Source organism: Pantoea sp. YR525 (assembly GCF_900116775.1).
GTDB lineage: Bacteria > Pseudomonadota > Gammaproteobacteria > Enterobacterales > Enterobacteriaceae > Pantoea > Pantoea symbiotica.
In genome coordinates, this window is sequence record NZ_FPBU01000002.1 from 1 (window position 1) to 57671 (window position 57671).

Sequence of the window (57671 nt, forward strand, 5' to 3'; positions counted from 1 at the left end):
AAATAAAACAGAGCCGAAGTTAAATCATATGTTATTACAGAATATCGGACATCTCAGGTTTGCCTGAACCCGGTCACTTCTACTTGGCTTTGACATTGATGTGAGTGCTATTTGATAATGTCACTTTTTAGCTAGTTCATAATGTCACCCAGATATGGCGCTTTTGCCACCTTTTCTGGGAGATCTCTGCTGATGCTGGTGACCATGTCGAACAAAGAACTTCACCGCCTTCCCGTCATTCAGGCTGTCATCGAAAAGCGAATCGGCCTTTGATTACATGATGGCCACGCGCGATTACATCGACAAGCACGGCAAGCCGGTGGCGTTTTACAGTGATAAGCACGCAGTATTTCGCGTTAGCCAGGCAGAAACACGCCGTACCGGCATGACGCAGTTCGGACGTGCTTTGCACGACCTGAACATCGACCTTATCTGTGCCAACAGCTCGCAGGCTAAAGGCCGCGTCGAACGCGCCAATCTTACGCTTCAGGATCGGCTTGTTAAGGAGATGCGGCTCGAGAACATTTCCGGCATTGATAACGCGAATGCCTGGCTTGAGACATTCATCAGTGACTTCAACCGCCGCTTCGGCAGGCCGGCAACATATCCGAAAAACCTGCACCGCACCGTCTCGGAGAGCGGTCAGGAGCTGGACGATATCTTCGCCTGGCAGACGCTGCGTACGCTCTCAAAATCACTGACTTTTCAGTACGATAAAATTTTATATCTGGTTGAACCTACGGAGGAAAACTCACGTATTGCCGGGGAAAAAATCATTGCTTTTGATTACCCGGACGGTACGCTCGCATTCCGCCACGGCAGCAGAATTCTGGAATATCAGATGTTCGATAAGCTGGAGTGCATCAGCCAGGGGCGCATCGTTGACAATAAAAGGCTCGGCGCAGTGCTGAAGCTGGCGCAGGAAAAGCAGGATGAACTGGAAGCAGCAGTAAAAAGAAAACGCAGCCGTCATATGCCTAAAAGACGGGCGCAGGTTCAGGAACAACTCAGGGCAATCAATCCGGTTCTGGCTGATCCGTCACTTTTCAAATCCAGCCTGAAAAAATGAGCTCGCTGCCCTTTTCTCTTCATTGGCAAACAACAAAAAGTGACATTTAAAAATGGTAAATCGGGGTGACATTATCAATAGGGATAGACATTGATGGAAAAGGAACCGTTCATCGGTTCCTTTCAAGTCACAAATACGCTTACGGACGTGCAGCCGTGCCATCTGGCAGACGCGCATTGGTCCAGTCCGGAATTCCACCCGATACCGGATATTTCGCCGCCTCTTTCAGATCGATATCCACACCCAACCCCGGACGATCGCTGAGGTAGGCATAACCACGATCAATCTCCGGACAGCCTGGGAACACCTCCTGCAGCGCCTCGTTCACCGGCGTGTACTCCTGAATGCCAAGATTGGTGATGCTCAGATCGATATGCAGGTTTGCCGCCACGCCGATCGGTGAGATATCGCCAGGACCATGCCACGCGGTGCGCACGCCAAACAGTTCGGCAAAGGTCGCCAGTTTCTTCGCGGGTGTGATGCCGCCAATGGTGCTGACGTGGCAGCGAATATAATCGATCAGCTGGTTTTGAATTAACGGCTTCCACTCGTTGATTTGCGTAAACAGCTCGCCCATGGCAATCGGCGTGCTGCTTTGGCTGCGTAACTTGCTTAGCCAATCGATATTCTCCGGTGCAACCGGATCCTCGAGGAAAAACAGCTGATACGGTTCGAGTGATTTCGCCAGCTGGATCGAAGCGATTGGCGTGATGCGCTCGTGCACATCATGAATAAACTCCACGCCAAAGCCGAGTTTATTGCGCAGATGATCAAACAGGCGCGGTACGGCGCGCGCATAAGCATCCGGATCGAAATAGATGCCGTGCGTAGGATTACGCGGCGAAACTTTTGGCTGAATATTGCGCGCCTTGGCCAGCTTGCCGGCAATCAGGCGTAAATCATCGGTACCCGCGCCGCCATACATGCCCATCTGACAGCGCACGTATTGATAGCCCTCCTCCATGCGCGCGCGAATGTTATCTTCAACTTCAATCTCATCTGCGCCGTCGCAGTGACGATAAAGCGGCACGCCATCACGACATTTGCCGCCAAGCAGTTCATATACCGGCAAGTCGGCCACTTTGCCCTTGAGATCCCACAGCGCCATATCCACACCGGAGAGCGCATTATTCATCACCGGACCATTACGCCAGTAACCGCTGACCGCCGCCGATTGCCAGATATCTTCGATACGCGCCGGGTCTTTACCGATCAAAAACGGCTTCATGTAGTTTTCGATGGCTGCGGCGACCGCATAGATGCGCTGAGTAAACGTGGCGCAGCCTAAACCGTATAAACCGGGTTCGCTGGTTTCGATTTTTACTACCACCAAATCAATGCCGCCTGGCGCGGTAAGGATGGTTTTTACATCGGTAATTTTCAGGTTACTCATCATGATCCTCACGGTAGCTGGATAACATGCTATATGATGTCCTACATGTTATGTGTATTAAAAAGCCCTGTTCAGGGCTTTTGGTTATTCAGTTATGGCGTACATCTTCAATGGCGTGCACGTTGTGTGTCATCGCACTATTAAGCGTCTCGGCCGCCAGCGCCGCATCGCGGTTTTTCAACGCCATAAAGACTTTGATATGGGCTTCTACGCTTTCCAGCGTGATACCTAACACCCGATTTAACTCTTCCAAGTAATGCACATAAATCCCTTTCAGGGATTCCATTACGTGGATGAACACTTTGTTGTGCGAGGCTTTCACAATCGCCAGATGGAAATCGTAGTCCGCCAGCGAGTACTTTTTGTAGTCATCTTTACTCACCAGCATGCGATTCAAGGCGCTTTCCAGCACTTTGACATCTTCATCAGTGGCGTTCTGAACTGCCAGCTCCATACATTTGAACTCGACGGTCTGACGGAAAACCCGCATATCATCAAACTCTTCCTGCGACAGATGCAGAATGGGCTGGTTATCACTGAACGATCCGTAGCGCGCCACTTCGCGGGTAACATATGTGCCCTTCCCCTGATGCGTCACCACTACGCCAAGGTCGCGCAGCTTCTGCACGGCACTCCGCACGCTGACGCGGCTCACCTGAAAGGTTGCTGTCAATTCCGCTTCAGAGGGCAACTTACAGCCCGGCTCCCACAGACCATCCTGAATGTTCTGCTTCATCTGTTCGTAGATGACATCAACCACATTATGTTTTTGGATACTTTCCAGCGCCACGGCGTTACTCACTTGTCCTACATGTCTACCGCTTTTTAACGCGTCACTGCTCGCAACACAAGCAGCAATTTTTTGTGTGGCAAAAGAGATAATACAAAATTCCGCAACTTAATGATTAATTTCATTGGGTTAACCATCAAAGGTAGATGATTGCCTTCTGGCGATGACATTAAATATTTGTGAGATATCTTACAAATCTCTCGCCTGCCAATTGCTGCCTTTCTGCGCATCACGTAAAAGTAATTTATCCAACTTGTTAGTCATGTTACATGAAGGACGTTTTGTTATGCAGACCTTATTTAACCTCTCCGGGAAAACCGCCCTGATCACCGGTTCAACGCGCGGCTTAGGATTCGCTTATGCACAAGGCCTGGCGCAAGCCGGCGCAAAAGTGCTGCTGAATGGCACACGTCAGGAGCATATGGATACGGCGCTGGAACAATTACAGAAGCAGGGATTTGACGCCCGAGGCTTTCTGTTCAACGTGGCAGATGAAGCCGCGATTGAAGCGGTATTCCAGCAGCTCGATGAAGAAAACATTCACGTCGACATTGTGATCAACAACGCAGGTATTCAGTTCCGCAAACCGATGCTGGAACTGGCATTGAGCGACTGGCAGCGCGTGCTGGATGTCAATCTCACCAGCGCGTTTCTCGTTTCGCGTGCGGCAGCCAAACGCATGGTGCAACGCCAGCGCGGCGGGAAAATTATCAATATCGGATCGCTAACCAGCGAAGCCGCGCGCCCTACCGTCGCGCCTTACACTGCGGCGAAAGGCGGCATCAAGCTGCTGACTAAATCGATGGCGGCTGAATGGGCGCCATTCAACATCCAAACCAACGGCATCGGACCGGGCTACATCCTCACCGATATGAACGAAGCGCTGGTCCAAAACGAAGAGTTCAATAAATGGGTCTGCAGCAGCAATCCTTCTGGCCGCTGGGGAAAGCCCGACGAACTGGTGGGTACCGCCATTTATCTGGCGTCCTCTGCTTCCGATTACGTCAATGGCCAGATGATTTACGTGGATGGCGGCTGGCTCGCCACCTTGTAACAGCGACCTAAGCTGGGCATCAAGACCTGGCTGTATCCTACTCAAGCGACCTGAGGTCATACCATGAACCAAAATATTGCAGGGATTTTACCGGCCAGTCGGTGGGGAAAACTCATCCCGATTGCCTTTATTACCTATAGCCTCGCCTACCTCGATCGTGCCAACTACGGTTTCGGTGCCGCCGCAGGTCTGGCTGAAGATCTCAATATCACGCCCGCCATTTCGGCGTTACTTGGCGCACTGTTTTTCCTTGGTTATTTCTGTTTCCAGGTGCCGGGCGGCATATACGCTGAAAAGCACTCGGCGAAGAAGCTGATTTTCTGGAGCCTGATCCTGTGGGGCGCATTGGCTACTGCGACCGGCATGGTGCACAGCGTGGCGCTGCTGGCGGTGATTCGCTTCCTGCTCGGCGTGGCGGAAAGTGTGGTGATGCCGGCGATGCTGATCTTCCTCAGCCACTGGTTCACGCGCGCGGAACGTTCCAAAGCCAATACTTTTCTGTTCCTCGGCAATCCGATTACCGTGTTATGGATGTCGATCCTCTCCGGCTATCTGGTGAATTCCTTTGGCTGGCGCGGCATGTTCATCATTGAAGGCGTGCCCGCCATTTTGTGGGCGTTTATCTGGTGGAAAATTTATGCCGACCGACCGCGCGATGCCAAATGGCTGAGCGAAGCGGAAAAGCGTGCGGTCGAAAACGCGCTGGCGGCAGAGCAGCAGTCGATCAAACCGGTTAAGAATTACCGTGAAGCCTTTCGCTCGCCTAAGGTGTTGGCGCTGGCCTTTATCCACTTCTTCTGGAATATCGGCATGTACGGTTTCATCATGTGGCTTCCTTCGATGTTAAAGAGTGCGTCTGGTATGGGCATCGTCGCGACCGGCTGGCTCTCTGCCGCGCCCTATCTGCTCGCCGTGCCGCTGATGCTGACCGCATCCTGGTTCTCCGATAAATATCAGCAGCGTAAAAACATCGTGCTGCTTTTCCTTGGGCTGGGCGCGGTGTGCTTCATTGCTTCCTTTACGCTCGGTGCGACCCACTTCTGGCTCTCATGGGTGCTGTTGGTGATTGCTGGCGGTGCGATGTACACGCCGTATGGCCCGTTCTTCGCGGCGATTCCTGAGATGCTGCCACGCAACGTGGTGGCGGGCGCGATGTCCTTCGTGGTCTGTTTCGGTGCGCTCGGTTCGTTCGTCGGCGCGTGGATTGTGGGCTATCTCAATGGCCTGACCGGCAGCCCGGCGGCATCTTACGTATTTATGGGTGGATCGCTGGTTGTCGCGGTATTACTCACCGCGCTCACCACCTTTAGCAGCCTGAGCACGCCAACGGCACAAACCCGCTCTGCATACTAATAGAGAATGAAGTCATGACCATGAAACCCACGCGCACGCGTTTAAGCGTTTTATTCATGCTGTTTATTGTCACCGCGATTAATTACATGGATCGCGCTAACCTGGCGGTGGCCGGTTCCCATATTCAGGGCGAGTTTTTCTTATCCGCTACGCAGCTGGGTTTACTGTTTTCGATGTTTACCTGGTTTTATGCCCTCAGTCAGATTCCGGTCGGCTATCTGCTTGATCGGATTGGTTCGCGCTGGCTGTACGGCAGCGCGATTGTGCTGTGGAGCCTGTTTACCCTGCTGATGGGATTGGCATCGCATCACTTTTTCACCACCGCCACTGCGTCATTTATGATGCTGTTGGTGTGCCGCGCGCTGATTGGCGTGGCGGAAGCGCCCTCTTTTCCCTCCAACACCAAAATCATCGCCACCTGGTTTCCCGACCATGAACGTGCGCGTGCAACGGCAACCTACTCCAGCGCGCAATATATTGGCCTGGCGCTGCTGACGCCGGTGCTGTCGTTTATCGTCAGCCAATGGGGCTGGGAAATGTCGTTTTATCTCTCTGGCCTGGTTGGGATTGTGTTCGGAATTTACTGGCTGATTGTCTATCGCGATCCGCAGCACAGCAGCAAAGTGAATGATGCGGAACTTGATATTATTCGCAAAGGCGGCGGTCATGGTTCGGTAAATCAGCAAACCGGCAACGGCAAAGTTAACTGGCAGTCGGTGAAATATATCCTGCGTCAGCGCACCACATGGGGTTTGTTTATTGCGCAGTTCGCGGCTTCGTCGACGCTCTACTTTTTCCTGACCTGGTTTATTGTCTATCTGGAAAAAGGGCTGCATCTGTCGATCGATAAAGCGGGGATTGGCGCGATGTTCCCTTATCTGATGGCGATGGCGGGCGTGCTGTGTGGCGGAACGCTGAGTGATTTCCTGCTGAAGCGTGGCCGCAGCCGCACTTTTGCGCGCAAGCTGCCGGTGATGCTCGGCATGTTGCTCACCTGCTCGATTGCGCTGGTGAATTTCTTCCAGGACAGCCCGGTAATTGCCATCGCCATTCTTTCCATCGCTTTTTTCGCCAACGCCTTCTCCAATCTCGGCTGGGTGGTATGCAGCGATGTGATTCCACGCCACTTAATCGGCACCATCGGCGGCTTTCTGAATATTTTTGGCAATCTTTCCGGCATTGTCAGCCCGATCATCATTGGTGTTATTTTGCAGCGCACCCACAACTTCCAGTATGCCATGTGGTACATCGCTGCCGTCGCGCTGATGGGCTTTTTGGCCTACCTGCTGCTGGTTGGCAAAATTGAAGTGATGACGCCGCCCGGCGAAGAACCGGCTGACAATAAAAAGAAATTCGAAACCCCTTCAAACGCATAGAGAGAAGCATAATGCAGCAGAAAACTGTGAACGCGGTGATCGTCAATGCCGCACATGATGTGCGCTGTGAGTCGCGGGAAATTGAGTGGAACACGCAACAAGTGTTGGTCAAAGTTGAGCGTGGCGGGATTTGTGGCTCGGATATTCACTATTTCCAGCATGGACGCGCGGGCATGTCAGTGCTGAAAGCGCCGATGATTTTAGGCCATGAGTTTGTTGGCATCATCGAGCAAGTGCCAGAAAACAGCGACCTGAAAGTTGGCCAGCGCGTGGCGATCAACCCTTCCCAACCCTGCCAGTTGTGTGCGCTGTGTCAGGAAGGAAAACAGAACCTTTGCCGCTCAATGCGCTTTATGGGCAGCGCGCAGTTTTTCCCACATGTTAACGGCGGATTTGCCCAATATGTGGCGGTGAATCCCGTGCAGTGCGTGCCGTACAGCGATAGCGCGGATGCTAAAGTGATGGCCTTCGCCGAACCGCTGGCAGTGTGCATTCATGCGATACGTCAGGCGGGTGATTTAACCGGCAAGCGTGTGCTGGTCACCGGCGCCGGACCGATCGGTTGTCTGGTGATCGCGGCGGCACTGGCTTCGGGGGCTACCGAAGTGGTAGCAACCGATATCAGCGAACGCTGCCGTCAGCTGGCGAACAAGATGGGCGCCAGCGCGGCGCTGGACCCGCGTGACGAACAGCAAACTGCGCGCTGGGCGGAAAATGGCGGCAGTTTTGATGTCTGCTTTGAAGCTTCTGGCGCAGGCGCGGCGGTGGCTTCGCTGGTTGCCTTTACGCGTCCGGGCGGCATTATCGTGCAACTCGGCATGGGCGCGGCTGAAGTGAACTATCCTATCGGACCGTTGCTGGTCAAAGAGATACAGCTGCGTGGCTCCTTCCGCTTCACCAGCGAGTTCACCACCGCAGTACGCTGGCTCGAGCAAGGCAAAATCAATCCGCTGCCGCTGCTTTCAGCCGAAATGCCGATGCAGGATGCGGCACTTGCGCTGGAACTGGCTGCGGATAAAGATCGAGCCGCCAAAGTACAGTTGGTTTTCTAAGCGTAAAAAAACGGCTGATGCGATGCACCAGCCGTTGTCATACATTTTCGCACTATTCGGTTACTTCAAACGGAATGCCACCACGCTGTCACCCGCCTGGGTGCCGAGCGAACCGTGACCGCCTGCTGCAATCACCACGTACTGCTTACCGTCTTTGCCCATAAAGGTAGACGGTGTGGCTTGCGCACCGGCACTCAGCTCGGTTTGCCACAGCAGTTCGCCGGTGGTGCTGTCGTAAGCGCGGAAGAAGTTATCCGCGGTTGCACCGTGGAACACCAGATCACCTGCGGTCAGCAATGGACCACCGTGCGCCACCATGCCCATCGGGAAACCGATTGGGAAACGGCCTGGCAGGAAGCTGGTCTTCAGGTTTTTGGTGACGCCCACGCGACGCAGCCATTCGGTTTTACCGGTCTTCAGATCCACGCCCACCATGCGGCCCCAAGGTGGCGCAACGCATGGAATGCCGAGGCCAGACGCCATCTGCTGGATATGAATCGCGTAATCACCGTGGAAGTTTTCGTTCCAGTATGGCGTGCCATCTTTGGTGAACAGGCGCTCGGTGGCGGTCTGCTCGCTACGCTTGATCAGGTTGTACTTGTACGCCAGACGCACTGGCGCGGCAATCAGCATTTGACGCTGCGGATCGACGGCAACAGAACCCCAGTTGAACACACCAATGTTGCCAGGGAAGATCAGCGAACCACCTTCAGTTGCTGGCGTCCACGGATTGCCATCATAGCGCAAGCTTCGGAAATCCATGCGGCATGACATCTGGTCAAACGGCGTGATGCCCCACATTGACTTCTCAGTCAACGGCTGCGGGATGAAGTTCAGGCTGGAAACCGGCTGGGTTGCCGCAAATTTCTCCCCCGCGACGCCACCTTCAGTGGAGACTTTTACCTGGTTTACCGGATACACCGGCTGGCCGGTAAGACGGTTCAGCACAAACAGGTTGCCGGTTTTGGTCGGCAGGATCACCACAGGCTGCTTCTGGCCTTGATAATCGATGTCCACCAGCGAAGGCTGTGACGGATTATCGCGGTCCCACAGATCGTGGTTGGAGCTCTGATAACGCCATTTGAACGCACCGGTTTGCAGATCCAGCGCCACCAGCGCATCGCGGAACTTCTCGGTGTTGCTGTTCGGATCGCGTTCAATGCCCACTTCATCCGGTGAAGCGTTACCAAACGGCACATAGACAACGCCGTTTTTCAGGTCAGCACTCAACGTGCCCCACGCTACTGGCGTGTCCTGCGGGTAGTTTTGACCAGCAGCGATTGGTGCGGTGTTTTCCGGATTGGCCGGATCAAAGTTCCACACCAGACGACCGCTTTGCACGTCATACGCACGAATCACGCCTGACGGGTTGCCGCTGTTGAAGCCGTTATCCATCACGGAACCGCCAACGATCACCAGCTTGCCCGCGACCAGCGGTGCTGCGGTTTGCATCAGCGCATGTGGACGCACTTCACCCATGTTGGCGTGCAGATCAACCACACCGCTCTGACCGAAATCAGCGCACGGTTTACCGGTATCGGCATCCAGCGCAATCAGCTGCGCATCGGTGGTGGCGTTAAAGATACGCTTACGGCAGATAGCCGGATTCGCTGCGCTATCCTGCGCGGCAACCGGGGTTTCTTCGTAGTAGCTTACGCCGCGACAGGTCTGATGCTGCTGCAGGTAAGAGCGATCTTTATTCGGTGTGAATTTCCACTTCACCGCGCCGGTTTCCGGATCAAGCGCGTGCACTTCGTTATGCGGCGTACAGAAGTACAGCATGCCGTTGGCTTTCAGCGGCGTGGCTTCAAAGGTGTATTCGGTAGCATCCGCATCCTGACGCAGATCGCCAGTGTGATAAGTCCAGGCAACTTCGAGGTTTTTGACGTTCTCTTTGCTGATCTGATTCAGCGATGAGAAACGCAGGCCGTCAGACGAACCACCGTACGCGGTCCAGTCGTTAGCAGCGCCCTGCTCGCTGTTCTGTTCGCGGGCATTGCTGATAGTGCCTTGCTGCGGAATCGGATCGTAGAAGCACAGACCAATCACCACCACAATCATGATAATCACGGTGCCGCCGAGGAAGCCGTGGAAACGGCGTTCACCGCGATACAGCGGTTTCACCACCCACGGCATCGCCAGCCACAGGCCGATCACACCGAACAGGTCACCGCGTGGGATCCACTGCCATTTATCAAAGCCCACTTCCCAGATAATCCAGGCGAGCGTAATCCACATCAGCACCGCATACAGCGCCAGCGCGCTGCGCTGGTTGCGGAACAGTAAAATTGCGGTAATAAGTAAGCCCACCGCCATCAGTGCATAGAAGGCGCTGCCGCCCAGCATTAACAGCTTGCCGCCCATGTACAGCAAGGCAATCGCCAGAATCGCGAGCACGATACTGGTTAGTTTGTTAACCATGCTAATCCCTCAACCATTTTCATCGAAAAACCTCAAAAATAACCCCACATAAAATCAACAGAATTTTAACGTACGTTACCGTTTAGTAAAAACCCGTTGCGAGGTGTGTCGTTAGCTCCGCTAATGAATGTAGTTTGGCTAATGGCTGCCAGCTACCGCCTCGCTCAATGTGTGACTGAAATCACGTTTCATTTTCGTTGAGAGAATTAATCATTAGTGAGGAAAATTCGCATTTTTTGATAACGGGAAATGGCGAGAGTACGCGATTTGCTGGCTTTTGCGCCTGAGACATAACCTTGTGCGGATTTATTACTACGCCCGCTGTAGTTGAAAACTTACGCTGTTTTCTTTTTACCCGGGAAACGTTATGAAAATCACTTTATTAGCTTGCTCATTGTTGCTCCTCACGGTGACTTCACAGGCTGCCAGCAACGAACTGATCGTTGGCGATCAAAAAGGTAATGCTCGCGCAGTGATGTCCGCCGCCGGCGAGCTCAACAATGTGCCATATGAAATCAAATGGTATGAGTTCCCCAACGCTGCGCCGCTACTGGAGTCGCTCAATTCCCAGCATCTGGATGCCGGATTGGTCGGCGATGGTCCGCTGTCATTTGCCGTAGCGGCGGGCGCACAGATCCGCGCCATTCAGGCATCGCAATATCTCGGCAATGCCATCGTGGTGAAAAACAACAGCGCCTTGCACAGCATCGCCGACTTAAAAGGTAAAAAAGTGGCGACGGTAAAAGGATCGTCCGGACAAAATATGGTGCTGAATGCGCTGCACGAAGCGGGTTTGCCAGACGACAGCGTCAGTTTTGTCTTTACTACGCCGTCGGAAGCAACGCTGGCGCTGGATAATGGCGCGGTGGATGCGGTGGCAACCTGGGAACCCTATGTGTCGTTTGCCGTGGCGCAATCCGGCGATCGCATCGCCATCGACGGCAAAAACTCTCCGGTTTCAAACTATCTGGTGGCAACCGATAGCGCTATCGCCAGCAAGCGTGAGCAGCTCGCAGACTTCCGTCAGCGCCTGATCCGCGCACGCGCGTGGGGCGTGGCGCATCCACAAGCGTACGCCAGCGAGATCGCCAAACTGCTGCGTCTGCCAGATGCGGTTGCGCTGAGCAAAGTACAGCGTGAAAACAACGCGCCGGTAGAAGATTACGCCTTGGTGGAAAAACGCCAGCAGTTGGCGATTGATACCTTCACCCGTGGCGGTCTGATCAAACCCGGCTTAAAAGCCGACAAACTGGTGGATGCCTCCTTCTTTAACCCCAACGGAGCCGCCAAACCATGATGAATCTGGCGCTCTACCTCGACTCCGGCATTCATCAGGGCGGCTGGCGTCATCCCGATTCGGCCGCGACCGGTGGCAGCAACTGGCCGCTGTATCGCAAAATCGCCCAGCGCGCCGAAGCCGCAAAGCTGGACATGATTTTTGTCGCTGACAAGCTGGCGATTGATGATGTTTATGGCGGTCATCTGGCGCACACCGTGCAGCATCGTCAGGTTGGCTGGTCTGAACCCTTAACATTATTAGCCGCGCTGGCGGCGGTGACTGACCACATCGGACTCGGCGGCACGGTTTCCTCTTCCTATTCGGTGCCGTATACCACCGCGCGTCAACTGGCCAACATCGACCACATCAGCGGCGGGCGCGCGGCGTGGAACGTGGTTACCTCGCTGAGCCACGCCGAAGCGCGCAACTTTGGTCGCAGTGAACACTTCAGCCATGAGGATCGCTATCGCCGCGCGGCCGAATTTATCGATGTCATGAAAGCGCTGTGGGACAGCTTTGAAGAGGACGCGCTGATTCTGGATAAAGCGCAGGCGCGCTTTGCCGAACCGTCACGCTTCCATCGACTCGATCATCAGGGAGAATCTTTCGACGTGCAGGGCCCGCTGAACCTGCCGCGCCCGGTGCAAGGGCATCCGGTGGTGATTCAGGCTGGCGTCTCGGAAGCCTTTATCGATCTGGCGGCGCAACAGGCGGAAGTGCTGTTTGTGGTGCAACCCAATCGGGAACGCGCGCAGCAGTTCTATCTAACCCTGAAACAGCGTGCGCAGCAGTATCAGCGTCAGCCCGATCAACTGCGCATTCTGCCTGGCATGGTGCCGATTGTCGGCACCACGCAGCGCGATGCCGAGGAGCGTGCGGCATACCTCAAATCATTGATTACTGTGGAATCGGGCCTGAGCTTTGTCTCGGCCAGCATGAATATCGATCTGTCGCAGTATCCGGTTGACGGTCCGGTGCCGGATCTGCGTGAAAAGATCACCGGCAGCAAAGGCCGTTTCCAGTACGTGATTGCCAGCGCCATTGAGCAGAACCTGACGCTGGGTGAGATGGCGAAACGCTACGCGGAAAGCTTGTCGTTTCCGGCGCCGACCGGCACAGCGGATAGCATTGCGCAGCAGATGATTGACTGGTATCAACATCAGGCCTGCGACGGTTTTGTCATTCTACCCACCTACATTGACGAGAACGAAGATCGCTTCCTCGAACAGGTTGTACCGCGCCTGCAGGACGCGGGCGTCTTCCGCAGCGACTATCAGCCGGGCACGCTGCGCGATCGTTTAGGGCTAGTAAAGCCGGAAAATCGCTTTCACAGTTAGACATTAATTGAAATAACTTAATAGATTATAAAAGTACCGCTGCGATTATTCCTGGCAACGATTATCGCAGCGGTGCGAATAAGCGCACTTTTATTACACTTTCATTTCCGCAGTCTTTATTTAAGATTTTTTTAATTGATTAACTATTACGACCCAATACCTTTTTGAGAGTTTCCTCAGCCTGTTATCACCGATTGAGCGTGATATAAATCACATAACTGCTCTGCGGCAAGTCCGCTATAAAAAAGAAGGTTATGATGATTAGCGCAGATTTCTTTTATCGTAAATTACGTTTTCCTTTTAAACTCACACACGCTGCTTTTAAGTTTCCGATTGCCAACGCGCATGCCCGGCAATATCAGGTTATGTCGCCTGAACAAACCATTGACCTGCTGCTCAACAACGACAAGCTCTCCATGAGCCGTTATGGCGACGGCGAACTGGAAATGACCTTGTTCAAGAATATCGGTTTTCAATCTTTCGATGAACGTCTCTCGATTCGTCTTAAAGAGATATTACGTCGCGGAAGCCAGCCGAAGAATACGTGCTTATTGTGTTTGCCCGATGCTTTTCGCGGCACCTCGAATATGCGTTTTGGTTCGGCCCTATTCTGGTTTTTTCATAAAGCGTTTTATTTCCGCCATTATGAAGCGTTATTAAAGAAAGATTATCGCTACGGTAATACCTCAGTTACGCGTCCCTATCATGACTATAAGGATAAGCAACAGGCTGCTCGTGTGTTTAATAAGTTCAGGCAACTGTTCAGTGACAAAAAGATATTAATTGTGGAAGGTAGCGGCACGCGGCTCGGCATCGGCAACGATTTGCTCGGCGGCGCGCGGGAGATTAAGCGCATCACCACGCTCAATCGCAACGCCTTCTCGGTTTACAACGATCTCTACAGCGCCGTCCTGGCGCACGCACGCGAGTACGATATGGTACTGATGTCGCTCGGCCCCACCGCAACGGTGCTGGCTTACGATCTCAGCCAGCATGGCATTCGCTGTATTGATACCGGCCACATTGATATCGAGTATGAATGGATGCGCAGTGCCGCGCGTGACAAGGTGCAGGTGGCTGGCAAGAACGTCAATGAAGTTGGCGTGTTGCTCAGCGACGATGCGCGCGAAGCCGATGAGCATTATCGCCAGCAGATTTTGCTGCATGTCGGGCTGCCACAGGAAGCGGTGCTGTCGGCGATGGTAGTGCATCCGCCGGTCTAATCCACATCGCAAGCAATCGCAAAAACAGGGTATTTTGAGATTGCTTGCGATGACGTTGTTACCCTTCGCGCTTTTTCAGCCACTCTTGCAGCTTGCGCAGTGAAACAGGCGCCTGATACACCGTTCCTTTCCCCTCCTTCAGTGGACGCAACAATCCCTGTTCGGTGAGATTTTTCAGGCGCGCACGCGCGGTGTTATCCGCAATGCCGAGCCGCGATTTAATGCCGGCAGAACTGAGTAATGAACCCGGCGCATTCAGTGCGATTGCCATGATATCCAGCTCACCTTTGGCTAAGGTCATATTCTCTTCCACCCACGTCACCAGACGCTCCCGCTCTTTGTGCAGCGTGGCGATTTGCTCGGTGAATGCATTAACCGCGCGCATCACCACTTCACACTGAAACTGCACGAAATAGGTCAGATCCATCTCATCGGTTTCGCTGTACAGATAGGAGATGCCGTACTTTACCGCTGCGGCTTTCAACAGCTTGCTAATAGAGATGTAGCGGAATGCGCTATAACCGTGACGAATCAAATGATGGTAGAACAGCCCGCGCGCGGTGCGACCGTTGCCATCATTAAAGGGATGAATGTAGCCGATGGCAAAGTGCATTACGCAGGCGACCAGCAACGGATGCGTGCCCTGCTGCTCCAGCCAGGCAACTTCGGCGCATAACGCGTCCAGCAGGCTATTCAGCCGCTGATAATCCGGCGGCTGATGAATGATTTCGCCATCCCGCCCGGCAACAAACACATCGTTATTGTCACGCACGGCGCCGGGCCGATATTTGTCATCATTAATGCCAGCGCAGGCGATGTGATGAATTTCCAGAATATCGGCGCGTGTTAACGGCGCATCACCCAGCGTGGCAATGTGCTGCATTAGCCGCCAGTTGCCCATGATCATGCTTTCATCTTCGTTGCGCGGTGCACGCCCCACCGCCAGCAACTCCATCGCCACCCGCGAGGTTGTCGCCGCGCCTTCCAACTGACTGGATGAGATCGCCTCTTCCATGATCAGCTGAGACATCAGGTAAGAAGCCGCGTCCTCATCCGTCGGTTCGCCATTGCGCGCAAAAGTCATACGATCGACCGCCGACATCGCCGCCGTGATTTTGGCCGTGAGGTTACAGGTCACGGTTTGATCGGCGATCACAAAGTGCTGCGCGCTGCTGCGGCGCTTGAATTTCAATGCGCTCCACAGTTTCTCACGCATCTGGCCATCACTCACTCGACGATACAATTCATCGAAATGCAGATAGCGCTCATCCCACTCGGCATGACTAGCGAGGAGCGAATTAATCTCACTGATACTTAACGAATCAATAAGTTGAGCAGGCGGACGACGCAGTTTCATCTCAAGCAATCTCAAAAACAGTGTATTTTGAGTTTACTTGAGATTAGCTGCGACGACAAATGGCGCTTACAGCGCGGTTAGCTGCCGTGTCGCTGGCAGAAGGCGCGGAGATCGGATGATTGGAAATCCGCCAGATTCGTCATCAATTTCTCCAGCGGCCAGTTCCACCAGGCAATTGCCTGCAGTTGCGCGGCAATATCCGCAGCGAAACGCGCACGGATCACTTTGGCTGGCACGCCACCGACAATGGTGTAAGGCGGCACATCTTTCGTCACCACCGCACCGGCCGCCAGCACCGCGCCATCCCCCACCGTTACGCCCGGCAGAACGATTACGCCATGCCCAATCCACACATCATTGCCAATGATCACGCGATCGGCGCGGCGCTCGGCAAAGAAGCCATTATCGCGCTCCGCCTGCCCATCGTAGTATTCCGGGCAGTAGGTGAAACGGTGCTGCGAAGCGCGGTCCATCGGATGATTGGGCGCGCCAATCCGCACATGATTGGCAATGGCGGTAAAGCGCCCAATCTGCGCATCGGCGACACAGCAGTGCTCACCGAGATAGGAGAAATCGCCGAGTTCGCTATATTCGATATAGGTTTCGGCCAGCACTTCACATTGCGCGCCAATCTGGGTTTCGCGCATACGCACGCTGGGATCGATAACGGTGTGTTGCAGTTTTGCCGGTTGCACAGCAGCGAGTGCCATAATCAAAGCTCCGTGTGGTCAGATGTCTGGATAAGCGGTTGCGACTGGGCAACCGCGAGCCATCACGCTACAGCGACAAGATGACAGAAATGCTATTGTGCGCATCTGCAATGGGCGATTTGAGGAAAGGGAATGAGAACACCGTGGTCAATACTGGCGCTGTTGTGGTCAGCCGGACAGGCATCTGCCGCGCTGCCCGCCGACATTAAAGCCGGTGATATTGTGCAAGTGCAGTTAGCGCAACTCCATCCGACGCAGGCCGCGATTGGCTATCGTCAGCTGGATTACAAACAGCATCGTTATGAAGCCGAACCGAAAAAGCTGTTTGATGATTATTGCGAAAGCATGGGTCAGAAAGGCGTCGATAAATTTGATAGTAAATCACGTCTCTCGCAGCCCAGCAGCTTCAGTTGTAAAGCGCCGGTCGGCAGCGAACCTGGCCCGATGAAAACGGCGGTGATTGCACCGGATAATGTGCTGTACCTTACCGATGGTCATCATACTTTCAGTAATTTCGCCGATATCGCCGGTCTCAACACGCCGGTGCAGGTACGCATTACCAATGACTTCCGCAGCCTGAAAACCATGTCTGCCTTCTGGCAAAAAATGGAAGCGGCACATCTGGTGTGGCTGGACACGCCATCTGGCAAAATTAAACCGGATGCGCTGCCGCAAGAGCTCGGTCGCCAGCACATGCAGAATGATGAATATCGCTCGCTGGTCTATTTCGTGCGCGATATTGGCTTTGATAAAGAGCAAAATCCGCCGCCGTTCCTTGAATTCTACTGGGGCAAATGGCTGGAAACGCAGCTTCCGCTGAAGAACTTTGATCTCAACAATCGCGGCGGTTACGCCAAAGCGCTGGAAACCATCGCTGAGAAGATGACCAGCATGCCGAAAGACACGGTAATTGCGCACAGCGATAGCGGCCCGCTGACGGCGGATCGGTTAGGCGCACGCAAGAAAGTGAACGAGAAGAAGCTGGAAAAGCTGGTCTCCGATGACGGCAAATTGACGTGGGCCTTCGCACAATAACCATACGGTCGCCATAAATGGCGACCGTACAAAAGGTTGCCGCGTTTTTCGTAGGGTGCGTGCATACATATGCAAATTAATGCTTGAATCAAAAATTACGCTTAATCAGCACTTTTGCCAGACGTTACACCAACTCGCAGTTTTTCACATCCGCAGACGGCGCTAACAGGTTTTTATCAAAGACGCGCAGTTCTACAGCATCACGAATCCGCATCGGCCAGTCGGGATTCGCCAGTGCGCTTTTGCCAATCGATACGTAATCCGCGCCCTGCTCCAGCGCCTGCGCCGCCTTGTTGGCATCACTTAACGAACCATTAGCGATAATCGGCAAATTCGGTGCCGCCTGCCGTGCCATTTGCACCAGCGATAACGGTGAATCGGCAAACGCCGGTTGCAGCGCGTCATATTCGGTCAGGTGCAGATAATCCACGCCAGCCTCAGCAATCGCGGCGAATACCTGACGCGCGCCCGCTTCACCTTCTCGCCATTTATGCTGTAAATCATTCACTTTGCCCTGCGAGAGGCGAATTCCCAGCGTAACATCATGCCCTACGCGCTGGCGCACTGCGGCGATCACCGCCAGCGTCAGAGACAAACGTGCAACGATATCGCCGCCCCAGCGATCGCTGCGCTGATTAGTGTAATCGGTAAAAAACTGGTCCAGCAGATAGCCATTTGCGCCATGAATTTCGATGCCATCAAAACCCGCTTCGCCAATTGCCCGCGCCGCCGTGTGCGCAAAGCTGTCGATCACCTGCTGGATCTGCTCTTCATCCATTTCACGCGGCAGCGGATAGGCACCATGACCGTGATAGAAACCGAGCTGTTCTCCGCGTGGCTGTATCGAAGAAGGCGCGAGCGTGTCTGCTCGATAAATGTTGCCCTGCGATATCGCCCCGGCATGCATCAACTGCGCAATGATTTTGCCGCCGCGCTGATGCACGCGATCGGTAATTGACCGCCAGCCAGCGCGCTGTTTGGCGTTAACTAGCCCGGCCTGAAACGCATAGGTTTGCGACCAGGCTTCATCGATATAGATGCCTTCGGTGATGATGGCGCTAAAGCCGCCACGCACGAAGCGCTGATAATAGAGCTGCATACGTTCGCCCGGTATGCCGTCGACGCTGGCGGAGATGCGCGTCATGGGCGCCACCATGATGCGATTTTTCAGCGCCAGCCGGTTCAGTGTCCCGCTCTGAAAAAGATGTTTATCACTCATATTGCTCTCTGAATGCGGATTATCTACAGAGCGCAGTATATTCGGTCGCCACAGGGACAAAAATGGCCGATGATGATACGTCTGTATAACGGAAATCGTTACAATGAACTCAAAGGATGTTGAAGTATTCCTGATGGTCACCCAGACGCGCAGCCTGACGCAGGCCGCGCGGCGACTAAACACCACGCCGATGACGGTATCGCGCCGACTCGCCTCGCTGGAGGAAGATCTCGGCGTGCGCCTGCTGCATCGCACCACCCGCGCCATTGCGTTAACGGATGAAGGTGAAGAGTTTTTGCCCTACGCCAAAACCCTGACGGAGACCGAACAGAGCGCGCGTAATCTGTTCTCGCCGGATAAACAAGGCGCAACCGGCCAACTGCGTATCACCGCGCCTTCTGGCTTTGGCCGCCGCACCATTATTCCGTTGCTGCCCGCGCTGATGGCGGAGAATCCCGAACTGAAGATCGATTTTCAACTCAGCGATAACGTCACCGATATTGTTGGGCTCGGCTATGATGTCGCCATTCGCATCGCCCCGCTGCGGGATTCGCGGTTAGTGGCGCAGCGACTGGCGGATAATCCGCGGGTGCTCTGTGCTTCTCCAGACTACTTAGCGCGCTTCGGCACTCCACAACTGCTGGCCGATTTGCATCAGCATAACTGCCTGCGTTTATCCGGCGTGCCGCAATGGAGTTTTATGGTCGACGACCATATTTCCAGTGTCAGCGTTGAAGGCCGTTTCAGCGGCAGCAATGTGGAAGGTGTGCGTACCTTATGTGTGGCGGGCAGCGGCATCGCCCAGCTCTCTGCGTGGGATGTGCAGCAGGAATTGGCGGCCGGTGAACTGATTGAGATTGCCTTGCGAGATGCACAACCGCAGCTGCTCGGCGTGTGGGCGCTGTTTCCCACCGCTCGCCATTTGCCAACGCGCGTCACGGTCTTTCTGAATGCCCTGAAACAGGCGATGGCGTGAGAATTCAGAAAAAGCTAACGGCGATCGTGGTTATAGTTATTCACTTATTGAGATCACGGAGGCCAACAGTGAAACCTGAAATCCATACGCTTGCTTCAACTGAGATTTACCGTAACCGCTGGTTAACCTTGAAAGAGGACAAAATCCAGCGCGCCGATGGCAGCGAAGGCATCTATTCGGTGATTGAGAAGAATGATTTTGTGGTGATTTTGCCAGTTGAGGATGACCACATTTATGTGGTTGAACAGTTCCGCTATCCGCTGGGTGAACGCACCATTGAACTGCCACAGGGAAGCTGGGAACTTGCGCCCGATGCCGCGCCTGAAGATCTTGCCGCAGGCGAGCTACTAGAAGAAACCGGGCTCATTGCCGGGCAGCTTGAACACGTGGGATATCAAAAATTAGCGCAAGGCTATTCCGCGCAGGGCTATCACATTTATCTGGCGAGTAACCTGAGCTATCAGGGACAAAATCTGGATGCAGAAGAAGTAGGATTAACCGCGAGAAAAATCAAAACTGTCGAATTTCTTGAATTAATTCTGGCAGGCAAGATCACCGACGCAACGTCTGTGACCGCGTTTCTGCTGGCCAGAGCGAAAAATCTTATCGACTAATCTCGTCTTTAGCAGCCGCTTGATAAATGCGGCTGCTAAGGTTGCGGCCTTATTTGCCGGACGGTTTTAAGGCCAGTGAGCGGTTGTTCTTTACCCGCACCACCGTTCTCACCATCGCCAACGTGGCAACAATCAGCAGTATGCCGCCGACCATCGACATGGCTTTAAAACCAAGATGTTTAAACATCATCAGGCCGACAATCCCGCCGATCAGGAAGGAGAAAATGGTGGTCAGATGCGTCCACAGTTGACGTTTCTGGCCCGAGAGTTGTTTGGAGGGATCGCGGCGGAACAGCGCGGCTAATACCGACGCCAGTGAAATTCCGGCATCGGTCAGCGTGCCGGTAATATGGGTTGAGCGCACGCGGCCATTGGATAACTGCGTTGAAGTTGAATTATGCACGCCCATCAGGAAGCCCAGAATGACAATAACTTCCCGGTTGTTGGCCGACGAATAAAAGAACATTTCAAACAGCGATAACGCGATTAAAGCCAGCCCTTCAACCCACAATATTTGGCAGAATATAATACGATTGCCGTTGGCTAATCCGCTGATCACCACCATTCTCGCCGTGACCGCACCACAAACAAAGGCAAACAGAATGGTGGCTAAAAAGGTGATATCGCGAAAATTAACGTTCGATACTTCACTGGATAATTGTGAGGTATTACCTGACATGTGTGAGGGGAAAAAGCCAAACGCCCCCAAGGCGATCGCATTGAGCACGCCGGCTGCGGTGGCGAGCCACATGGCCAGATTCCTGTCCTCATCATGCGTTCGTGTGCGTTTAAGTTTAATCAGCATCAGATACCTCATTATTCTGAACCAGGGCCGAATAATAACCATAGAGCACTACGCTACGTTCATGACCAGGAAATTGCCGAATAAGACGCTGAACGAATTAAAGAAAGTAAAAAAATCAACGAGGCGGGAATATATTTAAATTAATGTAAAGATTGGCATGCTATATAATCGTAGGGTCGCCATTTATGGTGACCCTCTTTTCACGAATTAACCGAATGATTTATTTTCATTGGCGCGACCACCACATTTACCCCTAAATCCTGCATACGACGCAAAATAGGTACCGGCGTGCCCTGATTGACAATCACTACATCGAATTCACTCAGGTGCGCAAAGCGGTGCAGCGCCCGACGTTCAAACTTGGTGTTATCCATCATCAGAATGCGCTTCTGCGCGGCGTCAAACATCGCGCGTTTGGTCTCTACCGTTTCAGCAGATTGATGGAACACCGCATCGTCGATAATCGCTGACATGCTGACGAAAAACACGTCGGCACGCAGGCTGGCAATTTCATCCCGCGTCATACGGCCCATAAACGCATTGCACCAGTGATAGAACTGTCCGCCGAGGCCCATCAAGGTGATATCGCGGCCGTTGCGTAGCTCGTTCATCAAAGTAAGTGAATTGGTGATCACCGTTAGCGGCGCGCGTGCGGAGAGCAGTCGCGCCATTTGCAGCACGGTGGTGGAATCATCAAGAAAAATCGCCTGCCCCGGTTCGAGATAGGTGGCGGCGACATCGGCAATCGCCTGCTTCTCTTCCAACTGACGTGTGGCGCGGTAGATATCGCTGGATTCAACCAGGCTGGTTGGCGTCGCAGAGACCACGCCGCGCGATTTATGCAGCAAACCGCGTTCAACCATCTCGTCAATATCGCGATGTGCGGTCATCAAACTGATGCCAAAGCGATCGGTGATATCTTCAATGCGGATCGCCCCTTCAGCCATTACCGCTTCGGCGATTAGCTGACGACGGGCCAGCTGGCGCGCCTGACGGCTATCGCTGGGTAAGGTTTCGGCCATAAATACGCCAAGGGAAGAGTCCTGCGGGTTGTGCGCCATATTTCATCCGGGAAAGTGAAGCGGAAAGCGGGTTCGGCACTCATTACAGCGTTTAAAACGGGTTTTGGCAAATGCTGAGGTCGCCATAAATGGCGACCCTACGGAAGATATCGCGTTATGTAGGGTCGCCATTTATGGCGACCTGGTTTATTTACTGCTTCAGAACAAACGGTGAAGCAAAGTTACCGGCGTTCTCTTTGGTAATCAGGATGCAGTCAAACAGTTGCTTCTCGGAGGCTGCTCCGGTTTTGCCGGTTTTCAGGAAGCTATCAGCCTGCTCTACTGCTTTTTGCGCGAACTGCGCTACCGGCTGCATCACGGTGTAAGCCAGCGTACCGGCTTTCACGGCGTCGACCGCATCCGGTGAACCGTCAAAACCGCCGACTTTGATCTGATTCAGTTTGCCAGCTTCTTTCAGCGCAGCGATCGCGCCCAGCGCCATTTCGTCATTGCCGCTGATCACACCTTTGATGTTGGGATTGGCCTGCAGCAGCGACTGCATTTTATTGAAGCCCTGGGTGCGGTCCCAGTTAGCCACTTCCTGGCCTACTTTCTTCAGCGTGGGATATTGCGTCAGCACGGTGTCAAAACCATTGGCGCGGGTGGCGGCGTTATTATCTGACGGCGGGCCAACCAGCTCGACATAGTTCGCGGTATCGCCCACCTGCTTCACCCACTCCATCGCGCCAACCGCCGCGCCCTGCGCGTTGTTAGAAACCAACTGCGCTTTGGCAAGGCCGCTTTGGTTCAGTTCGGCGTTAATAATAAATACCGGAATATTGGCGGCGATGGCTTTTTTCACCGAGCCAACCGAACCATCGGCGTTAGCCGGGTCGAGAATAATCGCTTTTGATTTATTGGTGATCGCCGTATCAATCAGCTGGCTTTCGGTATTGGTATCGCCCTTGTGCGCGCTGACTTTGGCGCTGTAACCCAGCTTTTCAGCGGCTTTCTGCGCCACCTGACCTTCCGTCAGCCAGTAAGGGTTGGAAGGATCGTTAACGATGATGGTCATTAACCCGTTATCTGCCCAGGTGGGTGCAGCAAAAGTGGTGATGGCCATAGCTGCGGCCGCGATGAAGAGACGTTTAGTGAACATAGTTGGTGCTCCGTTATTATTTGGGGTACAGGTTTTACGGATATCCGCGCGCTGCTGAAACAGCGCGCGTGAGTTAGCGAGCGCGCCGTCCGTATTGCAGGGTGTTGAGCAATACCGCAAGCACGATCACGGCACCAGTGAACACCGTCTGCCAGTAAGCAGAGACGCCGATAATCACCAGGCCATCAGAGAGAAAACCAATCACGAACGCGCCAAGCAGCGTACCGCGCACGTTGCCGCGTCCACCGGTCAGCGCCGCGCCACCAATCACCACCGCCGCAATCGCGGTCAGTTCATAGGTGGTACCGGCGGTTGGGCCCGCCGAGGTGAGCTGTGAGGAGAGCACCAGCCCGGCGAGTGCGGCGCAGACGCCAGACAACACATAGACGCTGATTTTGATGCGCTTCACCGGCACACCCGACAGGTCGGCCGCGCGTTCGTTACCACCCGAAGCGTACAGCCAGCGACCAAACGCCGAGCGGCTGAGCAGGAAACCACACGCCAGCGCCACCACGCCCAGCACCAGCACGCCAACCGGGATATTGAAGATGCGATTAAAGCCGAGCCAGTCGAAGCCGGTATTTCCCAGCGCTTCGCTGCCTGAGAGTTTGTTGTAAGTCAGGCCATTAGTGATTAGCAGCGCAATGCCGCGCGCCACATACATGGTGCCGAGCGTGGCAACGAATGCCGGAACGCGGAACCAGGCGATCAGTACGCCGTTGACTAATCCCACCAGCGCGCCAACCACCAGCGTCAAAATCGCCACCGCCCACACCGGCAGATAGAGCACCACGCCGAGCGCTTCCAGATTGATGCCCTGCATCATAAATCCGGCCATTACACCGGCGAGACCGAGCGTAGAGCCCACCGATAAATCAATGCCGCCGTTGAGGATCACCAACAGCATGCCGATCGCCGGCAGACCGAAAATCGCCACGTGCGATGCCATGGTGAGGAAGTTGGCGCCGGTAAAGTAGTTGGGCGATAACATTGAGAAGGTAGCGATAATCACCAGCAGCGCGATGAACGCGCGCCCTTCCAGCAGCAGCCGCGCCACATTCAGCTGCTTGTCGCTTTTTTTCTTGTTTACCACCGGCGGCGTGTCCAGCGTTTGGGTTCTGTCTGTCATACCTTTTGCTCCACTTTTCATGTCATGCCACCAGAGACTCGCCTGAAGCGGCCATAATGCGTTCTTTACTGACGCTTGCGTCGAAGATGGCGGAGATGCGCCCTTTGCTCATCACCACAATGCGATGGGCAATACTCAGACATTCGCCCACTTCCGAGGTGGTATACACCACCGCCAGCCCCTTTTTGGCGTTCTCCGCCAGCAGGCGAAACACTTCCGCTTTTGCGCCGATATCGATGCCACGGCTCGGCTCATCCAGCAGAATCACTTTGGGACGGGTGGCGAGCATTTTGCCGATCACCACTTTTTGCTGATTGCCACCGGAGAGCGATCCAATCGCCGCATCGCCACCGGCGGTCTTCACCGTCACGTTGCGAATGCTGTCGTTGACCAGCTGTTTTTCCCGGCTTCTGGAGAGCACCAGCCCGCGCACAAAGTCGCCGATGCTGGCGAGCGACAGGTTTTCACCCACCGACATGGTTTGTACCAGGCCATCGCGCTGCCGATCTTCGGGTACCAGCGCCAGCCCAATTTGAATGCGTTGTGAAATGGTCAGTCCGGAGATATCGGTATCCTGCAGCAGAATATGGCCGCTGCTTTGCTGCAGACGTCCGGCGATGCACTCCAGCAGTTCGGTGCGCCCCGCGCCCATCAGCCCGTAAATGCAGACGATCTCGCCGGCTTGCACCGCCAGCGATAAGTTGTCCACCAGCCGAATGCCGGTTTTGCTTTTCAATGTCAGATCTTTCACCGTCAGCGCCGGCAGCCCGAAGTCGTAACCCTGCGGCGGCGATCCCAGATCAAAGTGATCGCCGACCATGTTGCGCACGATCCATTCGAGATCGATCTCATCGCGTTTGGCATAGGCGGTCATCACGCCATCGCGCAGCACCACCGCGCGATCGGTAATCTCCAGCGCCTCTTCGAGATGATGCGAGATATAGACAATCGCCACGCCCTGGCTGGTTAAATCACGGATCACCTGGAACAGCACCGCCACTTCTGCTGCGCTCAGGGCTGAGGTCGGTTCATCCATGATCAGAATCTGCGAATTGACCGACAGCGCGCGCGCAATCTCCACGATCTGCTGTTGGCCCAGACGCAGGTTTTCCACTGGCGTTAGCGGATCAATCTCCTCCTCCAGCGCCGCCATCAGGTGCGCCGTCACGCGCGCCTCTTCGGCATAATCGACGCCGCCCGGCTTTATGATTTCGCGGCCCATAAAGATGTTGTCGCGCACGTTCATATTTGGCGCGAGATTCAACTCCTGATGGATAATCGAGATGCCGCAGTCACGCGCTTCGGTGGCGGATCGAAAGGTCTTCTCCTCGCCGTTTAATAAGATTTCCCCGGTTGTTGGCGTAATCACGCCAGACAAAATTTTCATCAGCGTCGATTTACCCGCGCCGTTTTCACCGAACAGCGTGGTCACTTCGCCACGACGAATTTCGAAATTGACGCCCTTCAGCGCGTGCGTGGAGCCGTACACTTTACTCACGTTGCGCGCCTGCAGAATCACTTCGCCTTTCAGCAAGGCGGGATTAAGGTTGAACGGTTTCATTTCACCTCCATGCTGACCGGCGTCACCATCCAGTTCTTCGCGTTGAGCAAACGGAACACGCCAACCACCTGCACGGTTTTACCCGGTAACGCATCACGATCCAGCTTGTCGAGCACCGCGCTTTTCATCGCGCGATTGATCGCCGAACCGGCATTTTGATACTCGATTTGGTTAGTGAAATCGCCGAACTGAATCTTACCGTTGGCGTCACGCAGATCGGTGCCAGTAATCGCCGGACCGGTTTGCAGCCGCACCTGCATATCTGCCGGCAAGCCGTCGATTTTCATCGGGAAGATGCCCATCTGCCCCGCTCGCACCACGCCGGAGAATTTAACGGCGAAGACCGGCAGCGGCGCGCCAACGCCATACTTCTGCACCGCTTCCTGCTGATTCGCTTGCAGCGCATCGGCTAACGTTTTGGCCTCTACCGCGCGTGATTCAACATCCTGCTGAATGGTTGGGAAGGTTTTCTGGCCGTAACTGTCCGGCGAGAATCCCTGCTCCTGCGCATCATCGGCGGAGCCAATTTTTACCACCTTGGTGTCGAGCGCCATCGCCGCGATCACCGCGATCACCACCACACCGAGAGTGGCGTAGCGCCGGACGCGCTTACGGGAGATTTGCTGGGCCTGAATTGAGACATCGGACATAACGTGACCTCTCACTGACATCAGCTGCGATAATCGCGCCGATAATGTTATAAATGTGATAACTTGTGTGATGAGAATTGTGCTGATGTGACTAAATTGTCAACAGGTGGCGCGCAATTTTTTCAGGAGAGCGATCTGGATCGCTTATTTGATGTCGGCCTCGTCACAAAGCGCATTAAACCCCGCCATGCGAGCCTTTTCGGCGTGATATCTCATTTCTTCTTGTGAGGTTTTACCACCTAATCCGTGATCTGCTTCGCTATCCGAAGTGAAATTTATTGGTTTTATCGAAAAATAATACAGGTGATATGTTATCTCAGTGAGAAGTGGTGTAAGACATTATTTAGCAAATTCATCACAGCCCATTAACACCTTTCCGGTGATCACGGCGATGAACAGAACTCTTCTTCTTTCGGAGGTGTACGTGGATAGTGGCGATATCATTCTGGGTCTGGATTCCGGCACCTCGGTGGTTAAAGCGGTGGCGTTTGATCTGGAAGGCACGCAACTGGCATGCGCATCGGTGCGTAACAGTTATTACCGCAGCGAAGGCGGCGCGGCGCAGCAGTCAATGAGCCAAACCTGGCAGGATGCGGTCACCGCAATTCGTAAACTGGGCGAGCGCGTCGACAATCTCGCTGCGCGAGTTGTCGCGGTGGCTGTCACTGCTCAAGGCGACGGCAGCTGGCTGGTGGGTGCCAATAACCAGCCGATCGGCGATGCGTGGATCTGGTTAGATGCGCGCGCGGCACCGACGGTTGAAAAACTCAATCAACATCCGTTAGCCGCCGCACGCTTTAGCGCGACCGGCACCGGACTCAACACCTGTCAGCAGGGATCGCAGCTGGCGCACATGGATCACTTCTACCCCGAGCTGTTAGCCAACAGCGAAGTGGCGCTGCACTGTAAAGATTGGCTCTACCTCAATCTCACCGGCATTCGCGCCACCGACCCTTCAGAAGCCAGCTTTACCTTTGGCAACTTCCGCCACCAGCGTTACGACGATCAGGTGATTGCCGCGCTGGGGCTGGAACAGCGTCGTCATCTGCTGCCGGAAATTATCGAAGGCACGGAAACCACGCATCCATTAACCGCTGAAGCCGCGCAGGCCACCGGTTTACGGGCCGGCACGCCAATCTGTCTCGGCTATGTCGATATGGCGATGACCGCGCTTGGCGCTGGCGTGCATACCGGGGAAGCCAATACCGCATGCTCGATTGTCGGATCGACCGGCGTGCATCTGCGCAGCGTCACCATCGATGAGGTGTGGCTGAATCCGGCGCAAACCGGCTACGTGATTCCGCTGCCGTGGCCGGGCTATGTCACCCAGGTGCAAACCAACATGGCATCGACGCTCAATCTCGACTGGCTACTGAATCTGGCCAGCGATCTGCTCAACAGCTTTGGTTGCGAAATCGATCATGGCCGATTGGTGGGACATATCGATCGCTGGCTCAACGCGGCCAAGCCCGGCAGCCTGCTCTATCACCCTTATATCTCGATTGCCGGTGAGCGTGGACCGTTCGTCAATGCCGAAGCGCGCGCCAGCTTTACCGGCCTGAGTTACACCCACAATTTTGGCGATCTGGTGCGGGCGGTGATCGAAGGCATCGGTTTTGCCGCGCGCGATTGCTATCAGGCGATGGGCAGTTTGCCGGGCGAAATCCGTTTAACCGGCGGCGCGGTGCGTTCGCAGCCGTTACGCCAGATTTTATCTGCCTGCATTGGTGCGCCGGTGCGCATCAGCCAGCGCGACGAAGCCGGTGCGGCCGGTGCCGCGATGATGGCGGCGGTAGCGATTGGCGCGTATCCGTCGATGGAGAGCTGCGTCAAAACCTGGGTGATGCCGCTGCTGGATGCGCCCGAAGCGCCAGCCAGCGAACTGATGCAGCGCTACAACCAGCTGTTCCCCACCTATCAGCAGATGCGTAACGATCTTCCTGCCGCCTGGCACGCGCTAAAACAGTTTTAAGGAGTAAATCATGAGTGAACACATGCTGGATCTGTTTGTGATTGGCGGCGGTATCAACGGTGCGGGTATCGCGCGTGACGCCGCCGGTCGCGGCTTGTCGGTGATGATGTGTGAGAAAGATGACCTTGCGCAGGGCACCTCATCGCGCTCCGGCAAGCTGGTGCACGGCGGGTTACGTTATCTGGAGTATTACGAGTTTCGTCTGGTGCGTGAGGCTCTGATCGAGCGCGAAGTGCTGCTCAACGCCGCGCCGCATATCATCTGGCCGATGCGCTTTGTGTTGCCGCACAGCCCAACCGATCGCCCGGCGTGGCTGGTGCGTTTGGGCCTGTTTCTTTATGACCATCTTGGCGGCCGTCAAAAGCTGCCGGGCACGCGTTCGCTGGATTTATCGCGCGATCCTGAAGGTGCGCCACTGCTGGATAACTACAGCAAAGGATTCGAGTACTCCGATTGCTGGGTGGATGATGCGCGGCTGGTGACGCTGAATGCGCTGGATGCCGCCGAGCGTGGCGCCACCATTCTGCCGCGCACCCGCTGCGTGGCGGCAACACGTCATAACGGTAAGTGGGAAATCACCCTGCAGGATGCCAGCGGCACCTCGCGCACCGTGTTTGCCAAAGTGCTGGTTAACGCTGCCGGGCCGTGGGTGCTGGATATCGTTAATCAGGTGACGCACACCAAAAGCAGTCGCAACGTGCGGCTGGTCAAAGGCTCGCACATCATCGTGCCGAAATTCTGGGAAGGTCAGCAGGCGTATCTGGTGCAGAACACCGACAAGCGGGTGATTTTTATCAATCCGTATGAAGGCGATAAAGCGCTGATCGGCACCACCGATATTCCGTGGCAAGGTAAAGCGGAAGCGGTCACTGCCGACGACAGCGAACAGCAATATCTGATCGACGTGGTAAATCGCTACTTCAAGGTGAAACTGCGCGCCAGCGATGTGATCACGCGCTTCTCCGGCGTGCGTCCGCTGTTTGATGATGGCAAGGGCAATCCATCGGCGGTGACGCGTGATTACGTGTTTGACCTCGACGATCAGCAAAACGCCCCGCTGCTGCATGTGTTTGGCGGCAAGATCACCACCTTCCGCAAGCTGGCTGAACACGCCATTCAGAAGCTGGCACCGTTCTTCCCCAACATGGGCGCGGACTGGACGCGTGGTGCCACCTTACCGGGCGGCGATATGCCACACGCCGATTTCGACAGTTTCTTAGAGCAGGTAAAAGCACGCTGGCCGTGGCTACCGCAGCCGCTGCGTAAACACTATGCGCGGCTGTATGGCACGCGTATCGATAAGTTGATCGGTCATGCCAATGCGCTGGGCGATCTTGGCCGTCATTTTGGTGGGCAACTGTATGAAGCCGAAGTGCGTTATCTGGTGGAAAACGAGTGGGCGCAGCAGGCTGAAGATGTGTTGTGGCGTCGCACCAAGCATAAATTGCACCTCGATGACGCGCAGCAACAGGCTTTTACCCAGTGGTTCAACGCCACCTTTGTTGCTCCCGCGCCGCTGCGTGCGCATGCCGGATAAGAGGTGAAACATGCCGTTAACGCTGTCACTGAATACCAATCCGCTGGTGAATCGCTTTGCCGATCCGCAGGATTTGATTAACACCGTGGCGCAGCAGATCCGCATCCGTGATGTGCAGCTCACCCATGAATTCATCAATCCCGGCTGGCCCGCTGCGACCATCACGCGCATGACGCGTTTGATGCAGCAGGCGCTGCGCGCCACCGGCGTGCGCGTCACCTCCGGCATGACCGGGCCGTATGGTCGACTCAACCACTTTGGCCATCCTGATGTTGAAGTGCGCCGCTATTACGTCGACTGGTTCAAAACCTTCGCTGATATCACTGCCGAACTGGGCGGCGACTCGGTGGGATCGCAGTTCGCCATCTTTACTCAACAGGATTTCAACGATGTTGCGCGCCGCGAAGCACTGATCGATATCGCCATTGATTGCTGGGCCGACGTTGCCGAACACGCCAAAGCCGCCGGACTGAAATACCTGTTTTGGGAGCCGATGAGCGTCGGCCGCGAGTTTGGTGAAACCATTCCTGCCTGTTTAGCACTGCAGCAGCGTTTGAGCGAAGCCTCGATGGCGCTGCCGATGTGGATGATGGCGGATATCGATCACGGTGATGTTACCTCCGCCGATCCGCGCGATTACGATCCCTATGCGTGGGCGGAAGCGGTGCCGCGTTATTCTCCGATTATCCATATTAAACAGAGCATGCTGGATAAAGGCGGACACAGACCTTTTACATTGCAGTACAATGCCAGCGGCTGCATTCAGCCCCAGCCGCTGCTGGATGCGCTGGCGCGCGGCGGCGCGCAGGATAATGAGATCTGCCTTGAACTGAGCTTCAAAGAGCGCGAGCCAACCGACAGCAATGTGGTGGCCGAGATCGCCGAAAGCGTCGCCTTCTGGGCCGGACATATTGATACCGGCGTGCAGGATCTGCATTTGGCGGAGTGAGGTGCGCATTTCCCCTCACCCTAACCCTCTCCCGCAAGCGGGCGAGGGAACTGTCCGCGCAGGCTGCTCGATCGGCTCCTTCTCCCGCTTGCGGGAGAAGGTTGGGATGAGGGCCAAAGTGCACCATTTAAACTAAAGGACAACCCATGAAACCGGCACCAACCTCGACTGAACGCGACGAATCTCTGGCGCTGCGCGCCGCCTGGCTGCACTACGTCGGCGGTTTAACGCAGGCGGAAGTGGCGAAACGACTTGGGCTGCCGTCGGTGAAAACGCACCGCATGATTGCGCGCATGGTGGCGGAAGGTGCGGTGAAGGTGTCTATCGATGGCGATATTGTCGCCTGCGTCGCGTTAGAAGATCGGCTGCGGGCGAAATTCGCGCTTAACTTCTGTCATGTCGCGCCCGATCTCGGTGAAGAAGGCTTGCCGGTGCGTGCGTTGGGTATGGCGGGCGCGGATTATCTGCGTAACCTGCTCACCGCGTCGCCTTCTACCACGCTAGGTCTGGGGCACGGCCGCACCCTTTCCGCCGCCATCCACCAATTGCCGCGTATTGATGCGCCGCATATGCGCTTTGTCTCGCTGCTCGGCTGTTTAACCCGCAACTATGCGCTCAATCCCCACGACGTCATGCATCGTATTGCCGAGAAAACCGGTGCGCAGGCTTACATGATGCCTGTGCCTTTCTTTGCGAATACTCAGGAAGATCGTGAAGTGTTGCTGGCGCAGCGCGGTGTGAGCGAGGTATTTGCCATGGCGGCGCAGAGTGAAGTCAAACTGGTGGGCATTGGCACCGTCGAACCTGCCGCTCAGCTGGTTGAAGCCGGCATGATTGATGAAGCGGAGATCAATGATATCTCCTCATCCGGAGCGGTCGGCGAACTGCTGGGCCACTTCTTCGATGCCAGCGGGCAGATGATTCACACCAACCTGACGGCACGCACCTTGTCGGTGGATCTCGATCTTTCGCATCGCGCAGAGATTGTCGCCCTGGCGGGCGGCGCCAGTAAAGTTGCTGCGATTCGCGCGGTGCTGGCCAGCGGTCTGGTGACCGGTTTGATCACGGATGAAGTGACGGCGCAGGCGTTGGTGGGTTAAAGCAGAATGGTTAAATGTTCTCTGTATGGCACCAATAAGCATCATTGGTACCATACAGAGAACATCCATGGCGGTTTACAACATTGATAAAATCCTTCACATCAGGCTAAGATGTTCCATATATTGTACATATAACGCTAATTGGTACCGTGTATGGAACAGATCATGACTTCTCTTACTTCACCAACCTCACGCTATGCGCAGGAAGCGATTGCCCTATTAGCTTCCTTGATTCGTGCTGAACGGATCGAGAAGCAAATTCCGGTATCCGAGTTGGCTGAAAGAGCCGGCATTTCGCGCGGGACTTTGCATCGTATTGAGCAAGGCGATGTGAAATGTCAGATTGGCAGTTATTTCGAGATTGCGGCCATCCTGGGCATTCCCCTGTTTGATACACAGGTGAGTTTGCCCTCATTGGTCAGCCATCGAAACCGTGTTGAGGAAAAGCTAAAGCTGTTACCTAAACACACCAGCAAAAAAAAGAGCAGCAGGAAGGTGAAGGATGACTTCTGAAGCGCGTTTAAGAGACGCTTACGTATGGATATGGCTACCAGGTGAAACATCGCCAGTGGTGGCGGGCAGGCTAGAGGCTGAAGGCGATACGCTGTTTTTCAACTATGGTCGTAGTTATCTGCAGCGAGAAAACTGCATTCCGCTCAATCCCAATGAACTTCCTCTGCAGACTGGCGTTATTTCGCCGCTGAATGGGTTAACGATTGCGGGCTGTATTCGTGATAGCGCGCCTGATGCCTGGGGACGTCGTGTCATTATCAACCGTCGAATGGGACGTAAAGGCGCTAATGTCGATACCGGAATACTCGATGAGCTGACATATCTCATCGAGTCCGGTTCAGATCGTATTGGTGCGCTTGATTTCCAGCACTCGGCAACGGAGTACGTTCCGCGATCGGCTGCGAATGTCACCCTTCCTGAATTAATGGAGTCTGCTGATCGGGTCGAAAAAGGCGTACCGCTAACACCTGAATTGGATCAGGCGCTTTTTCATGGGACGTCGATCGGTGGCGCGCGGCCCAAAGCGCTGATCGAGGCCGAGGGAAAAAAATACATTGCTAAGTTTTCTGCCAGTACGGATATCTGGAATGTGGTGAAAGGCGAATTCCTGGCGATGCGATTGGCGCAGTTGGCAGGTTTGCATGTCGCTCCGGTCAAGTTAGTCAAAGCAGCCGGACGCGATGTGATCATGATTGAGCGTTTCGACCGCGAACAAAAAGCCGATGGATGGGCACGAAAAGTAATGCTTTCGGCGCTGACCTTGTTTGAACTCGACGATATGCTGGCGCGCTATGCCAGTTACGAAACACTCGCTGAAATTATTCGTCAGCGATTTGCCTCGCCCAAAGAGACTTTGCTGGAACTGTATAAACGGCTTTGCTTCAATATTCTCTGCGGCAATACCGATGACCATGCCCGCAATCATGCTGCATTCTGGGACGGCAACAGCTTCAGTCTTACGCCTGCTTATGATATTTGCCCGCAGGGCCGCGCTGGCAACGAAGCCTCGCAGGCGATGCTGATTAGCGGCAACAATAATTTGAGTCGCATGAGCAGTTGTCTGGATGCAGCTCATCACTTTGCTTTGAGTCGCGCTGACGCTCATACGCATTTCATGATGTTAAAAACGGCTATCGAAACTTATTGGCATCATGTTTGTGATGAAGCCGAACTGAGCCAGGTGGATCGGAAAAGTCTGTGGAACAGGCAATTCATCAATCCTTTTTCACTTGAATAACTGATCGCTTAAGTTAAACCAAACTCACTTCCACGCCCTTCTCGCGCAGCGTTTTTAGATAGCTTGCCTCCAGTTCGGCATCGGTGATCAGCTGTTTAAACGGCTGAAGCGGTGCCAGCGCAAACGGATGAATCTGGCCAAACTTTGAGGAATCCGTCAACGCGATGGTGTGCGTGGGTTTTTCCATGATGGCGTTAACTACGTCACAGCGCAGCATATCGCGGCCGGTAAAGCCGGTGACTGCATCCCAGCCATCAATGCCGATAAACGCCTTGTGGAAATTGAGGTGCTGAATACACAAACGCGTTAGCGGCCCCACCACCGATTCACTGCTTTTCTGGAACAGGCCGCCGAGGATGATCACATCGCCGCCCTTTTCGCGTAGCAATCCGGCGATGTAATGGCTCACGGTAATGATGGTGATGTCATTGCGTTCACTCAGTTCACGCGCCAACAAGGCGTTAGTGCTGCCGCCTTCGATAAACACCGTTTCACCGCTGTTCACCAGCGACGCCGCGTATTCGGCCAGACGCTTTTTCACCGCGAAGCGGGTTTGCATACGCGCGCCCACGTCATCACTTTCTGGCGCCACGGCGGAACCGTGCACGCGGCGCAGAAAGCCGCCTTTCTCGAGGAGATTGAGATCCTGACGCACGGTCACTTCCGAGACGCCGGTGGTGTGCGCCAGCTCATTTACGCTGACGCTGCCGCGCTCGCTAACCAATTGGATAATCTGCTGATGACGTGCGTTCATAACACCTGCTGCTGTGAAATTTTTGCCAAGCTTACCAGAAATTTAGCCCAATCCCAGACTGCGGCGACCATGGGCATTTAACGCATCGAGGGTGAAGCGATCGCGCCACTGCGTTTCATAATCCTCCTGCGGGAAATCGCCTGGCGATGCACCGGTGGCCAGCGCTTGCGCCACTTTGGTCGCGTAGGCGGCATTTTTCTCGCACAGCGGCGCGGCGGGAATGTACATCACATTGCCCCAGCCTTGCTGATTCTCTACTGGCGCGACCGAATGGATCACATCGCAGTGCCACCATACCGAATCGCCGGCCTGCAGTGCGGGAATCGAACACAAGCCGTCAATCAGTTCCGGATGCCACTGCGCTGATACCGGCAACACTTTACCCGGCGCGACGCCGCACAGCTCATCTTCCGGCACATCTTTCAACAACGGACGTAGCAACAAATAGGCCATCGCTTCCGGCACCGGCACCACATGCAGCAAGCCCTGACCGATCTGCATATCCGATAGTGCAGTCCAGCCCTGGAAGGTACGGAATACCGAACATTTGGTAGTGGTGCCCGATTGATACTCATTCACTTCGGTGCGATGCGACGCATCCCAGGGATCGTATTGATCAAACTGGTTGGTGAAAATTTTGCTGAACACCTGCTGATACGCCGGCAATAACCAACGCTCCAGCGCGCCCGAATCAGTGTGCGCACCAAGGCCTTTGGAGGTGGAGCCAGGCAAGCGGCGGCGAATACGATCGGGATAAATAATACTGACGTCAGGTTCAAACCAGCGTGTGCCGCGTGACTCAAACCTCCACAAGCGATTGAGGAATGATTGCGTTTGGGCCATGGCATCGCTTTGGCGCGCTGACATCTGCGCATCGCTCCAGTAAATCGGATAGATTTCCGGACGTGACGCATCCAGATTGCCGAAGAAGTTATCGCCCGGCCCTTTATAGACATTGTCAAAATCGTTGTCATCGAGGTATTTGAGCATCGACTCATCCCAGGCCAGCGCCTGTTCGCGCGGGAAAGTCTGCTTCACCACCACACAACCGCGTCGACGGATATGATCCTTCACTTCATCGCTAATACATCCCGCCGCAATATCCTGCTGGCTGACCTGCGGCCACGCGCTGCCGTTTTGCGCCTCTTCCGCACGAGCGGCGGCAATTTCGCTGACGATTTTGCTTCTGACTTGTTCAAACAGACCTTCGACATCACCTATCTGCTCTCTCAGCACGCTTTTCATCAGACGAACGTTTTGTTTGAAATCATCAGGTTGTTGCAATGAAGTGAAAGTATTATTCATGACATGCTCCGATTCGTTAACTTGTATGTTTCATTCGAAACTAAATTTCACTTCATTCATAACAAGTGCGCAGCAATAAACAATGCCATAAGCGCCGAATCCGGAGATTGATCACATTAAGGTTGAAAAATAGCTTTCAGGTGAAAGTGGCGACGCGTTGAACGCCACCACTGAAAGATTAGGATTTTGACGTTTTTGATAGCGCTTGCAGAATGGCATCCACGCATTGCTGCGCCGACAGCATTGCGCTATCAAGCTGCAAATGATCACGTTCCCAGGCTTGATATTCGCGCTGTTCAACTGCCTGCCAATCCGGTAGCTTCAAACCTTTAATATCGGTAGCGCGATTTTCGACACGAAAGCGATGCTTGTTACGATCGGAACAGATCACTTCGACTTCCAGCAGCGGCGAGCCGCTTAATAAGGCGATATCGCGATAAGCATTGCGGATCAGTTGCAGGTCGTTAACCGAGTCGGTAATAACGGTGGAACCAAGCAGCAAATTGTCGCGCGCCAATCCGTAGATGACGAAATACCCTTCCGGCCCGATGGCTTTCTCGCTCTCTTGACCCGATCGCAGCGCCTGTTCGATGGTATCGACACGCAAATACACCGCGCCGATCTGCTGCGCTAATAACCGCGCAATGGTGCTTTTGCCGGTGCCGGGTAATCCGCTAAAAGTGATGAGCATCAACCATCTCCTTGAAATGAAATAAATATGGGTGAAGGTAACTTCACTCATTTCAAGTTGCCAGCCCTTAATCTCTCCTTACCCGCATCTTCCCCTGTAATTGGATAACGCCTTCGCTTAAAACACATTCGTCAGTCTTCCAAAGACTAGTTAAGTGACCGACCTCTCAACTCTTACTCCTTCCATTAACAATTCATTGACCTTCATCCTCTAGCACGGCTCCAGCGACTACGATCTCATCCTGGCGTACTGGAACTGGAGCATCTCATGGATAACATCAAAACCCGCGAAGAACGCCTGAGCGCCCTGCGCCTGCGGTCGTCGACACCGGTGTTGATTGTCGGCGGCGGCATCAACGGCATCAGTACGTTTCGCGAACTGGCGTTGCAGGGCATTCCGGCGATTCTGGTTGAAAAAGGCGATTGGTGCCAGGCCGCCAGCGGTGCGCTGTCGCGCATGATTCATGGCGGTTTACGTTACCTGGAAACCGGTGAGTTCACGCTGGTCAAAGAGTCGGTCACCGAGCGCGACCGGCTGCTGAAAAATGCCTCGCATTATGTGTTTCCCTTACGTACCACGGTGCCAATCGATAATCTCGCTGGCGGCTTAGTGAATGCCACGCGCCGTTTTCTACGTCTGAGCGATAAACCGACACGACGTGGTGCGCTGCTAATTAAAACCGGGCTCAGCCTGTATGACATCTACACCCGCCAATATGGATCGATGCCGAAGCATCAGGTGCGCAATGAGGCCGCCACGCGCGATCGCTGGCCGGGATTTGCGCCCTGGGTGAAATACAGCGCCAGCTATTACGATGCCTGGATCAGCGCGCCGGAACGACTAGGATTCGAGTTGATTGATGATGCCGAAAAAGCCTGCCCAGAGGCGCTGGCGCTCAATTATCTGCAGCTGGTCAGCGCCGAGGGCGAAACGGTTATTTTGCAGGATGCGTTGAGCGGCGAGCGCTTCAGCCTGCAACCGCATGTGCTGGTGAATGCCGGTGGCGCATGGATCGACCAGGTTAACCAACGCATCACCTCCAGCCGCGATCTGCCAAAGCTGATTGGCGGCACCAAAGGATCGCATCTGATTCTCGATCATCCCGAATTGCTGCATATGCTGGATGGCGAAATGGTCTATTTCGAGAACCAGGAAGGCCGTGTCTGCATCATGTTCCCATGGTTTGGCAAGGTGCTGGTGGGTTCCACCGATATCCGCGTGGACGATCCTGACGCGGTGGTGTGCGAAGAAGAGGAAAAGGATTACATCCTTGAGTCACTGCGTTTCGTCTTTCCGCATATCGAAGTGGCGGATTCCGCCATCGTGTATACCTTCTGCGGCGTACGTCCGCTGCCCGCCAGCGAGGCCAAACTTAACGGCCAAATCTCACGTAATCACTCGTTAGTGGTGCTGCCCGCTGACGCGAATCGCGCCTGGAGCACGCTCTGTTTAGTCGGTGGCAAATGGACCACCTTCCGTCAGTTCGGTGAAGAGGCGGCGGATCGTGTACTGCGCCTGCTCGGTGAAAAACGTCATGTATCGAGCGGCGATGTGCCGATTGGCGGCGGGCGTGACTTCCCCAAACCTTCAGGACAAACCGCGTGGCTGGCGCAATTGGCGCAGCGTTATGGCGTGCCGCTGCCGCGCGTGATGCAGCTCGCCAAACGTTACGGCAGCCGCGCCGTGCCGCTGCTGGCGCTGATCCAGCAGCACGGCGAGCAAATGTTGCAGCATCACGCCGCCTACAGCGATGTCGAATTGCGGTATCTGATTGAGCATGAACAGGTTTGTCAGTTGGAGGATTTGCTGGTACGCCGCACCTCGCTGGCGATTTGCGGTGAACTTAGCGCGCCGCTGGTGCAGGAGATCGCCGAAATCATGGCCGCGGCGCTCGGCTGGAGCGATAGTGAACGCGCGCAGCAGCTGCAGCGCGGCTGCGCCAATCTGGCACGTTTGCACGGACTTACCGGCCTGTATCCCACAGTTTTTCAGGAGGAAACACGACATGTTAGTAACCAATAAAGTGCGCATCCAGCGTCTGTTTCAGCACGGTAAATGTCTGGATGTGGCCATCGATCACGGTATCGCCAACGAGCCCGATTTTCTTATCGGCCTGGAGAATATTGCAGGCGTGATGGATAACCTGATCGCCGCGCAGCCTGATGCGATTCAGGTTAACTACGGTCAGGCCGACCTGCTGCAGCGTGTGGCGGGACGTAAACCGGCGCTGGTGATGCGCACCGACGTGGGGAATGCCTACAACGCGGCGCGTCACCGGGAAATGTGGGCGGTGCTGCACAATCCTGATGAACCGATTCTTGCTGCATTGCAGATGGACGCTGCGGCGGTGGTGGTGAATCTCTATCTAATCCCAGATGAACCGGGCATTTTCCGCATGTGCGTTGAAAACATTGGCCGCCTGCGTCAGGCCTGCGATCGCTACGCCATGCCGCTGATGATTGAACCGCTGGTGATGGCTCCCGCCGGGCAAGGCGCAGCTTACGGCTCGCTGGGCGATGTGGAGAAGATTGTGCCGCTGGTACGGCTGGCGCGCGAGTTGGGTGCCGATATTATCAAAGCCGATCCCACTGAGAACGTTGAAGATTTTCATCGCGTGGTGGAAGCGGCGCGCTGTCCCACGCTGGTGCGCGGCGGCGGCAAAGGTGAACTGGCGGGCGTGCTGACGAAAAGTGCCGCGCTGATGGCGCAAGGTGCCAGCGGCATGGTGTATGGCCGCAATGTGTATCAGCACGATAATCCGTCGCGCGTGGTGAAAGCGCTGATGGCGATTATTCATCAGGGCGCCAGCGGCCCGGACGCATTGGAAATCTATCAGCAGGGTTGAGCCTTACCTGCACCGGCGCTTAAGCGGTGCGCCGTCTTCGCCAGTTGCACGGAGTCGGATATGAAGATAGTCGGTATTGATGCCGGAAACACCATGATCAAAGCAGTACTGTTTGATCTCAGCGGTCGCGTATTGTCGGTGGCCGAGTGCGCGGGAGAAACCCATCGTCCGCAGGAAGGTTACGCCGAACGGCCGGTGGCGGATATCTGGCATGGCGTCAGCGATGCGGTAAGCCGTTGCCTGCAACAGGCGGGAACGCCAGCCAGCGATGTGATTGCGGTTGGCGCGGCCGGTCACGGCAACGGTTTGTATGCGCTGGATAAGCATCAGCAGCCGCTGTTTGGTATTCAGTCTATCGATCATCGCACTTGTGATACGGTGCATGCGCTGGAAATCAGCGGCGCGGATAAGCGCATCTACCAGATTTCCCTGCAAAAACCCTGGCCAGCTGCAACGCCAGTGTTGATCAGTTGGATCAAACAACATCAACCCGAACGTTGGGCGCTAATCGGCCATTTGCTGTTAGCGAAAGACGTTATCGCCCATTTTCTCAGTGGTGCAATCAGCGCTGATTTTTCGGATGCCGCCGGGGCTGGATTGATTGATTATCGCGCGCGCGGCTACAGCCGTGAATTGATGGCGCTGTACGGGATAGAAGAGGCGATCGCCCTGCTGCCCGCACTGCGTGAATCCTGCGAGGTGGTTGGCCATGTCACAGAACGTGCAGCACAGCTCACTGGGTTACCGGCGGGCATTCCGGTGGTTGCGGGCATCTTTGATGTGGTGGCCAGTGCCGTCGGTTCTGGCGTGGTGAACACGGGTCAAGCCTCGATTGTCGCCGGTACGTGGAGCATCAATCAGGTGGTAGTGGATAAACCCGATTATCTGCGCCCGGTATTTATGAACTCCATTATTGAGTCAGATCGTTACATGGCGATTGAGGCCAGCGCGACGTCGGCGGCGAATCTCGACTGGTTCCTGCGTGAATTTGACGACGGTCGCGGCGGTCAAGGCGCGGCGCGCAGCAGCGATAGCGTGGCGCATGTGCAACCCAATGCGCAGTTGCCGCTTTATCACCCTTACCTCTATTCCGGACGTAAATCGGAACCGGCCAAAGCCGGGTTTTATGGCTTAGGCGGCTGGCATACGCGCGCCGATATGCTGTTCGCGCTGTTTGAAGGCGTGACCTTTGCCCATCGGGCGCATATCGATCGCCTGCGTGCGGCGGGCATCCCTTTTACGCAGGCCATTTTGTCGGGCGGCGCAGCGCGCAGCTGTGTCTGGCCGCAGATGTTTGCTGACGTGTTAGACATACCGATTCGCGTTGCTGAGTGCAAAGAAACCGGTGCGCTCGGCGCAGCATTGTGTGCCGGTGTGGGCGTCGGCGCGTGGCGTAATCTCGCCGATGCCGCGCAGCAGGCGGTGCAGATCAATCCCGGCGAGCTGCTGCCGCAAGCGGATCGCGTTGCGTTTCACGATACGCGCTATCGCGTGTTTAAGAAGCTGGAGCTGGCGATGCGTGAGATGTGGCAGGAAGCCGGTTGATTTTACTGGCTTAATTGCCCTCTCGCTGCTAATCATGGCTGTCTTATCTACTTAAGGACATCCGTATGCAGATCAATCAGCTTCCCTTCGGCATCACCATCTGGAACGACATCGCGCCTGAAAAACATCCCGGCGATGCAGGTTTTGCTTTGTGGCGCACCCAACGCTTTGGCGATATTCGGGTCAGGATGGTGGAGTATTCACCCGGTTATCTGGCGGATCACTGGTGCAGCAAAGGCCATATTTTGCTTTGCCTCGAAGGTGAAATGGTGACGGAACTGGAAGATGGTCGCACCTTCACGTTAACGCCGGGCGTGAGTTATCAGGTCGCAGACAATGCAGAAGCGCACCGCTCCTCAACCGTCGGCGGTGCAAAGCTGTTTATTGTTGATTAACAATGCATTAGTTTTATGATCGTACAAAAAATGACAACCTCTGCGCAGTGGTGTACACTTGAGCTATCAAAATGTTCAAATGAACATTGTACAGGAGGTTGTTATGACAACTGCATCCCCATTCAATCACGGCAATGCCGCACGCGTCTTCGACCCGACGCTGATTCAGCACGCTCAGCAATCTTTTATGGATCAAATGGGCTTGCCGCGTAATCCGCTGAAAGCACATCAGTTGATCACCGAAGGTCTGGACGTTGGCATCGTTGAGCGCGCTGCCACGGTGCTGAAAGCAACGCCGCTGGATGTGGCCCAGATGGTCTCGATCGATCGCAATACCTATCGCCGCCGTGAGAAGGCCGGATCGCAACTCTCCGTGGAGCAAGGCGCACGTGTGTATCAGGTGTTCGAAATTCTGGATGCCGTTTTGCAATTATTTGCCGGTGACGTTGACGCTGCCATGTACTGGATGTATCAACCTGCGTTGGCACTGGATGATGCCTTGCCAATGGAGATGCTGAGCACGCCTGCGGGCTGTGATGCGGTGTTAACGCTGATTGGTCGCCTGGAACACGGAGTGATTGTGTAATGACGCAACGGAAGGAACCGGATGCTCCCCATCGATTGTTTTATCGTTTAGTGAAAGAAGAGTATGCCAGCGAGGCATTTAGCGGCGCTGGCGCTGAAAAATGGGGCGGACGCTGGAATCCGCCCGGCATTAAAACGGTTTACCTCAGCAGCTCAAAGGCACTCGCCACGCTGGAACTGGTGGTGCATGCCGGGAAAGCGATGCTGGAGAAGAGCCGCTTTGTGATTTTTACCCTGCCGATCCCTGAGAGCGAAATCATGGCGCTGGACAGCAGTAAGCTGCCCAGCGATTGGCAAAAGTATCAGCAGCAGGAAGAGACGCAAGCGATCGGCGCCGCGTTCCTTGATTTGCAAGGCGGCTTTCCTTTGCTGTTGACGGTACCCAGCATTTTGACCGGTGAAGACAACGCCATTCTCAATCCCGACCATCCCGCTGCCGCCGCCCTGTTTGCACAAGCCACTTCAGCGCCCTTCGCGCTTGATCGTCGGATTAAAGCGTAACGAGAGTTTTCGTAGGGTGCGCATTCATGCGCATCTGGTCACCATAAATGGCGACCCTACGCGATCGATCAACGCATTGGTTTCGCTAAAGCAAAAGCCGCCGTTAAATCGACACGTTGCCAGAATGACTGATCCGCACTGTTGCCGGACAGCGGATAACCGTTTGGCAGCGCGCTTTTCACCATCAGGCTACGAATCTGCGCATCAGACAGCTGCGGCAACGCGGTCTTCAGCAGGATCTCCGCGCCCTGCGGAACTTTAACTGGCGTGTTCTGCACATTGGCTTTCGGCAGGTTGTAGCTCATGGTGAAACGATAGAACTGCTTCATTGCCGGTGAGCGATACGGATCATCCTTGCCATTGCTTCGCGCACACTCGGCCAGCGACATGCCGCACTCTTTCTCCAGCGCGGCACGCAATTGATCGCGCGCTTCACTAAACAGCGCCTGATAGCGCGCATCGTTGAGATAATTTGCCACGTTGCGTTGCGCCACCATGCGCGAACCCATCACATCCAGCGGGTAATGCACACCCAATACCAAACGCGAATAACCGTAGCGCGCGCCGCGTGTTACCAATGCTTCAAAACGTTCCGGCACCATTTCGGCCAGCAACAAAGCATCGGTATAACCGGTATTGGTGTGGCCGCTCGGGAAAGAGCCGCCGTCGGCGGTGTAACGCACGTTGTCTTTTACCACCACATCGTCCGGCACCAGATGAATGCTGTTGCCCTCACGCAGGAACGGTCGCGGATAGTTAAAGTGCTTTTTCGCCGCGCTGGTGCTGACTTCACTGGCTTTAATCAACGCCGCCGCTTTGCCGATCTCACCTTTATCGTAAGCCGCGAGGAAGGCTTTGCCGAGACGCGGGCCGAGCGCATCAGAGAGGAAATAGAGATAGCTGATCGCTTCCGCATCGGCCAGTGCCTGATGACGCACATTTTGCGTGGCGTTCAGGTTGATGTTGGTGACGGTTGCCTGGCTGGCATCAAGCACGCTGGCGGGCAACGCGCTAAAACCCGCAAGCAGCGCAATTCCGGCCTGCTGGTTCTCTTTAGTTTTGAAATTGTAGCCGCTGTTTTTCAGCCACTGCTTGTCAGCTTGTTTCGCGTTCTGTTTTGCTTTTTCCAGTTGCTCGCGCGTCAGCTTGCTGCTGTCGCCTTGCAGCGCCTGACGTTCAGCCTGCAAAGATTGCTGCTCGAGATCGCTATAAGCGGAGGTGGAACCGGTGGAGGTTAAGCCTGCCAGCGCGGCCGCATCGGGCAGTGAAACAGCATGTGCCTGCTGTGCCAGCAGAAGAACCGTTGCAATCAGTGTGAAGCGGGTTTTCATTATTTTCCCCTGTTATCAAAATATTACCTTGCCGGGGAAACACGCTAGCACTCGGTTATGACAGATTTATTTCACTTAACGACACTGACTGGCACAGTTTTGTACGCAAATTTGTGCCAACGAGCCGCAGCCGCCGTTATTGTCGTTTTTGCACTGTGATTGCTGCACATAGCAATTCTGCTGACACGCTGAAACATCGCACTTGGCGGCAATCGGCGTCAGTTGGACCACCGGCGCTTTTCGTTCCGGCTGCCATTGCGGTTGTGCCAGCACGCTGATGCTGAACAGCAAGGCTAAAGCCATTATCCATTTCATGATTGAGTCCTCGCGGGAAGGGTGTAAAGAGTATGGCTGCTGCGGCGCCAATTACCATGCTGAAACAATCGATTCAATCTTTATCTCAAATCGCCCTTCTTTAGTGCATGAAGGTGCGCCACTGTAGTGCAGGACAGCAAAGCCAGATGCTGCTGCGCCAATTTAAAATCAAAGAGATAGCCGCAATTCGGTTTGCCCGCGAATCTGGTACAAAAGTTGCAGTCTCTTATGCATAGCAAAGGAGACGGATATGAAAGCAATTGTGATTGGCGCGGGCATTGGCGGTATGAGTGCTGCGATTGCGCTGGAGAAAGCGGGTTTTGACACTGCGGTGTTTGAAGCAGTGAAAGAGATGAAGCCGGTGGGTGCGGCGATCTCCATCTGGCCCAACGGCGTGAAATGCCTCAATGCGTTGGGCATGAAAGAGCCGCTGCGCGCGCTGGGCGGCAACATGGCGTTTATGGCCTACAACGATGCGCACAGCGGTAGCACGCTTACCCGCTTCAGCATGGAACCACTGGTGCAACAGGTAGGTGAATATCCCTATCCGGTGGCGCGCGCGGAATTGCAGGCGATGCTAATCGATACCTACGGACGTTCGCGCATTAGCTTTGGCAAACGCGTCTCGCAGGTTGAGCAAACTGAACATGGCGTAACCGCCTGGTTTGATGATGGCAGCCAGGCCGAAGGTGATTTCCTGATTGCCGCCGATGGCACGCACTCGGTGATCCGCCACTATGTGCTGGGCGAAAGCGTCGAACGTCGTTACGCCGGTTACGTCAACTGGAACGGCCTGGTGACGATTGATGAAGCGATTGCGCCCGCCGATCAGTGGACCACTTTTGTCGGCGAAGGCAAACGCGTGTCGCTGATGCCGGTCAGCGACAACCGCTTCTACTTCTTCTTTGATGTCCCGCTGCCAAAAGGCTTGTCGGAAGATCGCGCAACGCTGAAAAGTGACCTTAAAGGCTACTTCAGCGGCTGGGCCGAACCTGTGCAGCGCCTGATAGAACGCCTTAATCCGGAAACCACCAATCGCGTGGAAATCCACGATATCGAACCGTTTAGCCGTTTCGTTAAAGGTCGTGTGGCGTTGCTGGGCGATGCAGCACACAGCACCACGCCGGATATCGGGCAAGGCGGTTGTGCGGCGATGGAAGATGCGGTGGTGCTGGCGCAGACGCTGGCGTCACACTCTTTGGGGATTGAGGATGCGCTGTTGCGCTATGAATCCCGTCGCGTGGAGCGCACCAAAGATTTGGTGTTGAAGGCCCGTAAGCGCTGTGATGTTACCCATGCGAAAGATGCGGAAGTCACGGCGGCGTGGTATGCGGATTTGAAAAACGAAACCGGCGAGCGGGTGCTGGCCGGTATGTGCGATACGATTGAAGGCGGTCCGTTCGGTTAAATCAGGTCGCCATGAATGGCGACCCTACGACTCTAATCCACGGTTTTTCAGCATTGGGCCGATTTCCGGCTCTTTGCCGCGCCACGCCAGCCACAGATGCTGCAAATCAGTGCTGTTACCGCGTGACAAAATATGATCGCGGAACTGCTGACCGTTTTCTCGCGTTAATCCCCCGCGTTCGACAAAGGCTTGATAACCATCATCGGCCAGCATCTGCGTCCAGATATAGGCGTAATAACCGGCTGCATAACCGCCGCCCCAGATATGGCGGAAATAGCTGGAGCGATAGCGTGGTGGAACCGCCGCCAGCGCAATGTTTTCGGCGGCCAACGCCTGCAATTCAAAGTGGCTGACGTCCTGCGGATTGTCGTGCGTGGTCAGTGAATGCCACTGCAGATCCAGCAGCGCTGCGGCCAGCAGCTCGGTCATGTCGTAGCCTTTGTTGAACTTCGCGGCGCGCACCATTTTGTCGCGCAGCTCAGCCGGCATCGCCTCCCCGGTTTTGTAGTGGCGCGCGTAATTGGCGAACACCGCTTCGTTGCTGGCCCAATGTTCATTAATCTGCGACGGGAATTCGACAAAGTCGCGCGGTGTGGCGGTACCCGACAAGCTCGGATAGCGTTGCGTGGCGAACAAGCCGTGTAGCGCATGACCAAATTCGTGGAACAACGTGATCACTTCATCCCAGCTCAGCAGCGCTGGCTGGCCTGCCTGCGGCTTGGTGTAGTTGCACACGTTGTAGATTACCGGCTTAGTGCCGAGCAGCGTGGTTTGGTCAACGAAATTACTCATCCACGCGCCGCCGCTTTTGTTATCGCGTTTGAAGAAGTCGGTGTAGAACAGCGCCAGCGGCGTGTCGTCGGCATCGAAAATCTCGTAAACGTTAACGTCCGGATGGTAAACCGGCAGATCGTGGCGCTGGCTAAAACGAATGCCAAATAGCTGGCTGGCCGACCAGAATACGCCCTTTTCCAGCACATTATTCAGCTCAAAGTACGGGCGGATTTGGTTCTCATCCAGCGCGTATTGGGCTTTGCGCACCTTCTCTGCGTAGAAATTCCAGTCCCAGACACGCAGCGGGAAACTGTGATTCTCTTGTTCAATCGCCTGCTGAATATCGGCGGCTTCGCGTTCGGCGCGGGCCCGCGCGGCAGGAACGATATTGCGCATAAAGGCAAAAGCCGCTTCCGGCGTTTTCGCCATCTGATCCTGCATGCTCCATTCGGCATAGGTTTTGAAGCCGAGCAGACTCGCCTGCTGCGCGCGCAGTTGCGCCATGCGTAACACGATGTCGCGCGTGTCGTTATCATCGCCCTGCTCGCTGCGCGTTAGCGCCTGCTGGAACAGCGCTTCACGCGTGGCGCGCACGTCCAGCGCCTGCAGCGCCGGTTGCTGCGTGGTGTTTTGCAGCGCAATCAGCCATTCGCCGTGCAAACCACGCGCTTCGGCCGCCGCTTTGGCGTGCGCCAGCTCTTCCTCGCTTAATCCGGCCAACGCCGCAATATTGCTCACCACATAAGCGCCGGCTTTGGTAGCAGCCAGCAACTTGTTGCCAAAACGGGTGCTGAGGCTTGCCAGCTCCTGATTGCAGGCACGAAGCTGGGTTTTATCCGCGTCGCTGAGGCTGGCGCCAGCCAGCTGAAAATGCTGCCAGGTGACTTCGGCCAGACGCATCGCTTCGGCATCCGGGCACTGCGATCCGCGATGCTGATAAACCGCATCGAGGCGAGCAAACAGTTGGCTGTTCAGGCAGATTTCATCATTGAGCGCGGTCAGCTGCGGGGTAATCAGCTCATCGATTTCCTGCAAACGATCGCTGGTGTTGGCGGAAGTCATGGCGCCAAACACCAGATTTACGCGCTTCAGTAACTGGCCGCTGCGCTCCAGCGCTTCATAGGTGTTGGCAAAGGTTGGCGCGTCAGGATTGCTGGCGATCGCCGCCACTTCGCGCCGTTTCTCTTCAATACCCGCTTCCAGCGCCGGCAGAAAATCCTCTTCCTGAATCTGGTCAAATGGCGGGGTTTGATACGGCAAGGTGCTGGCGGTGAAAAACGGATTGGCTCGTGAATTCATTATCGCTCCTGATAATCAGCAACGTCGCACGGTGGCGGCGGGATGGTTCTATCCTGGCAGTTTCCTCGTCACTCAACAACTTATCGCCTGCTGCTGATAAACGCTGATGATTTCCCCTGCCACCGCGACGGCAATTTCCGCCGGTAATTTGCCCTTCACATCCGCTAAACCAATCGGGCAGCGCAAACGTGCGAGAGAATCTGCCGCAATGCCTTTGCCCTCTAAGCGATAACGAAAACGCTGGGCTTTGGTAGCTGAACCAATCACACCGGCATAGCGAAAATCGCCGCGCCGCAAAATCGCTTCGCTGAGAGCCAGATCGAGCGGATGATCGTGCGTCATTACCACAAAGTAGCTGTCGGGCGCGGCTTCCTTCACGCAGTCAATTGGATCCTCAACCTGGCGCACCGTTACGCCGGGCGGCACGGCGCGAAACTGCGCGGCGCGGCTATCAATCCACGTAATGTGGCACGGCAAAGTGGCAAGCAGATTCACCAGCGCCTGGCCAACGTGGCCTGCGCCGTACACCTGGATTTCCGGCTGCTGCTGCATCAGCGGTTCAAACAGCAAAGTGGCGTGACCGCCGCAGCATTGGCCGAGGCGCGCAGCCAGCGCAAACTCTTCACTGCGCGGTTGAGTGCAGCGCTGCTGCAGCATCTCTCGCGCCTGCGCAATGCATTGATACTCAAGATGACCGCCGCCAATGGTCAGAAAGGTGTCAGTGGCGCTGACCACCATTTTGCTGCCACGATCGCGCGGCACGGAGCCCCGCTCGCTCAGCACGGTGATTAACACGCAGCTTTCACGTTTTTCCCGCAGGCTGTGTAACACGCTGATCCAGTCATGATAAATCATGGTCCGCTCCTGATAAGCGCTGAATCCCCCAGAATACCCGCTCCGGCGTGGCGGGCGCGTCCAGCTGCGGATGGCGACGATAGTTATCGACGCTGGCAACCGCATCCTGCAACGCACACCACACCGCGATGCCCAACATAAACGGTGGTTCGCCGACGGCTTTGGAGTGGAACACCGTGTCCTGCGGGTTTTTGCGGTTCTCTACCAGCGTGACGCGCAAATCGCTCGGTACATCGCTGATCGCTGGGATTTTGTAGCTGGCCGGGCCATCGGTGAGCAATTTGCCCTTGTCGTTCCACACCAGCTCTTCGCAGGTGAGCCAGCCCATGCCCTGCACAAAACCGCCCTCAACCTGGCCGATATCAATCGCCGGATTCAGCGATGCGCCCACGTCATGCAAAATGTCGGCGCGCAGCAAACGATATTCACCGGTCAGCGTATCCACCAGCACTTCACAGCAGGCCGCGCCGTAAGAGAAGTAATAGAACGGCTTGCCGCGTCCGGCGGCGCGATCGTAATGAATGCCCGGCACTTTGTAGAACCCGGTGGCGGAAAGCGGCACCTGATTGAGCCACGCTTGCTGCGCCACCTGGGCGAAGGTGAAGTGTTTCTCGCCGACGCGCACGATGCCGTTGCTGAAATGCACTGCCTCTGCCGTACATTGATGTTGCTGACACAGCATCTCGGTTAAGCGGTCGCGCAGGATTTGCGCCGCATTCTGCGCCGCTTTGCCGTTGAGATCGGCCCCGCTGGACGCCGCAGTTGGCGAGGTGTTGGGCACTTTGCCGGTATCGGTGGCGGTGACCTGAATCTGGCTAATATCAATCTGCAGCACTTCCGCCACAATCTGCGCCACTTTGGTATTTAAGCCCTGACCCATTTCGGTGCCGCCGTGATTGAGCTGCACCGTGCCATCGGTATAAATCAAAATCAGCGCGCCGGCCTGATTGAGGAAACTGGAGGTAAATGAGATGCCGAATTTCACCGGCGTCAGCGCCAATCCGCGTTTCATAAAACGGTTGCTGGCGTTAAACGCACTGATTTCACGGCGGCGCGCGGCGTATTCGCTGCTGGTTTCCAATTGCTCCGTCATCTCGTCCAGCAGATTGTCTTCCACCTGCTGGTGGTAATGGGTGATGTTGCGATCGGTTTTGCCGTAATAGTTATGTTTGCGCAGTTCGAGCGGATCTAATCCGAGTTCGCGTGCGACGTGATCCATGATTTGCTCAATCGCCACCATGCCTTGCGGCCCGCCGAAGCCACGATACGCGGTGTTCGAGGCGGTATGCGTGCGGCAGCGATAGCCGGTAATCAGCGCATCGCCGAGGTAATAGGCGTTATCGGCGTGGAACATCGCGCGATCGACAATCGATCCGCTGAGATCGAGCGAATAACCGCAGTTGCCGGCCAGATCGATCTTCACGCCGCAGAAGCGACCGTCATCATCGACACCGACATCGTAGCGGACAAAAAACGGATGGCGTTTGCCGGTGATCTGCATGTCGTCGCGGCGCGCCAGGCGCATTTTCACCGGTTTACGCAGCTGACGCGCGGCAATGGCACACAAACACGCTACGCCCGCCGCCTGGGTTTCTTTGCCGCCAAAGCCGCCGCCCATGCGCCGCATATCAATGGTGACTTTGTTCATGGTGATGCCCATCACTTCCGCCACCAGCTTCTGCACTTCGGTGGGGTTTTGCGTCGAGGAGAACACCTGCAAGCTGTCATCTTCGCCGGGGATCACCAGCGCCGTCTGGGTTTCCAGATAGAAATGTTCCTGACCGCCAATGTGAAATTCGCCCTGAATACGGCGCGACGCACGCGCCAGCGCGGCTTCGGCATCACCGCGTTGGTGAATATGCGGCTGCTGCACAAAGAAGCGCTGTTCCAGCGCTTCACGCACGTCGAGCACTGCGGGCAGCGCTTCATACTCAACAATTGCCGCTGCGGCACCGGCACGCGCTGCTTCCGGTGAATCAGCCGCCACGGCAATCACGATCTGACCGAAATATTCGATTTTGTCCTGCGCCAGCAGCGGATCGCCGGGTTCCAGCGGACCGACATCATTGAGGCCCGGCACATCTCGCCAGGTTAGCACGCTGACCACGCCCGGCACCGCGTAGCACGGCTGCACATCCAGTTTGGTGATGCGCGCATGCGCGTGCTCGCTTAGTCGTGGACAGAGATGCAGCAATCCCGGCAGATCGGGCTTGTCGTCGATATACAGCGCCTCACCGGAGACATGTTTGTCGGCACTTTCATGTTTGTTGCTGCGCCCCACGCCCGTTTGCATGCCGGTGGCGAACTGGGTTTTCAGCAGCGTCTCGTTCAGTTCCGGACGGTTATGAGACATAGCGCGACACCTCGGTAATGGTCAGCTCGCCAGACGCTTGTGCGTAGTAACGGCGCAACAGATTGCGTGCCACCTGCAGGCGGTAATCGGCGCTGGCGCGGAAGTCGCTCAGCGGCTGAAAATCCTCGCTCAATGCGGCGCAGGCTTTTTCGATGGCGCTGAGATTCAGCGGCTTGCCCAGCAATTGTGCTTCAGCCGCCAGCGCACGCTTCGGCGTGGCGGCCATGCCACCAAAAGCCAGTCGCGCTTCCACAATCACACCTTCCTCGATTTGCAGGTTAATGGCGGCAAACACGGCGGAAATATCATCATCCAGCCGTTTCGCCACCTTCCACGCAGTAAAGCTGGGTGACACCGTCACTTTAGGAATGATGATGCTGCGAATAAATTCCCCCGGCAGCAAGACCGTTTGGCGATAGGCGGTAAAGAATTGATTGAGCGGGACTTCTCGCTGCTTATCGCCCTGCTGCAAAACCAGATGCGCATTCAATGCCAGCAGCATCGGCGCGCAATCACCAATCGGCGATGCGTTACCAATGTTGCCGCCAAGCGTGCCCTGATTACGAATTTGCAACGAGGCAAAACGCTCCAGCATGCTGCTAAACGCCGGAATGTGCTGCGCTAAAAACTGGTAGCAATGATGCAATGAGGCGGCAGCGCCGAGATAGAGATGTGTTTCATCTTCGTGGCAGACCTTCAACTCATCGACCTGCTCCAGCGCAATCAGCAGCGGCAAGCGCTTATATTGCTGGGTAATTTGCAGCGTTAGATCGGTGCCACCGGCCACCAAACGGGCTTCAGGATGTTGCTGATAGAGATCGGCGAGCTGCGCTAGCGTTTTTGGCAGATAGCAGCGGCTGCCCGCGGCTTCGATAATCTGGACTTCTGTGTTGCTGAGCGCCTGTAAACGCTGCACTAGCGTGGGTGCATTGGCGCTGAAGGCATCCGCAACAGGTTGTTCGCATGCCTGCTGCGCCGCATCCATGATCGGACGATAGCCGGTACAGCGACACAAATTGCCCGCCAGCGCCTGTTCCGCCTGATGACGGTTCCAGCCAGCGCTGTTTTTCTGCAGGGTAAATAGCGACATCACAAAACCTGGCGTGCAGTAACCGCACTGTGAACCGTGGCAATCGACCATCGCTTGCTGCACGCTGTGCAGTTCGCGGCCCTGCTTGAGATCTTCCACCGTGATCAGTTGCTTGCCTTGCAGGCTGCTTACCAGCGTCAAACAGCTGTTGACCGCCTGATACTGTATCTCTCCATCCACCACTTTACCGAGCGTGACGGTGCAGGCACCACAGTCGCCAGAGGCGCAGCCCTCTTTGGTGCCGCGACGTTGCTGCTGACCACGCAGATAGTTGAGCACGGTGAGATTGGGATCGAGCTCGCGTTCGGTGACTAAACGATCGTTGAGTAAGAACTGGATCATGCTATTTGCTCCTCACTTTCGCGCTGCCAAACCGGCTTGCCGCTCACCCAGGTTTGCGCGATGTTGCGGTCGTCGCCAAGCGTCATCATCACAAACAGCCGCTCCCAGATATCTTTGCTATTGGCGTTGCGCAGCTTCTGCAGCGGCGACACCGCCGGATCGAGCACGACAAAATCGGCCTCTTTGCCGGGATTGAAGTTGCCGATAACGTTATCGAGGTCGAGCGCGTGTGCACCGCCCAAAGTGGCATGATAGAACGCTTCGCAGGCGCTGAGTTTGTACTGCTGTAGCTGGCCGACTTTGTACGCTTCACCCAGCGTTTGCAGCAGATTAAAGGTGGTACCTGCGCCCACGTCGGTGCCAATGCCCATGCGGACGCCCTGCTGCCAGCAGCGTTTGATGTTGAATAAGCCGCTGCCGAGGAACAAGTTTGACGTTGGGCAGAAGGCAATCGATGAATCGGTGTCATGCAGGCATTGCCACTCTTGATCTTCCAGATGCAAACAGTGCGCAAACACGCTGCGTTTGCCGGTGAGTTGGTGGTGATGATAGACATCAAGATAGCCTGCGCGCTCCGGGAATAACGCTTTTACCCAGGCGATCTCCTGCTGGTTTTCACTTAAGTGCGTGTGCATCCAGACATCAGGAAACTCCTCGCGCAGCTGACGCACTTTTTCCAGCAGTTCGGGTGATGAGGTCGGCGCAAAGCGCGGCGTTAGCGCATAGCTCAGGCGGCCGCGCTGATGCCAGCGCTCAATCAGTTCACGCGTGTGCTGATAGCTCTCTTCCGGCGTTTCGGTCAGGTATTCCGGTGCGTTGCGATCCATCATCACTTTGCCAGCGATAAGCCGCATATCCAGCTGCTGTGCGGCGCTGAACAGGGAATCCACCGACTGCTTATGCACGGTGCCGAACACCAGCGCTGTTGTCGTGCCGTTCGACAACAGCTGATGCAGGAAGAACGCCGACATTTTTGCTGCGTGATCGGGACAGTGATATTGGCTTTCTACCGGGAAAGTGTATTGGTTGAGCCATTCCAGCAGCTGTTCGCCAAAGGCGCCGATCATCTCGGTTTGCGGGTAATGAATATGGGTATCGATAAATCCCGGCACGATCAGTTTGCCGCGCAGATCGGTGACGCGTGTGTGATCGACGCGCCCTTCCGCAATTTGCCAGCTTTCAAGGCTGACCACTTTGCCGTCACGCAGCGTTAATAAGCCATCTTCGAGATAGCGCGCGTTGGCAGCGATGTCGCCTGGCTGCGCGGCCAGAGCGGTGAAATCAAAGAAGCTGGCGCGCAGCAGCGTTTCGGGTGCGTAAGGCATAATGGTTCCTTGGTGCTTTTTTTATTAATGCAGGTGATTGCCTTAAAGATAGTTTGCAAAGCGCATGCCAATGCAAAGAACAAAAAATACTGTTTACTTTCAATATAATAGGTTGCTTTGACGGGTTTTTATGTCAAGCTTGCCAGGCAAACGTGTGCGCAACCGGTTGCCTGGGTTGGCAAACGGTTGCGATTTAACATTGCGGTAAGTTTTACCTGATATGGCGAGTTCATCGCCCGCAAACGTGCGTCTTTGTGGTGCGCTGATGCACTCGCAATGTGCAGGAAAAATCCTGCAACAAGCTGCCTTTGGTTTTCATGAGCATGGGTTTGAGGTTAATGCTAAGGTGTGGCTGATAACCTGAAATCGTTTAAGGAACAGTGAGATGATTATTTTTGTTACTGGCGCAACTGCTGGTTTTGGTCAAAGTATCACCCGCCGCTTCATTGCTACAGGTCATAAAGTGATCGCCAGCGGACGTCGCGCTGAGCGCTTAAAAGAGTTGAAAGATGAGTTGGGCGATAATCTGTATACCGTTCAGCTGGACGTGCGTAATCGTGCCGCCATCGATGAAGTGATTGCCTCCCTGCCCGCTGAATGGCGCAATATTGATGTGCTGGTGAACAATGCTGGCCTGGCGTTGGGTGTAGAACCGGCGCACAAAGCCAATATCGAAGACTGGGAAAATATGATCGACACCAACAACAAAGGGTTGGTGTACATGACGCGTGCGGTGCTGCCTGCCATGGTTGAGCGCAACGTCGGTCATATCGTGAATATCGGTTCGATTGCGGGCAGCTGGCCCTATTTGGGTGGCAACGTGTATGGCGCGACCAAAGCGTTCGTGCGCCAGTTCAGCCTGAATCTGCGTACCGACCTGCACGGCACCGCGCTGCGCGTGACTGATATCGAACCAGGTTTGGTGGGCGGCACCGAGTTTTCTAACGTGCGCTTCAAGGGCGATGACGATAAAGCGGGCCAGGTTTACGAAGGCACCACCGCGTTAACGGCGGAAGACGTGACCGAAGCGGTCTATTGGGTGACGACGCTGCCGAAACACGTCAACATCAATACGCTGGAGATTATGCCGGTAACGCAAACCACCGCAGGATTGAAAGTGCATAAAGGTTAAGGTGATTTTGTAGGGTGCGCATTCATGCGCACCTGGTCGCTTTCAATGCGAACCAGGTCGCCATGAATGGCGACCCTACGATTTAGGTGCGGTCCCAACCCGTCACAATAATCAACATGCCGCTAAAGGCGACCAGCGCGCCAACCCAATCCCATGTACTGAGTTTTACGCCATCCACCACGCGTAGCCAGATCAATGCCGTCAACACGTATACGCCGCCATAGGCCGCATAGACGCGCCCGCTCGCGGCGGGATGCAGCGTCAACAACCAAACAAACAGCGCCAGACTCGCTGCGGCGGGCACCAGCAGCCAGGCCGTCATGCCCTTCTTCAACCATAGCCACGGCAGGAAACAGCCAACAATTTCCGCTATCGCAGTGATAAAAAACAGCAAGGCGGTTTTTACCAGCATAGAAAATATCTCACTAAGCTAAACAAAGCGCTCACCGCTGGTGAGCAAAGAAGCAGCGATGATATACTAGCGCCCATGGTTGTTACAGCCGCGATCCCGGCTGTGCTGGTGTTAACTGAAGGAAATGACGATGAAAAAACTGTTTTCCGCCCTGTTGGCGACCGTGGTGACGTCGAGCCTGTTAATGGCTGCGCCAATTGCGTCGGCTAAAACCGATCGCCTGATCATTGAAGATGGCAGCAGCGCCTCCAGCAATGAAGCCGCTCGCCAGAGTAAAGAGCAGTGGAACGATACTAAAAATTTGCGCAACAAGGTCAATACGCGCGTTGAGAAAGAGTTCGATAAGACGGATAAAGCTTTTGATACCCGCGACTCCTGCGAAAAGAGCTACAACGTTAACGCTTATTGGGAACCGAATACGTTGCGTTGCCTCGACCGCCGCACCGGACGTCCACTTGCACCCTAATCGTTTATCGCTGCTATAGTTTTGACAGGATTTCTGACCAAAGGAGTGAATGATGAAAAAACGTAATGCAGTGCTGCTGATGGCGATGTTGTCGCTGCCAGTTTTGGCGCAGGCTTCTTGTGAGAGTGTCAAAGCGGACATCAGCAAAAAAATCATTAACAACGGCGTCGCCGAATCGGACTTCACGCTGGATATCGTGGCTAATGATCAAGCCGATCAGGCTGGCGGCCAGGTTGTGGGTCATTGCGAGAACGACACACAGAAAATCGTTTACAAGAAAAATGGCCGTGATGGCGACAGCAGCGTGCCAGACGGCGCAGGCAGTTCTCAGGATGCGCCCGCGCAGTAACCTTTCGGGCGGCGCTCTGGCCGCCCTGTTTTTACTCCACTTCCGGCCTTTGCCGCGGCATCATCCACGCCACCCACAGCGTTAACAGCGCAATCAGCAACGACACCACAAACACCCAATGTAATGAGCTGGCGATTTGTCCGGTCCAGTCATGCAATGTCGCTTCCGGTAGCGCCTGGCGACTTTCGTGCGACATGATTTTCTGCATCGGATCGTCCGCCTGCGGCAGACGCAGCGACAAGTTCAGGTTCAGTACCGCGCCCAACAACGCAGTACCAATCGCCGATCCGATCATGCGGCTGAACATGATTGATGCGGTGCAAATGCCGCGAATGTCGTAATGCGCATGGTTCTGCACCGATACCAAAAACGTGGTGCTGGTCATGCCCATGCCGGTACCAATCACAAACGCGGTGAAGCCCGCCTGCATAATCGAGCTATCGCTGCGCAGTAACAGTAGTAACGCGCTGCCAGCAATTAGCAGCAGCGCGCCCAACTGCGCGGTGAAGCGATAGGAGGTGATAAGCATCAACCTGCCGCTTAAGGTGCTCGCCAGCGGCCAGCCAATCGACATCATCGCCAGCGCGCTGCCAGCCTGCAGCGGCGTGCCGCCGGTGATGCCCTGAATCCACGTTGGCAGAAACGCGCTGATGCCCATCATGCTGGCACCGATAATCAGGTTACCGATGTTACCAGCAACGATGAGCCGACTGCGCCAGATTTCCAGCGGGAACAGCGGCGCATCGGCACGCTGTTCATGATGTTTTAAACGCCAGGCGGCGATGACCGCCAGTAGCAGGAACGGCAACAGCCAGAAGCCGAGCACTTCGGCCTGCAACAGCGCGACTAATAATGCCGTCACGCAGATCATTAGCCAGCAGCTGCCGGTGAGATTGAGCGTGGTGGCCTGATTTTGCTCACGCGATGGAAGGAATCGCGCCAGCAGCAGCATGGCAATCGCGCCAATCGGTACGTTGACCCAGAAAATCACCGACCAGCTAAAGTGCTGCACCAGCCACGCGCCGCTTAGTGGGCCAATAATTGCCGCCACGCCCCAGACGCTGGAGAGCCAGCCTTGTACGTTGGCGCGTTCACGCGGCGAATAGACGTCAGCCACAATGGTGGAGGTCAGCGGCATAATTGCGCCGGCACCTAAACCCTGAAAAGCACGAAACAGAATCAGCCACGTCATGCTGTGGGCGAATCCGCACAGAATTGATCCCAGCAGGAACAGCGAAACGCCAATAAACAGCAGCCGTTTTCGGCCCCACATGTCCGCCAGCCGGCCATACAAGGGCACGCTGACGGCTTGTGTCAGTAAATAGATGGAAAATACCCAGCCAAACTGCGAAAAGCCGCCAAGATCGGCAATGATGGTCGGCATCGCGGTGGCCACGATGGTGACTTCAATCGCCGCCATAAACATAGCGAGCATGCAGCCGATGAGAATCCAGTGGCGATGTTCCGTGTTCAATTCTGCAGTTTCAGTCATACGTCTCCCTAATTTCTAACAAGGCTAGCTGAAAATTCACCAGACCAGTTTCCTCTGCGTGCGCCCCATCTGTGACGACGTCACTTATTTCGATGAAAATTTTTTATTGTCGGATGATGCCTTATTCCATGCGGGTTAGATGCGATTTTTGTTTGTTTCTATCTGTCTGATTTTGCCGCAGAAACTGGCGCTTATCGACAAGCATTGCTATAGGTCTAAGCGGTGCTTTCCAGTTA

Annotated in this window: 50 protein-coding genes and 1 pseudogene; 27 read left to right on the forward strand and 24 right to left on the reverse strand. The window is 55.2% G+C overall.

The window, feature by feature from the left end:
- Nucleotides 1-250: 250 nt before the first annotated feature.
- A pseudogene (locus BM323_RS03525) lies at nt 251-1069 on the forward strand (ISNCY family transposase); the annotation flags it as partial.
- 139 nt (nt 1070-1208) lie between these two features.
- Here BM323_RS03525 and BM323_RS03530 read toward each other — a convergent pair.
- Together BM323_RS03530 and BM323_RS03535 are read right to left on the reverse strand one after the other, a co-directional pair.
- Nucleotides 1209-2465: an enolase C-terminal domain-like protein gene (locus BM323_RS03530; RefSeq protein ID WP_255348924.1), complete on the reverse strand. Its 1257-nt coding sequence runs from the start codon at nt 2463-2465 to the stop codon at nt 1209-1211.
- A gap of 85 nt (nt 2466-2550) precedes the next feature.
- Entirely contained in the window at nt 2551-3252 is a 702-nt protein-coding gene (locus tag BM323_RS03535; RefSeq protein WP_008104106.1) for a FadR/GntR family transcriptional regulator, read from the reverse strand.
- A 286-nt stretch (nt 3253-3538) separates the two neighbouring features.
- Between BM323_RS03535 and BM323_RS03540 the strand changes: the two genes are divergently transcribed.
- The 4 genes from BM323_RS03540 (at nt 3539) to idnD (ending at nt 8087) form a co-directional block, all read left to right on the forward strand.
- Nucleotides 3539-4306: an SDR family oxidoreductase gene (locus BM323_RS03540; protein ID WP_008104108.1), complete on the forward strand. Its 768-nt coding sequence runs from the start codon at nt 3539-3541 to the stop codon at nt 4304-4306.
- A 63-nt stretch (nt 4307-4369) separates the two neighbouring features.
- On the forward strand, nt 4370-5659 hold the full coding sequence (locus BM323_RS03545; protein WP_008104110.1) for an MFS transporter: 1290 nt from the start codon (nt 4370-4372) through the stop codon (nt 5657-5659).
- 20 nt (nt 5660-5679) lie between these two features.
- Nucleotides 5680-7035, forward strand: a complete 1356-nt coding sequence (locus BM323_RS03550; RefSeq protein WP_036648322.1) for an MFS transporter — start codon at nt 5680-5682, stop codon at nt 7033-7035.
- 11 nt (nt 7036-7046) lie between these two features.
- The gene (gene idnD / locus BM323_RS03555) at nt 7047-8087 is read left to right on the forward strand and encodes an L-idonate 5-dehydrogenase (protein WP_008104114.1); all 1041 of its coding nucleotides are present in this window, start codon (nt 7047-7049) and stop codon (nt 8085-8087) included.
- 60 nt (nt 8088-8147) lie between these two features.
- On the opposite strand, the gene BM323_RS03560 is transcribed toward idnD, so the two are convergent.
- A complete protein-coding gene (locus BM323_RS03560) occupies nt 8148-10508 on the reverse strand; it encodes a membrane-bound PQQ-dependent dehydrogenase, glucose/quinate/shikimate family (RefSeq protein WP_008104115.1) in 2361 nt (786 codons plus the stop codon).
- Between the two features lie 367 nt (nt 10509-10875).
- On the opposite strand from BM323_RS03560, the gene BM323_RS03565 reads away from it, so the two are divergent.
- From BM323_RS03565 to BM323_RS03575, 3 genes are all read left to right on the forward strand, one after another.
- Nucleotides 10876-11805 (forward strand): aliphatic sulfonate ABC transporter substrate-binding protein, encoded by a 930-nt coding sequence (locus BM323_RS03565; protein ID WP_008104118.1) that lies wholly within the window; start codon nt 10876-10878, stop codon nt 11803-11805.
- Nucleotides 11802-13124 (forward strand): NtaA/DmoA family FMN-dependent monooxygenase, encoded by a 1323-nt coding sequence (locus BM323_RS03570; protein WP_008104120.1) that lies wholly within the window; start codon nt 11802-11804, stop codon nt 13122-13124. Before BM323_RS03565 ends, BM323_RS03570 begins: the two co-directional genes overlap by 4 nt.
- A 257-nt stretch (nt 13125-13381) precedes the next feature.
- A complete protein-coding gene (locus tag BM323_RS03575) occupies nt 13382-14347 on the forward strand; it encodes a GT-D fold domain-containing glycosyltransferase (protein WP_008104122.1) in 966 nt (321 codons plus the stop codon).
- 58 nt (nt 14348-14405) lie between these two features.
- Here the strand turns inward: BM323_RS03575 and BM323_RS03580 are convergent, their stop codons facing one another.
- Together BM323_RS03580 and BM323_RS03585 are read right to left on the reverse strand one after the other, a co-directional pair.
- Entirely contained in the window at nt 14406-15704 is a 1299-nt protein-coding gene (locus BM323_RS03580) for a Fic family protein (RefSeq protein ID WP_008104124.1), read from the reverse strand.
- Nucleotides 15705-15781: 77 nt separating this feature from the next.
- Nucleotides 15782-16414, reverse strand: coding sequence for a DapH/DapD/GlmU-related protein (locus tag BM323_RS03585; protein ID WP_008104126.1), 633 nt, complete (start codon nt 16412-16414; stop codon nt 15782-15784).
- A gap of 132 nt (nt 16415-16546) precedes the next feature.
- Between BM323_RS03585 and BM323_RS03590 the strand changes: the two genes are divergently transcribed.
- Complete coding sequence (locus tag BM323_RS03590; protein WP_008104128.1) at nt 16547-17449, forward strand: ParB/Srx family N-terminal domain-containing protein; 903 nt, start codon at nt 16547-16549, stop codon at nt 17447-17449.
- A 124-nt stretch (nt 17450-17573) separates the two neighbouring features.
- Here the strand turns inward: BM323_RS03590 and BM323_RS03595 are convergent, their stop codons facing one another.
- A complete protein-coding gene (locus BM323_RS03595; protein WP_008104130.1) occupies nt 17574-18668 on the reverse strand; it encodes an oxidoreductase in 1095 nt (364 codons plus the stop codon).
- Between the two features lie 103 nt (nt 18669-18771).
- On the opposite strand from BM323_RS03595, the gene BM323_RS03600 reads away from it, so the two are divergent.
- A complete protein-coding gene (locus BM323_RS03600) occupies nt 18772-19644 on the forward strand; it encodes a LysR family transcriptional regulator (RefSeq protein WP_008104132.1) in 873 nt (290 codons plus the stop codon).
- A 68-nt stretch (nt 19645-19712) separates the two neighbouring features.
- The gene (locus BM323_RS03605) at nt 19713-20258 is read left to right on the forward strand and encodes an NUDIX hydrolase (protein ID WP_008104134.1); all 546 of its coding nucleotides are present in this window, start codon (nt 19713-19715) and stop codon (nt 20256-20258) included.
- Nucleotides 20259-20307: 49 nt separating this feature from the next.
- On the opposite strand, the gene BM323_RS03610 is transcribed toward BM323_RS03605, so the two are convergent.
- The 6 genes from BM323_RS03610 to BM323_RS03635 all read right to left on the reverse strand — a co-directional run bounded on the left by BM323_RS03610 (nt 20308) and on the right by BM323_RS03635 (nt 26563).
- Nucleotides 20308-21063 (reverse strand): YoaK family protein, encoded by a 756-nt coding sequence (locus BM323_RS03610; protein WP_008104136.1) that lies wholly within the window; start codon nt 21061-21063, stop codon nt 20308-20310.
- 200 nt (nt 21064-21263) lie between these two features.
- Nucleotides 21264-22124 carry a DeoR/GlpR family DNA-binding transcription regulator gene (locus tag BM323_RS03615; protein WP_008104138.1) on the reverse strand — a complete coding sequence of 287 codons (861 nt, stop codon included), beginning with the start codon at nt 22122-22124 and terminating at the stop codon, nt 21264-21266.
- Between the two features lie 151 nt (nt 22125-22275).
- Nucleotides 22276-23223 carry a D-ribose ABC transporter substrate-binding protein gene (locus BM323_RS03620; protein WP_007888383.1) on the reverse strand — a complete coding sequence of 316 codons (948 nt, stop codon included), beginning with the start codon at nt 23221-23223 and terminating at the stop codon, nt 22276-22278.
- 73 nt (nt 23224-23296) lie between these two features.
- Complete coding sequence (locus tag BM323_RS03625; RefSeq protein ID WP_008104141.1) at nt 23297-24352, reverse strand: ABC transporter permease; 1056 nt, start codon at nt 24350-24352, stop codon at nt 23297-23299.
- A gap of 22 nt (nt 24353-24374) precedes the next feature.
- Nucleotides 24375-25913 (reverse strand): sugar ABC transporter ATP-binding protein, encoded by a 1539-nt coding sequence (locus BM323_RS03630; RefSeq protein WP_008104142.1) that lies wholly within the window; start codon nt 25911-25913, stop codon nt 24375-24377.
- A complete protein-coding gene (locus BM323_RS03635) occupies nt 25910-26563 on the reverse strand; it encodes a DUF2291 domain-containing protein (RefSeq protein ID WP_008104144.1) in 654 nt (217 codons plus the stop codon). The genes BM323_RS03630 and BM323_RS03635 overlap by 4 nt, the downstream gene beginning before the upstream one ends.
- A gap of 424 nt (nt 26564-26987) precedes the next feature.
- Between BM323_RS03635 and BM323_RS03640 the strand changes: the two genes are divergently transcribed.
- The 6 genes from BM323_RS03640 (at nt 26988) to BM323_RS03665 (ending at nt 33871) form a co-directional block, all read left to right on the forward strand.
- Nucleotides 26988-28535, forward strand: a complete 1548-nt coding sequence (locus BM323_RS03640; protein ID WP_008104146.1) for an FGGY-family carbohydrate kinase — start codon at nt 26988-26990, stop codon at nt 28533-28535.
- A 10-nt stretch (nt 28536-28545) separates the two neighbouring features.
- The gene (locus BM323_RS03645; protein WP_008104149.1) at nt 28546-30072 is read left to right on the forward strand and encodes a glycerol-3-phosphate dehydrogenase; all 1527 of its coding nucleotides are present in this window, start codon (nt 28546-28548) and stop codon (nt 30070-30072) included.
- A 10-nt stretch (nt 30073-30082) separates the two neighbouring features.
- Nucleotides 30083-31021: a sugar phosphate isomerase/epimerase family protein gene (locus BM323_RS03650; protein ID WP_008104151.1), complete on the forward strand. Its 939-nt coding sequence runs from the start codon at nt 30083-30085 to the stop codon at nt 31019-31021.
- A gap of 146 nt (nt 31022-31167) precedes the next feature.
- On the forward strand, nt 31168-32121 hold the full coding sequence (locus BM323_RS03655) for a sugar-binding transcriptional regulator (RefSeq protein WP_008104153.1): 954 nt from the start codon (nt 31168-31170) through the stop codon (nt 32119-32121).
- A gap of 165 nt (nt 32122-32286) precedes the next feature.
- Nucleotides 32287-32634 carry a helix-turn-helix domain-containing protein gene (locus BM323_RS03660; protein ID WP_008104154.1) on the forward strand — a complete coding sequence of 116 codons (348 nt, stop codon included), beginning with the start codon at nt 32287-32289 and terminating at the stop codon, nt 32632-32634.
- On the forward strand, nt 32624-33871 hold the full coding sequence (locus BM323_RS03665) for a type II toxin-antitoxin system HipA family toxin (protein WP_008104156.1): 1248 nt from the start codon (nt 32624-32626) through the stop codon (nt 33869-33871). The genes BM323_RS03660 and BM323_RS03665 overlap by 11 nt, the downstream gene beginning before the upstream one ends.
- 13 nt (nt 33872-33884) lie before the next feature.
- Here BM323_RS03665 and BM323_RS03670 read toward each other — a convergent pair whose 3' ends face one another.
- The 3 genes from BM323_RS03670 to BM323_RS03680 all read right to left on the reverse strand — a co-directional run bounded on the left by BM323_RS03670 (nt 33885) and on the right by BM323_RS03680 (nt 36621).
- Nucleotides 33885-34625: a DeoR/GlpR family DNA-binding transcription regulator gene (locus BM323_RS03670; RefSeq protein WP_008104158.1), complete on the reverse strand. Its 741-nt coding sequence runs from the start codon at nt 34623-34625 to the stop codon at nt 33885-33887.
- 42 nt (nt 34626-34667) lie between these two features.
- Nucleotides 34668-35930 (reverse strand): DUF1479 domain-containing protein, encoded by a 1263-nt coding sequence (locus tag BM323_RS03675; RefSeq protein WP_008104160.1) that lies wholly within the window; start codon nt 35928-35930, stop codon nt 34668-34670.
- A gap of 178 nt (nt 35931-36108) precedes the next feature.
- The gene (locus tag BM323_RS03680) at nt 36109-36621 is read right to left on the reverse strand and encodes a P-loop nucleotide/nucleoside kinase family protein (protein WP_008104163.1); all 513 of its coding nucleotides are present in this window, start codon (nt 36619-36621) and stop codon (nt 36109-36111) included.
- Nucleotides 36622-36888: 267 nt separating this feature from the next.
- Between BM323_RS03680 and BM323_RS03685 the strand changes: the two genes are divergently transcribed.
- The 6 genes from BM323_RS03685 (at nt 36889) to BM323_RS03710 (ending at nt 42492) form a co-directional block, all read left to right on the forward strand.
- Entirely contained in the window at nt 36889-38643 is a 1755-nt protein-coding gene (locus BM323_RS03685) for a glycerol-3-phosphate dehydrogenase/oxidase (RefSeq protein WP_008104165.1), read from the forward strand.
- The gene (locus BM323_RS03690) at nt 38627-39466 is read left to right on the forward strand and encodes a class I fructose-bisphosphate aldolase (RefSeq protein ID WP_008104167.1); all 840 of its coding nucleotides are present in this window, start codon (nt 38627-38629) and stop codon (nt 39464-39466) included. The genes BM323_RS03685 and BM323_RS03690 overlap by 17 nt, the downstream gene beginning before the upstream one ends.
- 60 nt (nt 39467-39526) lie before the next feature.
- Entirely contained in the window at nt 39527-41011 is a 1485-nt protein-coding gene (locus tag BM323_RS03695) for an FGGY-family carbohydrate kinase (protein WP_008104170.1), read from the forward strand.
- 65 nt (nt 41012-41076) lie between these two features.
- Nucleotides 41077-41406: a DHCW motif cupin fold protein gene (locus tag BM323_RS03700; RefSeq protein ID WP_008104172.1), complete on the forward strand. Its 330-nt coding sequence runs from the start codon at nt 41077-41079 to the stop codon at nt 41404-41406.
- A gap of 103 nt (nt 41407-41509) precedes the next feature.
- Nucleotides 41510-41992 (forward strand): antitoxin Xre/MbcA/ParS toxin-binding domain-containing protein, encoded by a 483-nt coding sequence (locus tag BM323_RS03705; RefSeq protein ID WP_008104173.1) that lies wholly within the window; start codon nt 41510-41512, stop codon nt 41990-41992.
- Nucleotides 41992-42492 carry an RES family NAD+ phosphorylase gene (locus BM323_RS03710; protein ID WP_008104175.1) on the forward strand — a complete coding sequence of 167 codons (501 nt, stop codon included), beginning with the start codon at nt 41992-41994 and terminating at the stop codon, nt 42490-42492. Before BM323_RS03705 ends, BM323_RS03710 begins: the two co-directional genes overlap by 1 nt.
- Before the next feature lie 68 nt (nt 42493-42560).
- Here BM323_RS03710 and BM323_RS03715 read toward each other — a convergent pair whose 3' ends face one another.
- Both BM323_RS03715 and BM323_RS03720 read right to left on the reverse strand, forming a co-directional pair.
- The gene (locus tag BM323_RS03715) at nt 42561-43823 is read right to left on the reverse strand and encodes an acid phosphatase (RefSeq protein WP_008104177.1); all 1263 of its coding nucleotides are present in this window, start codon (nt 43821-43823) and stop codon (nt 42561-42563) included.
- A gap of 75 nt (nt 43824-43898) precedes the next feature.
- Entirely contained in the window at nt 43899-44138 is a 240-nt protein-coding gene (locus BM323_RS03720; protein ID WP_008104180.1) for a hypothetical protein, read from the reverse strand.
- Nucleotides 44139-44388: 250 nt separating this feature from the next.
- Between BM323_RS03720 and hpxO the strand changes: the two genes are divergently transcribed.
- Complete coding sequence (hpxO, locus tag BM323_RS03725) at nt 44389-45546, forward strand: FAD-dependent urate hydroxylase HpxO (protein ID WP_008104182.1); 1158 nt, start codon at nt 44389-44391, stop codon at nt 45544-45546.
- A gap of 24 nt (nt 45547-45570) precedes the next feature.
- Here hpxO and dcp read toward each other — a convergent pair whose 3' ends face one another.
- The 5 genes from dcp to guaD form a co-directional block, all read right to left on the reverse strand.
- The gene (gene dcp, locus BM323_RS03730) at nt 45571-47619 is read right to left on the reverse strand and encodes a peptidyl-dipeptidase Dcp (RefSeq protein ID WP_008104184.1); all 2049 of its coding nucleotides are present in this window, start codon (nt 47617-47619) and stop codon (nt 45571-45573) included.
- 72 nt (nt 47620-47691) lie between these two features.
- Nucleotides 47692-48474, reverse strand: a complete 783-nt coding sequence (gene xdhC / locus BM323_RS03735; RefSeq protein ID WP_008104186.1) for a xanthine dehydrogenase accessory protein XdhC — start codon at nt 48472-48474, stop codon at nt 47692-47694.
- Nucleotides 48461-50827: a xanthine dehydrogenase molybdopterin binding subunit gene (gene xdhB, locus BM323_RS03740; protein WP_008104188.1), complete on the reverse strand. Its 2367-nt coding sequence runs from the start codon at nt 50825-50827 to the stop codon at nt 48461-48463. Before xdhB ends, xdhC begins: the two co-directional genes overlap by 14 nt.
- Nucleotides 50817-52259: a xanthine dehydrogenase small subunit gene (xdhA, locus tag BM323_RS03745; protein WP_008104190.1), complete on the reverse strand. Its 1443-nt coding sequence runs from the start codon at nt 52257-52259 to the stop codon at nt 50817-50819. Before xdhA ends, xdhB begins: the two co-directional genes overlap by 11 nt.
- The gene (gene guaD, locus BM323_RS03750) at nt 52256-53584 is read right to left on the reverse strand and encodes a guanine deaminase (protein WP_008104192.1); all 1329 of its coding nucleotides are present in this window, start codon (nt 53582-53584) and stop codon (nt 52256-52258) included. Before guaD ends, xdhA begins: the two co-directional genes overlap by 4 nt.
- A 385-nt stretch (nt 53585-53969) precedes the next feature.
- Here guaD and ydfG point away from each other — a divergent pair, with 385 nt between their 5' ends.
- Entirely contained in the window at nt 53970-54716 is a 747-nt protein-coding gene (ydfG, locus tag BM323_RS03755) for a bifunctional NADP-dependent 3-hydroxy acid dehydrogenase/3-hydroxypropionate dehydrogenase YdfG (protein ID WP_008104194.1), read from the forward strand.
- Nucleotides 54717-54798: 82 nt separating this feature from the next.
- On the opposite strand, the gene BM323_RS03760 is transcribed toward ydfG, so the two are convergent.
- Nucleotides 54799-55125: a YnfA family protein gene (locus tag BM323_RS03760; RefSeq protein WP_036649651.1), complete on the reverse strand. Its 327-nt coding sequence runs from the start codon at nt 55123-55125 to the stop codon at nt 54799-54801.
- 133 nt (nt 55126-55258) lie between these two features.
- Here BM323_RS03760 and BM323_RS03765 point away from each other — a divergent pair, with 133 nt between their 5' ends.
- Together BM323_RS03765 and BM323_RS03770 are read left to right on the forward strand one after the other, a co-directional pair.
- Complete coding sequence (locus BM323_RS03765; RefSeq protein ID WP_008108914.1) at nt 55259-55594, forward strand: DUF1283 family protein; 336 nt, start codon at nt 55259-55261, stop codon at nt 55592-55594.
- A gap of 52 nt (nt 55595-55646) precedes the next feature.
- Nucleotides 55647-55943, forward strand: a complete 297-nt coding sequence (locus BM323_RS03770; protein ID WP_008108911.1) for a DUF1161 domain-containing protein — start codon at nt 55647-55649, stop codon at nt 55941-55943.
- A gap of 31 nt (nt 55944-55974) precedes the next feature.
- On the opposite strand, the gene BM323_RS03775 is transcribed toward BM323_RS03770, so the two are convergent.
- On the reverse strand, nt 55975-57435 hold the full coding sequence (locus BM323_RS03775) for an MDR family MFS transporter (protein WP_091003324.1): 1461 nt from the start codon (nt 57433-57435) through the stop codon (nt 55975-55977).
- Nucleotides 57436-57671: the final 236 nt, after the last annotated feature.

Excerpts from the sequence above, each read along its gene's own strand:
- BM323_RS03530 (WP_255348924.1), bottom strand. The coding sequence starts at position 2,465 with ATGATGAGTAACCTGAAAATTACCGATGTAAAAACCATCCTTACCGCG.
- BM323_RS03540 (WP_008104108.1), top strand. The coding sequence starts at position 3,539 with ATGCAGACCTTATTTAACCTCTCCGGGAAAACCGCCCTGATCACCGGT.
- BM323_RS03545 (WP_008104110.1), top strand. The coding sequence starts at position 4,370 with ATGAACCAAAATATTGCAGGGATTTTACCGGCCAGTCGGTGGGGAAAA.
- BM323_RS03550 (WP_036648322.1), top strand. The coding sequence starts at position 5,680 with ATGAAACCCACGCGCACGCGTTTAAGCGTTTTATTCATGCTGTTTATT.
- idnD (WP_008104114.1), top strand. The coding sequence starts at position 7,047 with ATGCAGCAGAAAACTGTGAACGCGGTGATCGTCAATGCCGCACATGAT.
- BM323_RS03560 (WP_008104115.1), bottom strand. The coding sequence starts at position 10,508 with ATGGTTAACAAACTAACCAGTATCGTGCTCGCGATTCTGGCGATTGCC.
- BM323_RS03565 (WP_008104118.1), top strand. The coding sequence starts at position 10,876 with ATGAAAATCACTTTATTAGCTTGCTCATTGTTGCTCCTCACGGTGACT.
- BM323_RS03570 (WP_008104120.1), top strand. The coding sequence starts at position 11,802 with ATGATGAATCTGGCGCTCTACCTCGACTCCGGCATTCATCAGGGCGGC.
- BM323_RS03575 (WP_008104122.1), top strand. The coding sequence starts at position 13,382 with ATGATTAGCGCAGATTTCTTTTATCGTAAATTACGTTTTCCTTTTAAA.
- BM323_RS03580 (WP_008104124.1), bottom strand. The coding sequence starts at position 15,704 with ATGAAACTGCGTCGTCCGCCTGCTCAACTTATTGATTCGTTAAGTATC.
- BM323_RS03585 (WP_008104126.1), bottom strand. The coding sequence starts at position 16,414 with ATGGCACTCGCTGCTGTGCAACCGGCAAAACTGCAACACACCGTTATC.
- BM323_RS03590 (WP_008104128.1), top strand. The coding sequence starts at position 16,547 with ATGAGAACACCGTGGTCAATACTGGCGCTGTTGTGGTCAGCCGGACAG.
- BM323_RS03595 (WP_008104130.1), bottom strand. The coding sequence starts at position 18,668 with ATGAGTGATAAACATCTTTTTCAGAGCGGGACACTGAACCGGCTGGCG.
- BM323_RS03600 (WP_008104132.1), top strand. The coding sequence starts at position 18,772 with ATGAACTCAAAGGATGTTGAAGTATTCCTGATGGTCACCCAGACGCGC.
- BM323_RS03610 (WP_008104136.1), bottom strand. The coding sequence starts at position 21,063 with ATGCTGATTAAACTTAAACGCACACGAACGCATGATGAGGACAGGAAT.
- BM323_RS03615 (WP_008104138.1), bottom strand. The coding sequence starts at position 22,124 with ATGGCGCACAACCCGCAGGACTCTTCCCTTGGCGTATTTATGGCCGAA.
- BM323_RS03620 (WP_007888383.1), bottom strand. The coding sequence starts at position 23,223 with ATGTTCACTAAACGTCTCTTCATCGCGGCCGCAGCTATGGCCATCACC.
- BM323_RS03625 (WP_008104141.1), bottom strand. The coding sequence starts at position 24,352 with ATGACAGACAGAACCCAAACGCTGGACACGCCGCCGGTGGTAAACAAG.
- BM323_RS03630 (WP_008104142.1), bottom strand. The coding sequence starts at position 25,913 with ATGAAACCGTTCAACCTTAATCCCGCCTTGCTGAAAGGCGAAGTGATT.
- BM323_RS03635 (WP_008104144.1), bottom strand. The coding sequence starts at position 26,563 with ATGTCCGATGTCTCAATTCAGGCCCAGCAAATCTCCCGTAAGCGCGTC.
- BM323_RS03645 (WP_008104149.1), top strand. The coding sequence starts at position 28,546 with ATGAGTGAACACATGCTGGATCTGTTTGTGATTGGCGGCGGTATCAAC.
- BM323_RS03650 (WP_008104151.1), top strand. The coding sequence starts at position 30,083 with ATGCCGTTAACGCTGTCACTGAATACCAATCCGCTGGTGAATCGCTTT.
- BM323_RS03655 (WP_008104153.1), top strand. The coding sequence starts at position 31,168 with ATGAAACCGGCACCAACCTCGACTGAACGCGACGAATCTCTGGCGCTG.
- BM323_RS03660 (WP_008104154.1), top strand. The coding sequence starts at position 32,287 with ATGACTTCTCTTACTTCACCAACCTCACGCTATGCGCAGGAAGCGATT.
- BM323_RS03665 (WP_008104156.1), top strand. The coding sequence starts at position 32,624 with ATGACTTCTGAAGCGCGTTTAAGAGACGCTTACGTATGGATATGGCTA.
- BM323_RS03670 (WP_008104158.1), bottom strand. The coding sequence starts at position 34,625 with ATGAACGCACGTCATCAGCAGATTATCCAATTGGTTAGCGAGCGCGGC.
- BM323_RS03675 (WP_008104160.1), bottom strand. The coding sequence starts at position 35,930 with ATGAATAATACTTTCACTTCATTGCAACAACCTGATGATTTCAAACAA.
- BM323_RS03680 (WP_008104163.1), bottom strand. The coding sequence starts at position 36,621 with ATGCTCATCACTTTTAGCGGATTACCCGGCACCGGCAAAAGCACCATT.
- BM323_RS03685 (WP_008104165.1), top strand. The coding sequence starts at position 36,889 with ATGGATAACATCAAAACCCGCGAAGAACGCCTGAGCGCCCTGCGCCTG.
- BM323_RS03690 (WP_008104167.1), top strand. The coding sequence starts at position 38,627 with ATGTTAGTAACCAATAAAGTGCGCATCCAGCGTCTGTTTCAGCACGGT.
- BM323_RS03695 (WP_008104170.1), top strand. The coding sequence starts at position 39,527 with ATGAAGATAGTCGGTATTGATGCCGGAAACACCATGATCAAAGCAGTA.
- BM323_RS03700 (WP_008104172.1), top strand. The coding sequence starts at position 41,077 with ATGCAGATCAATCAGCTTCCCTTCGGCATCACCATCTGGAACGACATC.
- BM323_RS03705 (WP_008104173.1), top strand. The coding sequence starts at position 41,510 with ATGACAACTGCATCCCCATTCAATCACGGCAATGCCGCACGCGTCTTC.
- BM323_RS03710 (WP_008104175.1), top strand. The coding sequence starts at position 41,992 with ATGACGCAACGGAAGGAACCGGATGCTCCCCATCGATTGTTTTATCGT.
- BM323_RS03715 (WP_008104177.1), bottom strand. The coding sequence starts at position 43,823 with ATGAAAACCCGCTTCACACTGATTGCAACGGTTCTTCTGCTGGCACAG.
- BM323_RS03720 (WP_008104180.1), bottom strand. The coding sequence starts at position 44,138 with ATGAAATGGATAATGGCTTTAGCCTTGCTGTTCAGCATCAGCGTGCTG.
- hpxO (WP_008104182.1), top strand. The coding sequence starts at position 44,389 with ATGAAAGCAATTGTGATTGGCGCGGGCATTGGCGGTATGAGTGCTGCG.
- dcp (WP_008104184.1), bottom strand. The coding sequence starts at position 47,619 with ATGAATTCACGAGCCAATCCGTTTTTCACCGCCAGCACCTTGCCGTAT.
- xdhC (WP_008104186.1), bottom strand. The coding sequence starts at position 48,474 with ATGATTTATCATGACTGGATCAGCGTGTTACACAGCCTGCGGGAAAAA.
- xdhB (WP_008104188.1), bottom strand. The coding sequence starts at position 50,827 with ATGTCTCATAACCGTCCGGAACTGAACGAGACGCTGCTGAAAACCCAG.
- xdhA (WP_008104190.1), bottom strand. The coding sequence starts at position 52,259 with ATGATCCAGTTCTTACTCAACGATCGTTTAGTCACCGAACGCGAGCTC.
- guaD (WP_008104192.1), bottom strand. The coding sequence starts at position 53,584 with ATGCCTTACGCACCCGAAACGCTGCTGCGCGCCAGCTTCTTTGATTTC.
- ydfG (WP_008104194.1), top strand. The coding sequence starts at position 53,970 with ATGATTATTTTTGTTACTGGCGCAACTGCTGGTTTTGGTCAAAGTATC.
- BM323_RS03765 (WP_008108914.1), top strand. The coding sequence starts at position 55,259 with ATGAAAAAACTGTTTTCCGCCCTGTTGGCGACCGTGGTGACGTCGAGC.
- BM323_RS03770 (WP_008108911.1), top strand. The coding sequence starts at position 55,647 with ATGAAAAAACGTAATGCAGTGCTGCTGATGGCGATGTTGTCGCTGCCA.
- BM323_RS03775 (WP_091003324.1), bottom strand. The coding sequence starts at position 57,435 with ATGACTGAAACTGCAGAATTGAACACGGAACATCGCCACTGGATTCTC.